Below are 57671 nucleotides of genomic sequence, written 5' to 3'. Positions count from 1 at the left end.
CAGGAAGTCATGGCCTTCATTCTTTTCCCACTGTCTGCATCTTCCTTTTCAAAATCCTCGGCCAGCCTGGTCACTTCTTCGGTTAGTTTGTGTACATTATCCCTCAGAAAATATACGCAATCCGAGTCTTTGGCCTCTCCTCTTACGATATCCTCAGCCAAGGCCTTACAAGAAGGCGCCCCACAAGAACCACAGTCCAACCCTGGAAATTTCTTTAAGAGCTCCTCAACCTGATTGAGTCGTTGAAAACTTTCCATCATGGTTTCCCCCAGATGAAACACTGGTTCATATTGTACCTTACTATCCCATCCAATGAACGCTTCTGTATCGGGCATCATATGCGTTCTTGCAACCGGCATATATTTTCTCAGACGTTTTAATTTCACTTCTGCTACATAGGGATTTTCCACATTAAGAACCCCACCTACGCAACCCCCATTACAAGCATTCAGCTCTACAAATTTTAAATTGGTAAACTTCTTATCTTCCATATCCTCCAAAACCCGGATTACATTTTCGATTCCATCTGCTGCCAGATAATCTTCCGTAAAAAGTCCGCTTGCCTCTCCTCCGCTTCGCCCCCAGCTAACCCCTATCTTCCCAGAGGTTCCTATCTCGTCGGGATCTTCCCCTACGGTTTTCATACAGGCCAAAAGATTAGGATAGATATCCTTCACGGCTAGTACCTTATCCACTTCACTGTGAGTTATCCCCAAAGGAGAGCGGGCATAGGTCACTTTTGATGGGCAAGGGGAGATAAATATGATCCCGATCTGTTCCCGTTTCAGTCCAGTCCGTTCCATGGCTTTTCTCAATGCCAGAATGGCGGCTATTTCCACAGGTGGATTGAGCGGCAAAAGGTTTGGGATCAGGTTTGGAAAGCGGACTCTTATAAGCCGTACCACAGACGGACATGCCGTACTGATGACTGGCATATGATCCGGATGGGTACTTAAATATTCCCTGGTTGCCTCACTGACCAGTTCTGCTGCTGCACTTACTTCATATATATCATCAAACCCCATCCGCAATAAAGCATTTAGTACAATATTAATATCATCCAAATGATTAAACTGACTGTACAATGAAGGGGGAGGCAACGCAACCGTATATTCATATTGCTTTAAAACCTCCAGTTTATCATAGACCGCATGTTTTGCATGATGAGGACATACTCGAATGCATTCGCCGCAGTCGATACAGAATTTGCTATTGATCTGTGCTTTTTTATTCCTGACCCGAATCGCCTGGGTAGGACATCGTTTGATACAGTTGATGCAGCCCATACATAAATCCTGGTCTAACCTGACCGAATGATAGAATTTATCCATTGAATCCCTCCTATCTCCAATCCCATCTTATAGGGAAAGTTTAACTGTCATTCGGATCTTTGTCCCTTCACCCAGTACAGTCTGAATCTCCATATCGTCTGAATACTTTTTCATATTCGGAAGTCCCATTCCCGCACCAAATCCAAGAGAACGCACCGTATCTGGAGCAGTGGAATACCCTTCCTGCATCGCAAGATCAATATCTGCAATCCCCGGTCCCTTGTCTTTTAGAAGCATCCTCACTTCTTCTGCTGTGATCTCTACGGTAATTTCCCCGCCATCTGCGTGTATTACCATATTGATCTCACCCTCATACATCGCAATTGCCACCTTGCGGACAGCTTCTGGACTGACTCCCATCTTTTTTAATTTACTTTTCACATCACTGCTTGCTTCTCCCGCTCTGGTGAAATCATCTGGTGAGATCTGATATTGTAATATAATCTTATCCATCATCAAACCGCACCCCCGTGAAGTCCTGCCTCATAAAGCATTCCACAGGCAGAAAACATCCGGTGTCCGGTAACCAAAAGAATGATTCCACCCTCCCTGGCAAGTGCAATCATCGCTTCATCTGGTTTCTTCCCTCGAACTAATACGATACACACAATATCTAACAGTTCTGCTGTGCGGATAACCTGAAGATTGCAAAGTCCGGTAAGAAGAACAGAATGATCTATGGAGAAAGCCAGAACATCACTCATCATGTCAGCACCACATGCGCTCGTCACTTCTTCCCGCAGACGATCTTCCCCAGTTAATACCCTTGCTCCCAGTATTTTCCTGATATCTTCCACTGTCATACTGTCACCTTCCTCCCATTTATTCCGTCTATTCTAACAATTTACATCAATATGATTAATTATATCATAAATAAAAGGGAAATCCTAGAAATTTTAGCTCTAATCTTCGTTATTTTTTTGTCGAATGTTGATTAAAAGTATAGATTTTTTCTCAATAACATGGTAAAATATCAGTTACATTGCATAAGCAACATTAAAGGAGGTTATTAAATGACTTGTACAAAACAAGGCGTCCAGTTTAACGGGACGAAAGAGCAGGAAGATACTTTAAAAAAAGAAATCGCCCTGCTCAAAGACACAAAAGGCTCCCTGATGCCTATCATGCAGAAGGCTCAGGAGATCTATGGTTATCTTCCAATTGAAGTTCAGACTTTAATATCTGATGAAACAGGTATTCCCTTAGAAAAAATCTATGGTGTCGCAACATTCTATTCTCAGTTTGCCCTGCAGCCGAAGGGTAAATATCAGGTTTCTGTTTGTCTTGGAACCGCTTGCTACGTAAAAGGTTCCGGAGATATCTTTCATAAACTAGAAGAGACTCTAGGTATCACCAACGGGGAATGTACTCCAGATGGTAAATTTTCTCTGGATTCCTGCCGCTGTGTAGGCGCATGCGGGTTAGCCCCGGTCATGATGGTAAACGGTGAGGTTTATGGAAGACTTTCAGCAGATGATGTTCCAGGCATTTTAGCAAAATATGAATAATTTACGATTATGATGACAGAGATATCGTTAAACATTCTGGATGTGGCAGAAAATTCCACACAGGCAGGCGCTGATTTTATTACCATACTGGTCGCTGCGGACACGGAAGCAGACACACTCACGGTCCAATTAACCGATAACGGCTGCGGTATGACAAAAGAAGAAGTGTCAAAAGTAACTGATCCATTTTATACCTCAAGAAACACTAGGAGGGTTGGGCTTGGAATTCCGTTCTTTCAATATGCAGCGGAGTGCACAGGCGGAACATTTACGATTGAGTCAGAGCCGGGTACCGGAACTAAAGTTATAGCAATGTTTGGATTATCCCACATTGACCGTATGCCCCTCGGTGATATTAACAGTACCATCGAGACACTGATCACTTGCCATCCAGACATAGATTTTCTCTATATCTATCGTTATAACAAGTCATCATTTGAGCTTAATACCAGAAAGTTTAGGGAAATTCTTTCTGATATCCCTTTTGATACCCCAGAGGTATCAGCTTTCATAAAGGAATATCTGTGTGAAAACAAATTGGAGACTGATGGAGGCGCGGTCTTTTAGACCCGCAGGAATTGGAGGAATAACATGAAGACTCTTGAAGAATTAAAAGAGATCCGTGAAAAGATGCAGAGTCAGGTCAGCATGCGCGGAGAAGACCACACACGGACACGTGTTTTAGTGGGTATGGCTACATGCGGAATTGCCAGCGGTGCAAGACCTGTTTTAAATACACTGTCTAATCTGGTTCAGGAGAACCACATGACAGATCGCTTTACGGTTACACAGACCGGTTGTATTGGCTTATGCCAGTATGAGCCAATTGTGGAAATTGCAGAGCCAGGAAAAGATAAAGTAACTTACGTCAATATGACTTCAGAAAAAGCAGAAGAAGTATACAAAGAGCATTTGCTTGGTGGTCATATTGTGCAAAACTATACATTGGCATCGACGAAGATCAAATAAGGAGGAAACAAGATGTATCGTTCACACGTATTGGTTTGCGGCGGCACAGGATGTACATCCTCCGGAAGCCAGCATATTATTGTTAAATTAAGAGAAGAATTAGAGAGTCAGGGTCTTTCCGAGGAGATATCCGTCGTACAGACTGGATGCCATGGCCTTTGTGCCTTAGGCCCCATTATGATTGTTTATCCAGATGCTTCTTTCTACGCTATGGTAAAGGAAGAAGATATTAAAGAGATTGTATCCGAGCACTTATTAAAAGGACGTCCCGTAGAACGGCTTCTTTATGATGAGACTGTGACTCCTACTGGAATTAAGTCTTTAAGTGATACCGATTTTTACAAAAAACAGCATAGAATCGCATTGAGAAACTGTGGAGTTATTAACCCAGAAATCATTGAAGAATATATTGGAACCGGTGGATACCGGGCACTTGGAAAAGCTGTAACAGAGATGACTCCAGACGAAGTCATTCAAGTTCTATTAGACAGCGGACTCAGAGGCCGTGGTGGAGCAGGTTTCCCCACTGGACTAAAATGGAAACTTGCAAAGCAGAATGATGCGGATCAAAAATACGTCTGCTGTAACGCAGATGAAGGTGATCCCGGCGCATTTATGGATCGTTCTGTTTTAGAGGGAGATCCACATGCATTATTGGAAGCCATGACCATTGCTGGTTATGCAATTGGGGCTTCTCAGGGCTACATATATGTACGTGCGGAATATCCCATTGCAGTACAGCGTCTTAAAATCGCGATTGCTCAGGCAAGAGAGATGGAACTTTTAGGCGACGATATTTTCGGAAGTGGATTTTCTTTTAATATTGACCTTCGTCTGGGAGCTGGTGCTTTCGTATGCGGAGAAGAAACCGCTCTTATGGTTTCCATTGAAGGAAATAGAGGAGAACCAAGACCAAGACCACCGTTCCCAGCTCAAAAAGGTCTGTTTGGAAAGCCTACCATCTTAAATAATGTGGAAACGTATTCCAATATCCCTCAGATTATCTTAAACGGACCAGAATGGTTCGCTTCCATGGGAACAGAGAAATCAAAAGGAACCAAAGTTTTTGCTTTGGGTGGTAAGATTCACAATACTGGACTGGTAGAGGTCCCTATGGGAACTACACTTCGAGAGATCATCGAAGAAATCGGCGGTGGAATTCCAAACGGTAAAAAATTCAAATCCGCACAAACTGGTGGTCCTTCTGGTGGATGCATTCCAGCAGAACACTATGACATTCCAATTGATTATGACAACCTTCTTGCCATTGGTTCCATGATGGGTTCCGGCGGATTGATTGTTATGGATGAAACCGACTGTATGGTGGATATCGCTAAATTCTTCCTTGAATTTACCGTTGAAGAATCCTGCGGAAAATGTACCCCTTGTCGAATTGGTACCAAACGAATGCTCGAATTACTGGAAAAGATTACAAATGGTCATGCAACTCTGGAAGACTTAGATCGATTGGAAGAGATCTGCTACTATGTGAAAGAGAATTCAGCCTGCGGTTTGGGACAAACTGCACCAAATCCAGTGCTTTCTACCTTAAAATTCTTCCGCGACGAATACATTTCCCACATTGTTGACAAAAAGTGTCCGGCAGGCGTCTGCAAGGCATTGCTCTCGTATCATATTGATGCGGAAAAATGTAAGGGTTGCACCCTGTGTGCCAGAAACTGTCCAGTCAATGCAATCTCCGGTTCTGTGAAGAATCCTCATGTGATTGATCCTGAGAAGTGCATCAAATGCGGCGTATGTATGGAGAAATGTAAATTCGACGCTGTCTACAAGAAATAATGGAGGGAGAATGTATCATGGAGAATATCACAATTAAAATCAATGGCATGGACGTAAGCGCTCCTGCAGGCTCCACCATCTTAGAGGCTGCAAGACTTGCACATGTTGAAATACCGACTTTATGCTTTTTAAAAGACATCAATGAAATCGCTGCCTGCCGCATCTGTACGGTTGAAGTCAACGGAGGCAAACTAGCAGCATCCTGTGTATTCCCTATCAGTGAGGGGATGGATATCAAAACCAACACTCCTAAGATTCGGGATTATAGAAAAAAGACACTTGAATTGATTCTTTCAAACCACAACCGTTCCTGTCTTTCCTGTGTCCGCAGCGGTAACTGCGAACTACAGACACTCTGTAAAGAGATGGGTGTGGATACAGAAGACTATTTTGATGGAGATAAGACTCCTTCTATCTTAGACGATAGTGCCGCTCATATGGTGCGTGACAACAGCAAATGTATCTTATGCCGCCGTTGTTCGGCTGTCTGTGAAAAGGTACAGGGAATTGGTGTCATTGGCCCCAACGACCGTGGTTTTGCTACTTTTATAGGTTCTGCATTTGATAAGGGCCTTGGGGAAACCAGTTGTGTTTCCTGTGGACAGTGTATTGCTGTTTGTCCTACCGGTGCTCTCTATGAAAAGACCAGCATTGCGGAAGTTGAAAAAGCAATTGCTGATCCCACAAAGCATGTTATCGTTCAGACAGCTCCTGCAGTTCGTGCTGGACTTGGAGAAGAATTTGGTTATCCCATCGGAACCAATGTAGAGGGTCAGATGGTTGCATCGCTTAGACGCCTTGGATTTGACAAAGTGTTCGATACCAACTTTAGTGCCGACTTAACCATTATGGAAGAAGCCCATGAATTTCTTGACCGGGTGAAGAATAACGGAGTCCTTCCCTTGATAACTTCCTGTTCTCCTGGTTGGATCAAATACTGCGAGCACTATTTCCCAGATATGACGGAAAATCTTTCTTCCTGTAAATCTCCACAGCAGATGTTTGGTTCTATTGCCAAATCTTACTATGCTGAGAAGATGGGATTAAAACCGGAAGACATTGTATCCGTCAGCATCATGCCTTGTACGGCTAAGAAATTTGAGATCGGCAGAGAAAATCAGGATGCAAATGGAGTACCAGATGTGGACTATACTCTGACCACAAGAGAACTTGCCAGAATGATTAAGCAGTCAGGGATTCAGTTTAACAATCTTCCTGATGAAGAAGTGGATGTTCCTTTGGGTCTTTATACTGGTGCTGGTGTTATCTTTGGTGCCACTGGTGGAGTTATGGAAGCAGCATTAAGAACTGCTGTGGAGCAATTAACCGGCGAAGAATTGAAAAAATTAGATTTTACCGATGTAAGAGGAACCGAAGGCATCAAAGAAGCAACGTATCACGTAGGTGGTATGGATGTAAACGTTGCCGTTGCTTCTGGTCTTGGCAATGCCAAGGAACTTTTAAATCGAGTGAAATCCGGGGAAGCCAATTATCATTTCATTGAGATCATGGGTTGTCCTGGTGGGTGTGTTAATGGCGGAGGTCAACCTCAGCAGCCTGGCTATATTCGCAATACAACAGACATCCGTGGGTTAAGAGCAAAGGTGTTATACGATGTGGATGCTTCCAAATCCATTCGTAAATCCCATGAAAATCCAGCCATCAAGGAGCTGTATGACACATACCTTGGGGAACCTGGAAGTAAAAAGGCACATCACCTGCTTCACACCACTTATGTAAAACGTAAAATTAACGAAATTTAACAAAAAACTCCTTCTGTATTTACAGAGGGAGTTTTTTATTATAAAAATCAATGAATGGAACCTGAGAAATTCTCCATACTATGACTGGAGGTGATAAAACATGAGTCCAAAAGAATTAAATTATATTGAAGATGCTCTTGGTCATGAAAAATTTTTAAAAACACAGTGTCAGGAAGCATCACAAACCCTGCAGGATCCGGAATTAAAAGCTTGTGCACAACAGCTTTTACAAAAGCACCAGCAGATATTTGACAACTTTTATCATTTAGTTTAAGGAGGCAACACCTATGGATGACAAACTTATAATGGAAAATCTGCTCAACACCACAAAAGGTGTGTGTGATCTCTACATGCACGGTACCATTGAATCCGCTACAATGAATGTGCATCAAACATTTGATACCGCGTTAAATGACAGTTTGTGTATGCAGGATGACATCTACAAAAAGATGTCTGCAAAAGGCTGGTATACCACAGATCAGGCAGAACAGCAAATGATTTCAAAAGTGAAAAATAAGTTTACCGGTATGTAATTCTCAAAAAAACAGTTTTAAAAAATGCGTTTTAATAGACTTAAAAAGCCTGTTAAAACGCATTTTTTATTCTAATATCTATTCATGTCGGTGCATCAAAACCGCATTCAGATCTTGGGATTTAATATTATCATGGATTTCTCTGGCATCCGCCTGACCAATCAATAAATCTCTTGCTTTTTTTGCTTCCCCTTCACTTTTATGCTTACTGGGGCCTCCAACACATCCACCGGAACAAACCATACCTTCAACAAAATCTGCTGGCAGCTTCCCTACTTTTAAAAGCATAAGGGCTTTCTTACATTCTGCTGCACCACTGCATTTCATGACCTGGATATCTGTGTTTTTACCGGATTCTTTCAGACATTCAAGAACCGCTGCAGTAACGCCGCCGCCATTCCCAAACCGTTTTCCAAAAACAGAACCTACCTGGTATGTATTCTCCTCAGGTTCTAGTTCTACTCCCTTTGCCACCATCATGGCATGTGCCTCTCCCAAGGTCAACGCATAATCTGCATTATCTTTCACATTCAAATCCAGAGCCTCGCTCTTTTTGGCAATACAAGGTCCGATAAATACGGTTATCGTCTCCGGATCCTTTTCTTTTAACATTCTAGATACCGCACACATAGGGGAAACGGTTGAAGACATATGAGAAAGGAGCATAGGATAATGCTGCTTGATCATATTTACAAAAGCAGGACAACAAGATGTTGTCATCTTCTTTTCTTCCTCATAGGCCTCCGCCCACTCAGCCGCCTCTGCTGCGGCCGTTAAGTCACCACCTAATGCCACTTCCACCATGTCTTGAAAACCAATCTTCTTTAAAGCCGTTCTCCAGCTTGCCATGGTTATTTCCGGTCCATACTGTCCCTCTGTCGCCGGTGCCACCATTGCAACTACCTTTTTCCCAGCTTTAATTAAGTTAATCACATCCACCAGAAATGTCTTAGAACCAATGGCACCAAATGGACAACTATGAATACATGCTCCACACTGGATGCATTTGCCTTCATCAATCACTACAATTCCTGCTTCATCCATGGTAATTGCATCCACTGGACAGCTTTTCTTACAGGGACGTGTTAAATCAGCGATGGCATTATAAGGACATGCCTGCGAACACTTTCCACATTCTTTGCATCGATCCTGATCAATATGAGCACGATCATGACTCATACTGATCGCTCCAAAGTTACAAGAATTCTGGCATGCTTTTCCCATACAAAGCTGACAGTTATCTGTTACTACATAGCGGGCGATCGGACAGTCTTCACAGGCAGAGTTTATTACTTGAACCACATTTTTAGTCTCTCTACCGCTTGGGCAGAATCCTTCTGCCAGACGGACTCTTTCCCTGATAATCTCTCTTTCTCTGTAGATACAGCATCGAAATTGTGCTTTTGGTCCTGGTATAATTTGATAGGGAATTTCATTTCTTTTCTCTTCTAGCCTGCCTTCCCAGGCAAGCCTTGCCACTTCGTCTAAAACCTGATGTTTGATGCGAAGTAAGGTTGCATCATTTGTTACCATAACTTTCCTCCTTGCGACTCCACTTGTTTTGTGTGAATATCGTTTTACAATTAATAATAAACAACCGTAACCTTTTTTCCCATATCTTCTACCGCATGCTTCAACTGCTCCACAAGATTTTGCCGTATCCCTAAATCAAAGGGAAGGCCTGGGTTTTGATAAGCGCTGTTAATCGCTTTCCCAACATACAGTTTAAGCTCCGTACAGTCTTCGATGATCATCTTGGCAACCTTTGAGGCACCATTTGATTGATCGAGTTCCAGAAAAAACTCCTCCGAGACGGATTCATTCTTTACATATCTTCGTAATAATTTTAATACCCGGTTTAGCGTCAATACCCCTTCTGTAACCAACTCTATCCCATCCATATGTGCGGTGGGAGGCAAATCCGTATCATGATATTCCAGTGAAACCGTCAGTTTACTGGACAGAACCCTAGATGCAATATTGGCACTGGTACCTCCACAGATGATTCGTTTTGTCTCCTCAGCCCCTTGCATAAAATCTTTTACCATATCAATATCATCTTCCGGGTTCTTGGCTGGTCCCGTCATTAAATATACCGGTTTGCGGTCTATGATCCGCATAACCGCAACCGTTGTATCATCCCCTGGGCGATACTGGTAAAGTTCATCACAGGCACAGCATAAGGCATTGGCAAACCGGACAGCCGATATGGTGAGTCGATACTGCTTCACCGCATACGAAGCCATATCTTCCCAAAGCCAACCAAAATTTAAAAGCTTACCAACACCTGCATGAATGGTTCCGTCGCTTAATAAAACCAAGGCATCCCCTTTCTTCACCCGAAAGCGGTATTCATTGATTTTTTTATCTTGAATGATTCTTGTGTTTTCCGGAACTGGCATAAGACTGCCATCCCGGATAAAAATACAACTTGGATTATCAAATTCCACCAGATAGGCATCTCCATTGTGAAATACCTGTAGTATGCTAAATGTGGAATATGCCACCTGGCGGACCTGGCAGACCGGCAGAGTTTCCACAATGGTATCCACACACTCTTCTAAAGTCGCCCCGTTTAAAAACATGGTTCCCAGAATTTTAGACGTTAACGTGGCCAGGATATTGGCTTTTACTCCGCTTCCCATACCATCTGCAAGAATCATAATATTAGAATTTTCTGTCTGTAGTAGTTCTACCTTATCTCCGCATAGAACTTCATTAAATTTGTTTAAACTTTTGTATGCAACATCAACCGTAACTCCCATTACTTGACCTCACTTTCGCTTCCCTCATCAAGTATGGACTTACATAGCTTCGTTAATGTTGTTTTCGTTTCTGCTGTAGTTTCTCCCAGAAGACCTGCAATTTCCTGGGCAACCATCATTTGTTTATGAATCACTTTTTGTGCCAAATCAATGGTCTCCAGTTTCTTTTCATATTCTTGTTTTGCATATTCTTCTTCTTTTGTGATATCAATAAATGTAGCAAGTACCACATTCTGATTCTCAATGTATACGATATTTTGAAGCGTAGAAACTTTATATTCCGCATACGTTACTTTCTTACCATGAATTTTTTGGTGGGTATCATAAACCCACTGAAAATCACTTGGATCAATTAATTCATATAAATACATAGTCAGAGCTTCCTGCCTGGTCTTTCCAAAATATTTTTCTCCCACCGCCGAATACTCTAAAATCTTCATCTCTTTATCAACAATCAGTACAATGTTAGGGGACGTTTCCATAACAAGATTGGACAAGGATTCTGCCTTTTGGTGCATAAATGGAATACACATATTCAATTCTGCTTTTTTCTGAAAGACCGCAATCGCCTTTTCTCTGCAGGTAGAATATCCGCATGCCCCGCAGTTTAACTCATCCTCTGGTTTTGTCTTTCCTGTTTTTTTAAGAATTTTCTGAATCTGTTCCTCCGTTGGCAATAGATCAGAAGGCGCACGATTTAAAAACAGCTTCTTAAGCGAAATATGAGTAAGGCTCGGATCCGTATCAGCAGCCGAGACCCCTTTTTTCTCGATTGCATCCTCCATATCCAGTTTCACCTTAAAACGAGACACATTCACGTCATCTGCCGCCGGCCCTTTGATGCAGCCCCCTGAGCACACATTCATTTCAATAAAACAGTGATGTATCTCTCCACGAACCATACTCTCGCATAAATCAATGCAGTTTCGGATTCCGTCAACATAAAATTTCCGGTATCCGTCTTTTTTCTCTTCTGTTGCTAGAACCGAACTTACCACACCATTAGAAACCGGATATAGCCGGTTCACTTTTGGATCCATATGAGTAAATGGAAGATCTTCACAATCTTCAATGGTAATCTCCTCTTCCAAAAACCATCTGGTCATATCGTTAAAATTAAGTACAGCATCAATCCAGCCATCGTGGCGGATATCTCCCGATTCTCGTTTCTTCGCGATACAGGGTCCAACAAAAACCACCTTAACGTCAGCCCCCATCTCTTCTTTAATCAACTTTCCATGGGCGATCATAGGCGATACCACAGGTGCCAGATTCGGAATCAGCCCCGGGTAGTAGATCTCAATCAAATCATTGACACTAGGGCAACAGGACGTAATGATGTTTTCCATCTTCCCTTCGTTTAAAAGCCTGGTATATTCTGCTGTCACCAAAGCGGCACCCTGTGCGGTTTCCTGCACTTCACAAAAACCAAGTTTTTTAAACGCTGCGTTAACTTGTCCAATGGTTTTATAGCGGAACAGTCCCATAAAAGAGGGTGCCAAAGAAACCACAGTCCTGTTTCCTGCCCTTATATAGCCTTTTACCTGATCTAGGTCGCTGATCAGAGTTTTGGCGGATTGTGGGCATACCTGCATGCATTTCCCACATAGAATGCACTTGTCTTGCATGATTTCTGCCCGTTCATCTTTAATCATGACTGCTTTGACTTCACAGTTGCGTACACATTTATAACAGTGTTTGCATTTGGTAGACTTGAAATCAATAATCCCCATGATTACAGCCTCCCCATAATCTCTTTCTCAAAAAACTCCTTTGTATCCTCTGGTTTTAAGGAATAGATCTGGTCATCTAAGGTAACACATACCCCATTTACGCAGTTCCCGCTGCAAAAAGAGCCGTTTAAATCAATCTGCTCTTCCAGATGTTTTTCTTTTACATAATTTTGCAACTTGGCTATAATTTCTCTCGAACCTTTTAAATGACATGCGCTTCCAATGCATATAGTTATTCTCATGAATATTCTCCCTCCAAATGAACTCCCTTATAAAACCTTCTCTTTTCGACATTATCGCACATTGTTATATCCTTATCAATACAATTTTATCGATTGGATGTATTTTTTTAAGTACTGGAAGCCATGGCAATCCAAATCTTAACTTTTTTTCGCAATCCTGGTAATGGAAGCGGTCACCAGTTTCTGAAACAGAGGTGCAACCCGGTCTGCCGTTTGCTGGACCTCCTTATGACTTAATGGTTCCTTTGAAATCCCACATGCCATGTTGGTAATACAGGAAATCCCGCACACCTTCAATCCCATATGATTGGCAGCCAGAGCTTCACAGGCAGTGCTCATTCCCACAGCATCTGCACCTAGAATCCGACACATCCGTACTTCAGCCGGAGACTCATAGGCTGGACCAGAAAGCTGCAGATAGACACCTTCTTTTAATTCAATCTTCTCTTCCTTTGCAATCTCTTTAATGATTGCTCTTAATTCCTTCCGGTAAATATCACTCATATCCGGAAATCTGGTTCCAAGTTCATCTATATTTTCACCCATTAAAGGCGAAGGCACAAAGCTTGCAATATGATCCGTTAAAAGCATAAAGTCTCCGGCTTTAAACCCTTCATTTATCCCACCGCATGCATTGGTTAAAAATAGAGTTTTTGCTCCCAAAAGCCCCATCAGCCGAGTCGGAAGAACTACGTCTGAAATGGGATACCCCTCATAATAATGAACTCGTCCCTGCATAATCACCACTGGCACCTCATTGACATAACCGAATATAAACCTTCCCTTGTGCCCCACAACTGTTGAGATTGGAAATCCTTCTATCTCTTTATAGTCAATCGTAGCGGACACAGAAACCTCTTTTACATAGTCTCCCAGACCAGAGCCAAGAATCAGCGCTACTTCTGGAACAAAATCTGTTTTCTCCCTCACACTTTTTAAACAGTTCTGTAATTTATCATATACTTCATTCATCTTATTTTTCTCCTTTTTTATTGATAATAATAGTATATCACATATGCCCCTTTGGCTGCATAATATTTTGACAAACAAGAACGGAAAATGGTATACTTTACCTGTTCGTACAAACCCCAAAAGAACACCTGCGGGAGAAGACGGGAAGAAGAATAAGTCAATGAAGTACGGACAGAAAGTGAGGGATTTTATGAAAAAAGTTCTATCGATATTTGCAGTTCTTGTTATGACTGCTGCTGTCTTAACCGGATGTGGAAAAGATAGCACCCAGACAACAGCAGAAAGCCAGGTGGAGACTCCTACAGAGCCTGCTGCAGAAACTCAAGCTGCCTCCACAGAAGAATCAAAGGCAAAACCAGCTAATGACAGCGACGCATTAAAAGTCGGATCTTTAAAAGGACCTACATCCATGGGACTTGTACGATTAATGGAGCAAGCAGAAAATGGACAATCCCAAGGATCTTATGAATTTACTATGGTAACAGCACCGGATGAGCTGCTTGGTAAAATTGTAAATGGGGATTTAGATGTGGCACTTGTTCCTGCCAATATGGCATCTATTCTTTCTAATCACGGTGTTACGGTAATCAACATCAATACGCTTGGTGTCCTCTATGGAATTTCTTCCGATGATTCCATAAAATCCATGGCAGATTTAAAGGGAAAAACCATCTACCTGCCTGGTAAGGGAACCACACCAGATTATGCACTAAAACATGTGTTAGCTGCCAATGGTCTATCCGAAGACGACGTGACGCTAGAGTATAAATCAGAACCAGCCGAGGTTGCTGCTATCTTAAAAGAAAAACCCGATGGAATTGGACTTCTTCCTCAACCTTTTGTAACGGCTGCTATGGCTCAGAATGACAGCCTTCATATGGTTCTTGATTTAACCAAAGAATGGAATGCTGTATCGAAAGAGGATGGAAGCACCCTGGTAACTGGTGTTACAATCTGTCGCAATGAAGTTTTAAAAGATCATAAAGATTCCATTGATACCTTTCTTTCCGAACAGAAGGAATCTGCCGCTTATGCCAATGAAAACGGAAAAGAAACCGCTATACTGATTGCAAAAGCAGGCATCATTGCAAAGGCACCAATCGCAGAGAAAGCGCTTCCTTATTGTAGTATCACATATCTTGATGGAAACGATATGAAATCGCTTCTGAGTGGATATTTAAAGGTTCTCTACGATATGGACCCCCAGACCATTGGAGGGACGCTGCCTGATGAGCAGTTCTATTATATCCCATAGAACCCTTCTCCCGCTCAAGAAAACTGGGATCGTAATCTTCTGGTTGATGATCTGGCAGGCAGGTAGTAAATTGGTGGACAATCCTATCATTCTGGTGGGACCCATTCAGGTGATAAAGGCTCTGATCCACCAGTCTGCCCTTCCGGGATTTTGGCAGTCCATTGGATTTTCCTTTGGAAAAATCAGCCTTGGATTCCTGATTGCTTTTATACTTGGAATCCTTTTGGGAAGCACTGCCAGCCGATTTACTTTTGTACTGGAACTGCTTTCCCCGATAATGGCTCTTATGAAATCGATCCCTGTTGCATCGTTTGTCGTGTTGGCGCTTATCTGGTTCGGCTCTGAAAACCTTTCGATATTTATTTCGTTTCTAGTGGTATTTCCTATGATATATATGAGCACCATAGCCGGCATAAATAGCACCGACCCAAGTCTTTTGGAGATGGCAAACGTATTTCACATGTCAGGGATCAAGAAAGGTTATTATCTATATCGTCCAGCTTTGATCCCTTATCTAAAAAGCAGTTTAAACACTGCACTTGGAATGAGTTTTAAATCGGGAATCGCAGCAGAAGTGATCGGGGTCCCTAACCATTCCATAGGGGAAAAGCTATATATGGCAAAAATTTATTTAAGTACCGCCGATTTGTTCGCCTGGACTCTGGTCATTATAGGGATTAGCTTCTTATTTGAGATCTTCTTTTTATGGCTTATCGATCGAACGGTTCCCAATCACAAGAAAAGTAAAGGGCGGGGGATTTGAGATGAAACTGGAAATCAAAGAACTTTCAAAATCCTTTGGCGGTACAAAGGTACTAGATGGGATCAATATAAGCCTGGAATCTGGTCGGATCTATTGCTTCATGGAACCATCGGGTTCTGGTAAAACGACCTTTTTTAAGATCCTTCTGGGGATTATAACTAAAGATTCCGGAACCATAACTGGACTGGATGGATGTAACATTACCGCTGTATTTCAAGAAGATCGTTTATGCAATGACTTTACCCCCATTGAGAATGTGAGCATGGTAATGAACGGTCCCTCCCGCAATCATAAAAAAGCGGCAAAAGAAGAACTTTTAAACCTGTTGCCAAAAGAATCCCTTACTCGCCCAGTTTCTACTCTAAGCGGTGGTATGAAACGGAGAGTTGCAATTGTTAGGGCTTTATCTGTACCATTTGACATGGTCATTTTAGATGAACCATTCTCTGGTCTTGATGAAGGGAACAAAAACAAAGTAATTTCATATATGAAGGTTAAATGCCAGGGAAAACTGGTTCTAGTAAGTACTCACCAGCAAGAAGACATAGATCGATTAAATGGAATTCTTATAAAACTATAATAGCCAGAGGCGATTGCAATCATTCTACAATCGCCTCTGGCTATTTTCTAAATTGTTTTTCTAAATTATTTAAGCTTTAAAGTATCCAATGCTGCCTCAATCTGGTCTTCCACACCAGTATCGGAAGATTCAATGGTTCCTGTTGCGCTAAGATACGTCTTCGCTGTTGCATCATAGGATCCTGAAATAGCAAAATAGCGAACACCGTCATCGGGTGTTTTATAACGGATGGCATAACGGAACGTCTGACTTCCATCTGCTCCATTCTTTACATTATAGCGAACAAATTCCATATCTTCTCCGCGGTTAATCAGTTTCTTATATTCTTCCTTGGTATCCGGATACTCTTCTCTAGCTCCATCTGCTTCTTCCCCTGCTGCGTAGGTCACTTCTAAAACGTCATTCCCATCTGGAGAAGTAAATGCTACTACACTTTCATCTCCGTCGTTGTCCAATGTCCAACCTGCTGGAGGCGTGATCTCATACTTTCCCGAAACCGATGTAAATACACCTGATGCGATTTTCCCTGCATCGGAAGATGTCTTTTGTTCACTCTGTGAGCTCTCATTGGCTTCATCGCTCTCGTTATCAGCCTCGTCGGACTCTGAAGTTTCTGTATCCGCAACGGTAGTTTCCGCCATACTCACCTTTGTATCTGTGTCTTTCGTTGTATCTGTTTTCTTATTATCTTTTGATCCACAGGCAGTTGTTGCTGCCATAACAGCCATAGCAATTACAATTCCTGTCAACAATTTGTTTTTTCTCATATGATTCACTCCTTATTATAATTTCAATGGGTGTCGTTGAGGATTATACCATTAACCAGATCAATTGTATAGAGGATTAAAGGAACTGAAAGAATCACCAATAATTCTTAATAATTCTACTATTTTCCCCCTTGTTCTAAATGAAGTAATTTAGTCTTCTTATCCAAACCGCCCCCATAGCCAACCAAACTACCATTTGTACCAATTACTCTATGACAGGGGATTATAATTGATATAGGGTTTTTGTTGTTTGCCCCTCCCACGGCACGAGATGCCTTGGGATTCCCAATCATAGTTGCAATCTCCCCATAACTTTTCGTCGTTCCGTAAGGGATTGTCAAAAGTGCCTCCCATACTTTTTTTTGAAATAAGGTTCCTTGTGGGGCAAGAGGCAAATCAAACTGCTTTCGCTCTCCAACTAAATATTCCTCCATCTGACAAACTGCACGGTCAATGAGCTCTGTTTTTTCTCTAATAGCGTCCTCCGGTATTTGATCAATAAAATCAACTCTTAAAATCACACTGTCCTCACATAAAATCCGTATCGGCCCCATATCTGTCTTCATACAATACCAGTATTTCATATTATCACCTCGTCTTTTTGACAACATTAATCCGTATGGAATTATTATATCATAAGAAGATTTGCCGTAAATAAACTTTTTTGTAAGTTTTCTCTTTCATTTTGTTTAAACTTTGCTTATAACTCCTTAAGGTTTTTCATAAAATATTTATTGATTGGACAAACTTCTGTCATAATCATTCTATATAATTAGAAATGTAAAGGAACCCCACCCTTTCAACATAGACTTTTTATTTTTCATACTCAACCGGCAGGAGCATTTTTAAATGTGACTGCCGGTTCCTCCAATTATAGGTTCTTTTTTTCTACAAAATCCCCATAAATACGAGACTTTTCATGATTTTAATTTTTTTTGAAAAATATTGTTGACAAAACTATATCCATCAGATATAATTACTCTTGCGTTGCGAAAGACACATCAAAACGTAAGACACCTTCGGGGTGTGGCTCAGCTTGGCTAGAGCGCCTGGTTTGGGACCAGGAAGTCGCAGGTTCGAATCCTGTCACCCCGATTTAAGATAATAAAGTTATCTTAAGTATTACCCAATCTTTTGCGGGTGTGGTTCAATGGTAGAACATCAGCCTTCCAAGCTGAAAACGTGGGTTCGATTCCCATCACCCGCTTATGAGTCTGTAGCTCAGTTGGATAGAGCAACGGCCTTCTAAGCCGTGGGTCGGGGGTTCAAATCCCTTCAGGCTCATTTCACATTCTAGCTAAAATGTGAAGTGTTATATATGGTGGGTATGGCGAAGGTGGTTATCGCGCCAGATTGTGGCTCTGGAGGCCCAGGGTTCGAATCCCTGTACTCACCTTTCCCTTTTCAGGGATTTTTTTTTATCAATCGTTTTAATGGGCTATCGCCAAGCGGTAAGGCACAGGACTTTGACTCCTGCATTCGTTGGTTCAAATCCAACTAGCCCAGTATGGGATACTAGCTCAGGTGGTAGAGCACTTGACTTTTAATCAAGTTGTCCGGGGTTCGAATCCCCGGTGTCTCATGAGAAAGAAAAGCAGGTTTCATCAAAAGAGATCTGCTCTCCTCTCGCTTTTTAAGCAATTGATAATAACAGGTTTAAAGGTAACATCTTTTATTGTCTGCGGGTATGGCGGAATTGGCAGACGCGCCAGATTTAGGTTCTGGTGGGAGACCGTGCAGGTTCAAGTCCTGTTACCCGCATCATTGCAAAAACCCTAGTAAATATAAGAATTTCTTATATTTACTAGGGTTTTTGCGTGTATTAACTCACCAATCTCTTATAAACCAGCAACACTCTCTTTTGTAGTTTATCCTTATAACACGAAAGATAACTCACTGTATAAAAGAATGGCTGTGAATATAAAATTCTTCCTGACTTGGCTTGTATTTTTTCTCCTGACTTTCCAAAGCCTCGTCAAAACGCTCAGCTTCTTGTTTATCTATCTCAAATACAGGACTTTGATAGTAAACCCATTTTCTTCCGTCCAAAGCATCTGGTTTGAGTTCTTTTACCATCATCGCCGCTGGATATGTCCCATTTTCAAGACAGACATTGTACTTTTTGCAACTTTTAAAACCACGGCTTACATAATTATTGGGATTTCCAAATATTACAATCACATCATAACCAAGTGCGGCCGCCTGTTTCATGGAATACTCCATTAGTTTTTTTCCATACCCCTTTCTCTGATATTCTGGCAAAAATGCAAACTGGCCCAAAAGTAAGGATGCCTTTTTCTTCTCCGAACTCATCAATTAGTTTTGTTTTCGTATACATGATATTTCCGATGATCTGATTATCAACTTCAATCACCAGATCCAACTCCGTCAGAAAGTCTTTGTGAGATCGCATAACATGAACCAAATAGTGTTCTATACACCCCGGTATAGATAAATTCCAAAAAGATTTCCTTGTTATTTCTTCTACTCTTTCATAATCTGTTTCTTCTTCATTCCTAATCTTAATCATTTTGTCCATTTATAAACCTCCAATAATTATTTTTAATTATGACTTTCTGCTAAGTTTAGTACAAAAAAACACCAGATCAGTACTGATAGTTAGAGGATTTTATTAAGTATTCGTTTTACAACGTTCTTTGCATTACAACAATAACATAGTCTTCTGTCTGCACTTCATCACCAGTTTTAATAAAATGATTCTTAATCCAAAATGCTTCACTTTGTGGATTTCCCATTATATACCCTAGCCTCACATAAGTGAACCCTAATTTTTTTAAATATTGGCATACTTCAGAAATAATGGATGTCCCAATGCCTTTCCATTGTATATGCTGATCAATCATAAAGAAACCGATAAATGTGGTTTCTTCATTGGGATAACCAGATATTAAATCCATTACTGCAATAAGCAGTTCACCATCATAAAAACCAACATAATATTTATCATCCAATTTCTTTCCCTTTGGCAATGCTATCAGCTCTTCTTTCAAACTACTTATTGATACATTTGAGGGACAATACTGATAATATAATAGATTGCTTTTACAGAGTATATATACTTCTGGTAAATCTGCTTCCTCAATTCGTTTCACTCTATATTTTTCAGATAAATATTCAATTTTCATACCCGTACCTCCTGTAGACTAAAAAACTACTCGTTATTTAAATTCAGCTACAGATCTATTTTATCTTATCGACTACGAAACATCAATCTTAACGTTTCGCCATAAAAAATTTCTTTCACAAACAATTCACAATTCCATCATACTCCTACCACAAGCCCCAATGAGATACGATTCCGTGTCTTTTCCATCTACTTTCACTTTCCTTCGTTAATGCAGAATGTTCCTCATCGTTATATAATTTTCTGGGAGGTGATATTTTGAAACGAAAGAAGAAAGATTACGACAAAGAATTGGCGGAGGAATTTAATCATTTGGAGGCTGTCAGCAGAAATCTACATGCGCCCACTGCGCCCACTGGAGAATTCGAGAACATAATGGCCGAAATGGAACGCAGAGGAATTGTACCCCAGATTAGAAAAGAGTTAAAAGACGGGAAGTAGGCGGGTTGGGTTTTACCAAAACCCGCCAATTATCCCCTGATGTGTGAATGATTACTCTGACTTACTCCATTGCTTAATTAGTTGATGAATATAAGTACTAAGACCAGCTACTAGTATTCCTTGTGTCGAAGCGCTGAAGGCGGCCATTGCTATCTGTTGCAGTGTATCTAATGCACTTACCGAGATGATATAGAAGCTGCAAAGCAAGATGCCTGCTGCTCCATTAATCAGTAAGATATATTTATCTTGGATCATATGACTTTGTTTGATTCCCTGCCCCAGCAGGTATAACACCAATGCCACCACAATCAGTTCGGGTTTCACATAATGGAGAATCCCTTCCATCATCATGCTATCCCCCCTTTCCTGTCTGTAACCTTATGAGGCTATAGACTATGACTGTTCCAGATATTGGAATAGAAAAGAAGACAAACTCTTCTTTCTTTATTGGATGCTTTGTTTCTTAAAATTGTTCCTAATCGCATATTTTACGAATATGAACTAAAATAACCATTATTTTTTTAAATTTTACTTTATTTTAGCAAAAAACATATATTTAACTTTACTTAAACGTTTTTTTGAGTTATAATCTATATAACTCTTCTTAGGAGTACCGTATTTCCCCAATTCTACGGTGCTCCTTTTTATTATTTTATAAATCCTAGCCCCGGCTAATTTTTTTTTTTATTATTTATGATAAAATAAGCTTACGTCGCAAAAAGAGCCCAGGGTATCCTCTTCCCCACCTGGGCTCTTTATTTGCATTAATTTTTTCTGCACAATTTTTATTTTCATTTCCAAAGGCTATCCAAATACGTGATTTCTGATTGTTTCTATCTGCTTGTTTACACGGTCCGGAATGATTCCTTTTAGTTCCTCCCAAGATAACAGCTTATCGTCCCCCAGAAGGAAGGGTTCAAATTCCATCGATGGACAAAATGCAAATTTTTCTTTTATATAGCTTTGTATCATCTCATTTAACGTTTCATTGGTGTGTATCTTATCCTCAAACAGCTCTGGAATCAATACTCCGTCCAGTCCTGCCTGTTTAAGACAGCTCTCCTTCCAGCCCGGAATTACATACACGAGCCGGGGATCAGGAAGCATGGCATGCTTCCCGGGCTGTGCATAAACCAGTGGATGCGTCTGTTCTGTCAAGACAGGTTCTCCGTCTGTAAGACTTGCCATGGTTAAATATTTTCCATGAAAACTGCCCTCTATCTTTCTTACTTGTTTATCGTGAGCGACAAACACCCATATGTGCTCCAATTCGTACAAATGTTGAATATCATAATCATACCAAATTGCATATTCAATTACAAAATCAGTCGTATCCTTTTGAATTTCAATGACGCGTTTGGGAAAAGAACTACTTCTTTTGGTTTCACGAAATACACTGCACCCCATTGCTTGAATCGGAAATGGCTCATTTTTATCCATCATAACGACGGGTTTATAGGTTTTAAAAATTTCAAGTTCCCGGTTCAACTTCCCACTTCCTTTCCTATTATTTCGATGCTTCCTGCAGAAATAACATTGCCATTGCCTGTCCATAAGGCATTGGACGCAGTTCAATGTCTTTATAAAACTGTACCGTCTCTCTCCCCATTGGTGTTCCGTAGGATACCTGATGTACTACCCCCTCTTCGTCAATGCAGGACAGAATGGGCTCTAGTGCCTTTCTTGCACACATTTCATAAGAGGGGTCAATCAGTCCCAAATGAACTGCCTTTAAGATCCCATATCCAAATCCACAAGTTGCACTGGCTTCCAAATAGGATGATTTATCATTGATTACTGTATGCCACATCCCACCTTCATTTTGATATTCTAGTAACGCATTTATCTGATTCTCCAGTGCCTGTTTTAGAAAACGTTTCACGGACTGGCTGCATTCAATCATACCGAACAATTCCGGAATTGCCATGGTAATCCAACTGTTCCCTCTCCCCCAGAATGCTTCTGCAAAATTATGATTTCCCTGAAATGTCCATCCATGGTACCACAGACCAGTCTTTCTATCTGCCAGATACTTCACATGAAGAAGGAACTGGTACTCTGCTTCCTCAATCCATTCTTGCTTCTTTTCCAATGTCCCCATTCGGGCCAAAAATAAAACTGCCATAAATAAAGTATCATCCCAAAGTTCTTGCTCATTTAAAGTATCGGAGGTCAGATGCTGAAATCCGCCTTCTTTTGTTCTTGGTAGTTCATTTACTAACCAAGTTGCCCAATCGTTGCAGATCGTTCGATAGGTTTCATTTCCCTTTTTTTCCACCAGATAAGATAACGCAAGAAGTGGGGCTGTTGTATTTATATTTCGAGCAGGCAGACCAATTTTCATCTGTCGTTCATAATACCGTTCCAGTTTGTTTATGAATTCTTCATCCCCTGTTTCTTCATATATCTTCCATAGACCATACAGACCCACGCCCTGTGTCCATTCCCAATAACGATATCGCTCCGCATTGTCTCCAGCTAGATTATTGGATTTCATATTTTCCAAAAAAATATCATCCTCATCGTAGAGTATATTCTCAAAACTTGATACCAATAAATTTATGGTTTGCTTTAATTGTTTCATGACAAACTTCCTTTCTATTCCCCAGTCTTTTGACTGTTGTTTTCCTACAATCTATACAAACATTCTTTCATATTCCTACATAATGTTGCATATGTTGTGCATTCTCTGCTATAATAAGACTTCAAAGCACAAATAATTCATAACGAATCAAAGGCGGTTTTTATGACGAATACGAATGATACTCTCCTATATAAGAAAAAGCACAATATTACCATAAATGATATTCAACATTCCCTCTATTACTATTTTGATTACGACGAACGTTCCTTCGATATCAACATGCCATTCCAACACTTTCATTCCTTCTATGAAATTATGATATTAATAAGTCCACAAGCTTACCATCTCATCGAGGGAATTCCTTATTCCATACGCTCCGGTGATCTGGTTTTATTACGTCCCTCTATTCTTCACCGTTCAGAATATCCAAAGGGTCCTCCAGGTAAACGACTTGTAATCAGTTTCTTATATCCGCCCTCCTTTTGGGATATGCCAGAAACCTACCACAAGCTTTTTGAGCCCTTTTACGATTCCCTTCCTATCTATCGTTTTCCCTCCAAGCAGCAACAGCTGATTAACGAAAAACTAAATCGGATCTATCGTTTCTCATTAAAGGATAAGGATTCAGACTTAAAGACATTGATCATTCACGGGATGTTTGTGGAATTTTTGTATACATTACGACACTTATCTCCTTATAATACCTACACCAACGAACCTTTAAAAGATGAACCTTCCAAAAAGATATATACCATAGCAAATTACATACATAATCATTACTCAGAAATGCTATCACTAGATTCACTTTCCAAAGAATTTTATATCAGCCCCTATTATTTGTCCCATCAGTTTAAGGATGTGACTGGCTATACACTGACCCAATACATTCAAATGACTCGAATTCGAAATGTACAATATCTACTATTAAATACAAAAAAGAAAATTTCAGAACTCGCTCAGGAATGTGGATTTACAAGTTTCTCCCAGTTTAACCGCATCTTTCAGAAATATTGCAGTCAGTCTCCATCCCAATTTCGCAAAGGAGGCGAAAATACCAGTCTGCAAACCGTTCCATAAAGGAAATGGGCAAAAAAATCCCGTTACAGCTTCCAAACATCTACGATATACCGATGAGAAAGAACTGTAACGGGCTTTTAGTCTATTTCCCTGTATAAAGCTTAATTCATCGAGTCATAAAACTCTGCTCTTGCATCAAGGATTTTCTGAATTCCAGCATTTACAAGATTATCATATTCTGCCTTCTGTAAGCTGTCAAACTGATCTGGAGAGCAGCTGATCAGTTTATACACGTATCCAACCATCATATTTTGTGCATTCTGTCCATAATCTGACTCAGCCTGTGAAATATTGGAATAGGTTGGGAAACGGAATTTTCCTTCGGAACGAATATCATAAAAATCAGAGAACCATTCTGGAGTTTCCCAATCAACAGACTGATCACTTACCCATTTAGAAACAATAGAATCTTTTTCTTTGGTCCAGTCCATTGCAAGATTTACAATATTCAAATCATCACAAGTTCCTGGATATCCCATTTCAAATAATTTTTCACTTGACAGTTTAATCGGTACTCCATTTTCATCTCTCTTATGGTCGACGGTAAATACGATATCCTCTGCCACTTTGGGATCTGCCATCCAGTTTAAATATTTCATACAAGCATCCACTTTTTTCTCACTTGTTTTTGGTACCATAACAAACATACCATATCGAGGTTCAAACGGAGTCCGGTATGATGATCCATCAGACAGTTCAAAACACTGCACCGGAACAAATGTTCTTCCACCAATCTCCTGGTTTAATAATGTAATATAATTCCATGGACTTTCCGTATCATCTAAGAAAAACCCAACATTTCCTGCAGTTACCTGAGCCTTATAAATATCTCCATTGGTATCCGTAGCAAAGTCTTTGGAGATCAGACCTTTGTTGTAAAGTTCATTTAATTTTTTAATCCCCTCCAATGCTCCTGGAGCAACTGCAAGATAGCCCTCGCTGTACATGTAAGCATCTTTGTCTGTTGGAAGGTCAACGTAAGAGCCCAGGAAGTTTAAATATCCCTTCTCTGTATCGTTTCTACCACTCATGCCCCATGGGATCACATTGTCCACCCCTCCTGGGTTTTTGTCTTTCACTGCCTGTAAATAAGCAAACAATTCATCTTTCGTCTTTGGCATTTCCATTCCAAGCTTATCCAGCCAATCCTGACGGATATACGCAGTATGTCGTGGAGATTCTACCCCTCTTTGCTTCATGATTGCAAACTGTTTTCCCTCAAGCTGCCCCATACCCTGTGCGTCAGCTACAAACTTTTTAATATCACTTCCATATGTATCATATGATTGTGTCAAATCAGCCAATCCACCATTTTGTGCGAAATTATTAAAGATACCCTGATTGTAAGAGAATACAATATCGGGAGCACTTCCTCCTGACATCATAATATTTAACTTATCATCAGAAGAGGAACGGGGTACCGATACGTACTCCACATTAATGTTGTATTTTTCCTTAATCTGGTCTTTGATCCATTCTGTCTGGGAATTATTCTCCACCGTTGTTCCTGGTGCAGCATCTCCTCTTTCCCAAACCATTACTTTAATGGTAACTTCATCCCCTTTTTCTGCCGCTGTCGTGCCATCGCTTTTTGCTTCTTGTGTCCCCTCTGCCTTGGCTGTTGTGGAATCTGTTGTTCCTTTATTGGAACCACAGCCAGTTACCAGTGCTGCAGCTGTAAGAACTACCATACAGCTTTTAAATAATGATTTCTTTCTCATTGTAAAACCTCCCTTTCTACTATCTAATTTATTCTAATTAAATAATTAGCCTTTTACTGCACCTAACATAATCCCTTTCGTAAAATATTTCTGTATAAACGGGTAAGCAATAATCATAGGTGACATGGAAATAACAATACTTGCTGCTTTGATATTATCAGCGACCAACTGAGTCTGAAGTCCTTCTTCCTGAGAGATTTTTACCGATTCAATTAACTGCTTTAAAACCATCTGCACGGTATATAGTTTGGAAGAGTTCACATAATAGAGTACATCACTGAGCCGGTTCCATCTTCCCACTGCATAGAAAAGAGCAAGGGTTGCCAAGGTAGGATATACCAGAGGCAATGCTACTTTAAACAAGGTCTGAATCTCATTGCAGCCGTCAATCTTAGCGGCTTCATATAAGGATGCGTCAATTCCCTTAAATGCGGTACACATAATAATCATATTATAAGCACTTAACGCTTCTGGTATTATGAGCGCCCATACGGTATCAATCATCTTAAAATCTTTTACGTTCAAATATTTGGGAATGATTCCAGGATCCAGATACATCGTCAAGACAAATAACGTCATAATCACGGCTCCGCCTTTTAGATTTCTCTTTGAAAGGGGATACGCAGCCAGTACTGTCATTACCAAGCAAACAAAGGTTGCCCCTGCCATTAAAAGAACAGAGAAGAAAAAAGAGGAGAGAAAACTTCCACTTAAAAATGCACGGAAATATGCTTCTATGGTAAACCCTACTGGATAGAAAAACACCTTTCCAGATAGAATTGCATCCTTGGAACTAAAGGACATGGAAACCACACGGACAATCGGTATAATTGAAAGAATGCTGATCAAAATAAAAAATGTATTCCAGAAGAGTTGAAATCGTCTATCTCCTTTGCTTTTTAACTCATTCATTACATGATTCCCTCCTCTCCCATTTTTTTCGAGATTTGATTCACTGAAAGAATTAGTATAATACCTACTACCGACTGGAATAGCCCTACGGCGGTTGCGAAATCAAACCTTCCAGACTGTAGACCTACACTATAAACATACGTACTAATAACATCAGACGCACTCTTAACAAGCGTATTTCCCATCATGTAGGGGCGATCGAAATCAATGGATACAATTTTACCAAGCTGCATAATCAACATAATGGAAATCGTTGGCCGAATCTGTGGTATGGTCACATGGGCGATTCTTTGAAGTCTGGTTGCACCATCTATATATGCCGCTTCCCCTAGGGATGGATCGGTTGATGACAAAGCCGCCAGATAAATAATCAGAGAATACCCTGCTGACTGCCAGATTCCAGAGATCCAATAGACAAACCTCCAGATAAATGGATTGCTTAAAAAATTAATTTCTGTTAATCCTGTCTTACTGATGAGAGCATTAACAAGACCGCTGGCAGAAAATAATTGAGTAACAATCCCTGCAATAATAACCCAAGACAAGAAATTTGGCAGGTAAAGAATTGTCTGTGTTATCTTTCTGATTCGATAACTTCGGATCTCAAACAAAAAGACTGCGATCAATATTGGCACAGGAAAACCAAGAATTAAATCACCCGCATTTAATATCAGCGTGTTTTTCAGCGCATTCCAAAAATCCATGGAACCAAACGCTTCTTTAAAATTTGCCAGTCCAACCCATGGACTTTTCCACATTCCTGCAAATACATTAAACTTTTTAAAAGCAATAATCCCTCCAACCATGGGTTTATAACGGAATAAAAGCATATAAACGATTGGTATGAGAAGCATAAGATATAACTGCCATGAATTTCGCAGGTAAGTCTTCCATGTTGTTTTATGAACATTGTCATCTGTTTTATTTTTTTTCACTACAAGCGGCCTCCTCTATTCTCATTCTCTTTCTTCCTCTAATTCCCTCTCCAGTTTTTCAATCAGGGGAAGTAGCTCTTCTGGCTTATGTATTACATAATCCGGGGACTCTAAGTCATTGACCGGGACCATATCATAACGGGGAGACCAGTCAATTAAGATTGAAGTAATCCCAAACTGGTTGGCTCCTGCAATGTCTTTTTTTATGTTGTTGCCAATCATTACAATTCTCTTTTTGTCATCTTCTGTCAAATGATTCTGACTCATGGCATCTTGAAACATCGTTTGAGAAGGTTTCTGCACCCCAACTACCTCCGAAATTGTTCTGGTATGAAAACAGGCCCCCAGTCCATTCTCTTTATATACATTGGCAAAGGACTGTTCTTCTCCATCTGCTACCATAGCAATGGTATAACCAGCTTGGTTCAAAGCTTTTAATGTCTCTCCTGCTCCTTCAATTAGTTTTGCATAAACAACGATCCCATCTTGATTGCGAACTTCTGAACTTTCGTCAATAATTGTGTCCCCACTGTCTGTAAAAATGATTAATTTTTTCTTCATTTTGTTAACTCCATATTATATTTTAGTGTTTTTACTCTAAATGTTGATGAACTCATTATAATATTTTGGTGATATTGTTGCTATGCGTAATTTGTTTTTATTCCGCTTGTCATTCTTGCACATTTTGCTTTTATAAGCCTTTTCCTCGAACTCGAACTGTTTTTATCTCAAATGGGGTCCATTCCGCTCCAATAAAAGACTGACCCTTCTGGTGAGTTACCGGTATGCTTTTCCCCTCCAAAAGAATCTCTTCCATAGAAGTTTCCCATACAAATTCCACCATGAAGTCCATTAAAACCGTGCAACAAGCATGTCTACCTGCCGATTCATACAATCTCATGATCAAATCCCCGCTTCCATCCTCCGCCATTTTTACAGTCTCCAAAAGAACAGAATCAGAATCAATACGGAAGAACTCTCTTCTGCCTTCTCCTTTCTTTAACACACGAAAAGGAACATTTAATTCCATTCCCTCACGAATTACCCCACTATCCGCAAAATCACGGTCTGCACCATAAAAAGAATATGTAAAATCCTGAATCCCTTTGTCTGCATACATATCCGGCCAAACTGGTGATTTTAGAAGCGTTAAATCCATTCGGTTGTTAAGTGTACTAATGCCATACTTACAATCATTTAACAAAGCTGCAGTCCTTCCCGGTTCTGACAATGCCGCGTACCGGTGACAGCTGACTTCAAACCGATCTGCATCCTGTCTTCGGTTTCGGTGTGTGGGACGCTTCACGTAACCAAATTGAATTTCCTCTATGGATTCTTCGGATTGGACGCAGACAGAAAATCCCACTTTTAAGAGTTTATGTGTTTCCCTCCAATCAATCCTTGTTATAAAGTCCACACGTCTGCTGTGATATCTCAACACGATCTCTTGTTCCATAGGAGAATCATGAAGCATACGCGTTACCAAAAGAGACACCAAAACTGGTCCCGACTCCTTAATTATCACCTTTACGGTCCCAGATAAATGGATTGGTAGTTTCTCATAAAATGAATTCATTTCCCACGCATCATAATCCACATTAATATCCTGATAGAGAAGCATCTGGTTGGATGGCTGATCAATGTATTCCGTCCCTGTTTGCCTGTCAATTACATGAAGGATCTGCCCCTTATTGTCCACAACCACATGAATTTCATCATTATCCATGATAAAAGTTCCTGCTTCTTTATAGATCCTGCAGGCTTTTTTGCTATCGTTACGGGATTTTTCTGCATCCAGATCTTTCCCCCCCTTAATTTCTGCGTATCCACAGGAAGGAACCACGACCGGTACCAGCAAAGATTCTCCCTTTCTCTGGGTTTTAAGCTGCTTCCCATTCTGATAAAAGACATCTCCTCGAAAAGATGGGATTTCAATTACTTCCTCCCGTTCCCAAGAAAGAGGATTAAATATCACCAGATGTTCACGATCCCGGTCAAACAAGGATTCCATCGCCTCATTTTGTATCGCTTCGACTTCTTCTTCCATTTTTTTTAGTTCTTTTCTTGCATCTTCATAGACTCTGGTGATGGACGTCCCTGGCAATATGTCATGAAACTGATGAAAAAGCAATGTTTTCCAAAGTACCTCCAGTTTTTCCCTCCAGTTGTAGGTTCCTTTTAAAAACGTGGCAACCGAACTCCAGAGCTCTGCCTCTCTAAGCTTAAGTTCTAACTTTCGATTCTCTTTTTTCAACCATGCCTGAGACGTATAAGTCCCACGATGCCATGGGAGGTACAATTCTCCCTTGTATACCTCTTTGACCCGATTCTCCTGTTCTAAGCGTCGAAAGAATAATACAGGGCTTTCCATCTTAGTCCGGGGAACCCCCTCAAGATCTTTTACCCGCTTTGCCACTTCAAGCATCTCTCTCGTTGCCCCACCCCCACCATCTCCATATCCAAAGGGGAATAAAAAAGTATGTATATTTGTTTGTTGAACCCGGTCCTTCTCCCACCTAGAAATTAAATCATAAGGATCCAGCCTGGCATTGTTCTTTTTATAAAAATGAGTTAAAATACGAGTCCCGTCAATGCCTTCCCACCAAAAATTATGATACGGGAATTCATCGCATCCTTTTAACGCTCTTGCCATCTTCTGGGTGGCAAAGTACTTTAACCCACACCCCTTCATAATCTGAGGTAATTGCCCACTAAATCCAAAACAGTCCGGCAGCCATACCATAACGCTTTCGATTCCCATTTCCTCACGGAACCATTTTCTTCCATAAAGACATTGGCGGATGAGACTTTCCCCGGATACCAAATTGGTATCTGGCTCCACATACATTCCACCCTCTGGAAGAAAAGCCCCCTCTTCCACCTTCTTTTTCAGGCGATCATATAGCTGTGGATAGTACGTTTTCACTGCTTCCATAATCGGAGGTTCGCACAATAAAAACTGGTATTCCTCATATTCATCGGATAAATCCATCTGCGTGGAAAGTGTTCTCGCACACTTTCTTTTGGTTTCCTCCCAGGGCCATAGCCATGCCAGATCCAAATGAGATTGCCCGAATATAGTAAACTCTGGTGCCGTGGATCCATTGACACAGGAAAGCAAAGGAGCCAGTCTCTTTCTTGCCCTTTGTATGGAGGACTTAAATCCATTGGAATCTTGTTCAAAATCAACCAGACAGGTGAATTCAGCCAACCCTTCCCTGATCTTCATGGCGCGCAGTGATTTTTTGTCCAATCCCTCCAACAACCGGGAGAGAGTATACGCATCCATAAAAAGTTGAAACACCTCTTCGTTCCAGATCCCAATGGCAGAAGCTCCTGTCATCACTTGAAAAGTGGGTGGTTCCGGAACCGGGATACGAGAAACAGGGCACGGTCCTCCGTTCTCCAAACGGGGCCCATGCCCTGCATAACTTTCTGCTGCTACAAAGAAACGTTCCCCCGCTTTTGCACATCTTGTCAACGTTATTTGGTTATGTTTTAAATCTCTGGCTCCAGAAACTTTACCATTGACAAAGACAAGCATCTCTCCACCTACTTCTGGTTTCAAACAAATTCTTTTTCCTTCTGCTTTTTGTGGCAGAAGAATTTCTGTTTGAAACCATCCGTATTCCCATTTTCCTCCCCAAGGAGTCCCTTTCGGCATAGGAGTGAACTTCTGTTTCATTGCTTCTTCATAAGAATATTTCTGTTTTGTGATAAATCCGGAAAACTCCACATCGGAAAGTTTTTCAAACATATGATTTTTTAATTCTTCCAACCAGATCCGGATTCTTCCATTCCATTCTGCCTCCAGTTCCATCTTAATTCCTCCCAATCAAAATACTTCGTTACTGATTGGCTACATTATAGGGCATTCTCCTGGAAGTAACTACGCATTGTTTGTTAAATCGTTTTTAAAACCATGCAATTTTTGCAGATGTTTCTTATATACTTATTTTTATAGTTTTTATTTCATAGGGTTGGAATGTAAGCTGCAGCTCACCCTGGCCGCCATCAATAGGATTTGTCTCTTCTTCCATACAGTTGCACTGTGCATAGGTTGCATGAGAATCCACTGCAGCCGCTATATGTGCTTGGGTCCTTTTTCCATACGCTTCATAGAAACGAACTATAATTCCATCCCCGTCTTCTGCTGATTTTATAGTATCCGCCAGTATATTTTCCTCTTTGATGTTGAGGAAGGAATAAGCAGGTACCACCGTGTTTTTCCCAGCCTGAACCGTAAGCGGACAGTTTAAATCGTAGGCTTCTTGTACCACGCCTCCAGTACGGAAATCTCCTGTATGAGGGAATAGGGAATACGTAAATATGTGTTCGCCCTGATCTGCATCTGGATTTGGAAAAATTCCGGATTTTAGCAGCGTCAGTCGTATCACCGAATCATGGATGTCATACCCGTATTTGCAATCATTAAGCAATGCCGCTCCGTAACCTGGTTCGGATACATCTGCCCATTTATGGGCACAAACCTCATACTGTGCCTGATCCCAGGAGGTGTTTTTATGCGTAGGACGATTTACATTCCCAAACTGGATATCAAAGTTTGCCTCCCTGCTTACTATATCAAGAGGAAATGCAGCCTTTAATAACATCTGATGCTGGTTCCAGTCAATCTTTGTTTTGAAATCAATCCGCTGTGTATGGGAATAGAAACAGACCTTTTGCTCGATTTCCGAATCCATAAATTGCCGTTTGATTGAAAACATACCACGAACCGGACCGTTTTCTAAAAGCTTCACCTCTGTTTTCCCATTCACCTGCCATACTTTTTCTTCATACGTAACATCTATATTCCACGCATCGAATTCCAAAGGTCTGTCCTCAAAAACCAGTAATTCATTTCCTACGGTCTGATCTTTTAATATATTTCTCTCTTCTTTTCGATCGTAAAGTCTTTTTATATTCCCATCCTGATTCAGTTCTACTTCATAATAGTCCGTTTGAAAGGAAACCAGCGTTCCAGTTTCATCGTTTTTAAGCTGCTTAAATACAAGACTTCCTTCCTGATTCCCCTTCGCTTCTCCAAACCCTTTCAACCCTTTTGATGGAATTTTTTCTGCCAGGCAGATCATCTTGTCATCCCAGGTCTTTTGAGAAAGAAGGCTAGGACTGTTCCACGGATGATCAAGTTCCACAATTCCAGTTCGTTCAAAACTCAGGGAATTAAAGACCACAATAGACTCTGGTTTTACATCCTCTGGATAAAATCCCAAGGCATCTAAAATACGTGCCTGACTTTTCTTAATTATGTCACGACCAGAATTTAAGATTGCTTCATACTGTACCCAGGAATCTTCATAAACCTCTTTTATGGAAGATCCGGGAAGAATATCATGAAACTGGTTTAACAAAAGCAGCTTCCAGTTCTCTTCCAGGTCTTTTTTCGGATACTCCCCATCGGTTGTAAGAAGCAGATCAAGGACCGCGTAAAATTCTGCATCTCCATTTAAGAATTCACACATCCGATTGTACTTCTTGTTTTTAGCCATCGAAGTATACGTTCCTCGGTGATACTCTAGATACAATTCACCAAACCAGACGGGAAGCTGCTTTTTGTCCATTCGTTCTTCAAGAATATGGAAAAAATCCTTTACAAATGTCTGTTTCGTTTTTGGGCAACGAGCGACGCTTTGTTCCAGCCTTCGGCTCTGCTCTAGCATCTCTTCTGTTGGTCCTCCTCCACCGTCTCCATGGCCATAGCAGGTTAAAACCTCCTTGCTTACATCCTTATCCTGGTATCTTTGCCAGGTTCCCATAATCTGCTTTGCATCCTGTCTTCCGTTGTAGGTCGTGCTGAAATTCTTAACCGCCTCATTGTTCTTATGATAATCTTTGGTACTAATCAGATACGTCAACACCTCACTGCCGTCGATCCCCTTCCATACAAATGTGTCGTGAGGAAACTGGTTGTATTCATTCCACCCAAGTTTGGTTGTCATAAAATAAGAAATTCCTGATTGTTTCATAATCTGAGGAAGTGCCGCACTGTAGCCAAATACATCCGGCAGCCATAAGACTTCATTTACAGGACCAGATAACTCTTTTTCAAAGTATCTTCTCCCGTAGAGTATATGACGAACCAAAGACTCCCCGGAAGCTAAGTTACAGTCTGGTTCTAGCCACATGGCCCCCTCTGTCTCCCATCTTCCTTCTCTGATTCGTTCTTTTATCTCTTCAAATAATTCAGGTGCCTCTTCCCTGACAAACTCATATAGTTGGGGTTGACTGGACATAAATTTATATTCTGGATAACGCTTCATAAGATTTAGAACCGTTCGAAAACTTCTGACGGTTTTCTGCCTTGTCTGCTTTAATGGCCATTTCCACGCAACATCAATATGAGTATGACCAATGCTGTGAACCGTAACCGGATGTTCCCGTCTGTTTTTATAATAATCTTCCTTAAGATACTGACTTGCCGTTTTGATTGAGACAAAAAACTCTTCTGAATAAGGACTGGATAAATCAACCAGATTTATGGCTTTCGTTAGTATTTTAAACGTTTCAATCTGTTCTAAATCATCCGATTCCAATAAATCTGCGGCTTCAAATGGAACCAAAAGATCGTAATATAACGATGCTATCTCTTCTGAATATGCTCCGATCTTTAATTGGAAAAAATTAGTTTTACCAGGACTGTTTGAGTAAGCATAAAATAAAAGATCATGTGACTCTGCCCCTTTTGCATCCATCGTCAATATATAATCCTGATGATTCATATCCATGGTTCCTGACATCTTGCCATCCATATAAACCATGATCTGTGGATTATCCGTATTCCAAATATCCGTAGCACCTGTATTCAGTGTGGCTCTTACCTGACGTCCGACCCAGTCCTCTGGAATCTTTACTTGCGCATAAAACCAGTAATGCTGGTCCGTTCCTCCCCATGTTTCATCCACTTGAAACGGATTCCATTCCATTTCGTTGTAATCAACGGTTTCACGAAATTTATAATCACCTGGGCTTATAAATATGGATTTCACTGATCTTAAGTCGGGATAGCGCAATGTGTCCAGTGAATCAATTGTTGCATTTAATCTGTTTCTAATTGGATTCATACGTATTTCCACCTTTATTATATTTTAAGAAAGAGTCTGACTTGTCAGACTCTAACGCTGACGCACTGTTCCTATGAGATAAAAAAGGCAGGAAACACCGCACAGCGGGTCTCCCACCTAATTAAGCGAATATCAGCCCTTAATTCCTGTGGAGGCAATTCCTTCTACCAGATAATTCTGCATCGTAAGAAAGATTATGAAAATAGGAACAAGGGATAACGTTGCCATCGCAAACATTGCACCCCAGTCAGAGCCGGCAGTCGGATCTGAGAACATCTTAAGTGCGTAGCTGACCGGATATTTCAACGGATCGCTTAAATAGAGCAATGCGGAAAGGAAATCGTCCCATCTCCACATGAAAGAGAAAATAGCACTCGTGACCAAAGACGGCTTAATGAGCGGAAGAATAACCCTTATAAAGATCGTGTAAATGGTACACCCATCCATTCTTGCAGCCTCGTCAAGGTCAATTGGAATTCCTTTGATAAACTGTACATTAAGGAATATGAAAAAGCCCTGTCCGAAAAACTGTGGAACAATTAACGGCAGATAACCGCCTACCCAGCCCATCTTATTAAAGATAATGTACTGAGGAATCATGATAACCTGGAATGGCAGCATCATGGAAAGCAACATACAGCCAAACCAAAAGCTTTTGAATTTAAAATCAATTCTGGCAAATCCATATCCGATCACTGCAGAAGAAACCACAGCACCAAGGGTGGATAAACCAGCAATGATAAAGGAATTCTTAAAAAATGTTGCAAATCCATATCCTGCAAAGCCTTGCCAGCCTACACTATAATTGGAAAATGAGAAGTGATCTGGCAACAGTTTGGCAGCCGTCCGGAATATTTCGTTGGTGTTTTTAAAAGAACTCATCACCATCCATATTAGTGGATATATCATAACACATGCGAAGAAAAAGGTAAACACATGATAGATTCCTGTGGTGATTGCTCTTTTCTCTTGATATCCTGTATTCATAATTCATCACCCTTCTGCTTCGTAATATACCCACTTTTTCTGTGTCTTAAATAACACTAAAGTCAACAGACCCACAACCAGTACCATGAACCATGCCAGGGCACATCCATACCCTAATTTGTTATAAGTAAAGGAATTTTGATACATATATACGGTATAAAATAAGGTTGTATTTCTTGGTTTTCCTTGTGTTATAATATAACTTTGTGTAAAAGCCATAAAACCATTAATCAGCTGATTGATCAGGTTGAAAAATATGGTAGGAGTCAGCATGGGAAGCGTAATTTTGAAAAATCTCTGGATTCCGTTTGCCCCATCAACCCTAGCTGCCTCATAAAGATTTAATGGGATCTGCTTTAACCCTGATAAAAAAATCAACATAGAAGAACCAAACTGCCAGATAGCAAGGATAATCAGTGTCCATATTGCGGTATCTGTTCTCCCCAGCCATGCTAGATCAGAAGGAAGACCAAATACACTTAATATCGCATTGATCACACCGTCGCTTGCAAACATTCGTTTCCATAAGATTGCAACCGCTACACTCGAACCAATGATAGATGGGAGATAATAAACCGCCCTGTAAAAACCAGATAGCTTTGTGCTTTTTACCAGTAACATCGCTACAATAAGAGCCATAATAAGCCGGAGAGGAACAGAAAAGAGAACATAGTACATGGTAACACCAAATACTTTCCAAAACTTAGCATCAGCTGTAAACATAGTCATGTAATTTTCCAAACCTATAAATACCGGTGTCTTTAAAATGTTGTATCTGGTGAATGAAAATCCCAAAGATAAAATCATCGGCATTGCTAAAAAAGCGAGAAATCCTATAATGAAGGGCAGGATAAATACATACCCTGCAACCTTCGGTGTGTTTAGGATTTGAACCAGTGATTGTTTTCTTCTTGGGACTATTTGATTGTTCTTCATCTTATCCCCTCCAGAAAATTAACTATTGTGCTGCTTCTTCTAAAATTCTTTTTGCTTCCTTTACAAACTGAGTCGTTGCTTCAGCTGCGTTTGCATCTCCATAACGAATTGCTTCTACCGTGTTTTTTTCAAGTGCTTCCGCTTCACCTTTCCCGGATGGATCTGGAGCATCGATTGTGGTTGCAATCTGTCCAACCTGAGCAATGTAATCAAATATCTGCTGAGATACTGCATCTGCTTGTGGCTTAATTGCATCTGCTACAACTGTACTTACCGGAATTCCTCTTTCTGCAAGAAGGATTTCATTACACTCCTGGCTGTTAACAAACCAGTCAATAAATTTAGCTGCTTCTTCTTTTTTCTGTGAAGTTTCAGAGATGGAGAAGAACTGACCTGGTTTTAAATACATTGGCTGTGTTTTTGCATCTTTAAATGTTGGATACATGGTGATTCCAAGATTTTTACCTGCTGTATCATTAATACTGATAAACTGGTTGGAAAAAGCAAAATCATTCCAAGTTGTACCATCTATAATCGGTTTTGTCTCAACTACATCTGGATTTTTCTCTGCTAAAAGATCTGGAGAGATACTAAACTCTGCTTTTGCAAATTTCTCTACATTTTCAAAATGTAATTTAACGGAATCCTCTTTTCCTGCTTGTAATTCATCAAATAAGTGTGATCCATTTGCTCTGGCTACAATCTGCATCATGTTCACACCACCGTCAAACAGTGTTTTAGAGCCAGTTTTTTCATAGATAGTTTTGGAGATATCATATAGCTCATCCAGTGTCATTTGTTCTGGAATGGTAACTCCTGCCTTTTCTACAATATCTTTATCGTATACCATCATTGGTGCGTTGCTTCCTAGACTCATCGCATAACACTTTCCATCAATGGAACCACTTTCGATTACACTATCTGGAATGTTAGTGGTATCAATCAGTCCACTTGTTAAATATTCGGATAGATCTGCAAGCTGTCCACTCTTTTGATACTGGTTTAAATAAGAATAATCCATCTGGATGATGTCAGGAAGATTTCCTCCTGCTGCCATAGCTGACAGTTTGTCCCAGTAACCGGACCAATCCGTAAATTCTACTTTAATATCAACATTTGGATTCTCTTTCATGTAAAGATCAACTGCTTTTTTGGTACCATCATTTCTTGTCTGGTTTCCCCACCATGTGAGATTTAACGTTACTTGATCTCCAGTTGTAGCCTGAGTCTCTCCATTGTCATTTGAAGCTTCTTTTGTAGTTTCTTCCTTAGCAGTGGTTGGTGTTGATTCTGCTTTCGACCCACATGCCACCAAAGAAGATGCGGCTAGAATGACTGCCAGTGATGTTGCAAATATTCTTTTTTTCATTGTAAAACCTCCCTTTTGATTTTTATATGATATCCACATTTTATGTCAAATATTCACAATGGTAAAGTTAAAATATGGCTTTTTATGGTTAAAAAAACAGCTATTTGTAATTTTTATGCGAATTTTAATTTCAATTTTCGACATTTTACTATATAATACGAGTATCAGAGAAAGGAATTTTGATTATGAGAAAATATACATTGCGGTTTAACAACCTTTCCTTATACAAAAAAATACTCACCATTTTTCTTCTTGCTCTGCTGGCTGTATGCATCACATTCCTTGTCAGCATAAGGATTCTGTCCAATCATTACAACGAAGAACTATACCGTACAAATGCCAATTCTATCAACCATGTAACTGCTTATTTGGAATCTGAAATGCAGATGATAGAAAAAATATCCGAAACGATGATTGGTAATTCTGTGATACAGGATAATTTGACATTTCTTGAAGATAATCCATACAGTAACCGTCGTGCGCTTGCCAAACGGGATATTTATCAACAACTTTATTCTTATATGTACCAAAGTAAATATATCAAAACCATCAATGTAATTCTATCGGATGATTCAAATATCTGTATGGGAAGTTCCAATGACATATATAAATTCAATCGAAAGGTACTGGACCAGACCATTCTTCAGTTGAAGGGAAAATCAATTTGGACCTATGGAATCGAGCCTGGGGATGATACCGTATTTGCACGGAACCTTCTTAAGTTAAAGTATTTAAGTTTAAAACCTTTGGCCAAACTTTACATTACCGTTGATATGAAACGAATGATTGAAGATGGACTTATAAACGCTGGGAGTTCCTCACAAACTTCCCGATTTATTCTCATGTCTGGCGAGAACCGAATTTATCCAACAGACCCATTTCACGATGAATTCAGCAAAAAGACGATTAAGGAACAAGCAAAAACGGAAAACGCCTACCTTATTTCAACGCTAGATCACAAAAAAGAGTTTATCATAACTGGTTATCTTCCGTATGTGGGCTGGAATTATATTTATTTCAGGGATTATAACCCCCTGTTTTATCACGTTCAGCAGATTCGAATACAAATCATTCTATTTACCTTCTTTATTATTTTGGTTACAGCAATCTGTGTCAATTTGTTTTTTCGTTACACGTTCCGTCATCTAGATTACCTAATTGAAAAGATCAAATGCTTTGGAAGCGGTGAAACTCCTGCCTGTAATGTAAAATGTTATAACTACGAGAATCGTAAGGATGAGATTGGTCAGCTTCACCGAAGTTTTGATGAGATGACCCACAGCGTTAAGGTTCTTCGGGATGAGAATTATGACAAACAGCTTCTACTAAGGGATTCTACGATTAAAATGCTCCAACAGCAGATTAACCCTCATTTTTTATATAATACACTCGATACAATAAACTGGATGGCACAGTCATATGGGGCAGAGGACATCTCCATAATGGTTCGGTCTCTGGGAAATTTATTTCGTGCATCCATTGCAGGCCAAAGGGATATCATTCTGCTATCCGAGGAACTGGAGGTTCTTACTAATTATATTAAGATTCAGGAAATCCGGTTCAAAGACAGGCTGCAATTTCAGTTAAAAGCCCCCAAGAACATCTCCCATATCTTTGTCCCCAAACTCACTATTCAACCTCTGGTTGAAAATGCTTTAAAACATGCCATGGAAGATACGGATGAGATGTGCCACATCAATGTCATAATCTATGAGAATGATACGGATTACCACATTGAGGTATCCAATACCGGGTCAAGATTCGAATCCGATCTAATCCACAAAATCGAGAATAAGGAAATACTCCCTCAAGGATCTGGTGTTGGGCTGGTTAATATTAACTCCAGGCTAAAATTGCTTTACGGGGACCGTTACAGTCTTGACTTTTATAATCATGATAATATGGCAGTGGTGCTTCTTACCATTCCAAAAGAAAAGGAGGTCTAAAATGCTGAGATTATTGATCGTAGACGATGAACAGATTATAAGAGAAGCTTTATCAAAGATGATTGACTATGAATCATTCGGATACCAGTTGATTGCTACTGCCAAAAACGGTATGGAAGCATACGACATTATCTGCGACGAATATCCGGATGTAGTGATTTCTGATATCCGTATGCCCATTCTAAACGGTCTTGATTTAATTGAACGTTCCATGAAGACAGATTCCAGGATCTCTTTTGTCCTACTCTCTGGATACAGTGATTTTGATTATGCCAGACAGGCGATGAAATTCGGAGTTCGGTATTATCTTTTAAAACCTACGGATAAAAAAGAACTCATTGATTCACTTATTTCTATTAGAGAGGAACGTCTTCTTGAAAAAGAAAACCATGAAAAACAGCAAAAAGACTTCTTAAAAAGTCTGCGTGTACCCATGGAGCAGAGCTTTATGATCGACCTTTTGGAACACCAGGATTCCTTCAAAAGCGTATTCCATAAATACCAGAATCTGCTTACACTCCCAAAAGACGGTCTTCATGCCTGTATCTGTTCCTTTGTAGAAATTGCTTACATTTCTCATTTTGCTTCAGATGTAAGGAAAATACTAAACGATGCAGGTGTTCCGCTTCAGTTTTCTGTCCTTTATGTGAAAAATGCAGCGGTCCTTGTCTTTCCTATGTCTTCCCTTGCAACACAGGAAACGATTAAAAAATCTTTGCTCAACCTCCGCTACCCACATCAATCCGTAACATTTGAAGCGGAATTTATTCACCGGGATACAACAGAAAAACTGTTTCTGTTTATCCTACAGAAAGTCTCACGTTTTGACCGAATCCTTCTCCTTGGGGAAGCAGGGGAAAGCCATGAGATCAAGAATCATGTGGCCTCTCCTTGGATGATCCGCCGACTGATAAATTCCATTGATTCCGCACCTGATACGACTCATGCAGGCCAATTGCTTGACTCGGTATTTATGGAATCCATGCCTTTTGTCACTGCAAGGAATCTAGCTTTGGGCTTATTTCTCCAGACCGGACCTCAACAGGAAAAACCAACCTTAGACGCTGCCAGTGATTTTTTTCGACGGCTTTATTCCTGTCAAACGGTTATTGATATCCGAAAATTATTACAGGTTGTTTTGGTACAGAAAGTGAACGTAAAAGACAATCGAAAATCAAACTCCAATATATTCCTTTTAAAATCTTACATCCAGGAACATTTGGATTCGGAAAATTTATCCTTAAAATGGTTGGCAGAAAATTATTTATTTGTCAGTGTGGGATATTTAAGTAAACAGTTCATCAAGGAAGAAGGGATGCGCTTTTCTGATTACTTGAACCAAGAACGGATGGAGGAGTCGATCCGACTCATGACCTATTACCACAACGATAACATCAAACACATCGCCCGTCAGGTAGGGTTTGGAAGCAATCCACAATATTTTAGCCAGGTATTTAAACGTTACACTGGGCTACCGCCGACGGAGTATATGGAATCATTAAAAAATTCAAAAAATGAAACAAAAAAGGAGAACTAATTATGTTGACAAACGAAGCATTACTTGAAAAAATTCATCTGGTGGTTGAAAAACTGATGAACCTTGGGGGCTGTGATTCTGCCAAAGATAAGTCGGTCAGTTCAAGCGATACTCAGAAAGGAATTATCCAAAGAGATTTTGGGATTGAAGAATGGGACTGGCCTCAGGGAGTTGGATTATACGGGTTGTATAAACTTCAGGATTTTTACGATGATAACAGATACCTCTCATTTTTTCAAAACTGGTACAGTGGTCATGTAGCAAAGGGATTTCCTTCCAAAAACATCAACACCACCGCTCCTTTTCTACCCTTGTCCTTTTTGTATGACTCCTTTGAGAATAAGGAAACCTTTCATACTCTATGCAAAGAGCGGGCTGACTGGCTGATCCATGATTTGCCAAAAACAAGGGACAATGGATTCCAGCATGTAACCAGTGCAATCGGAAACCGGGATGGGGTAACTTTAAATGAGGGGCAGCTCTGGATCGATACTCTCTTTATGTCTGTCCTGTTTTTAAATAAGATGGGGTACCAGGAAAAGAATCCGATCTGGAAAGACGAAGCCCTCCATCAGGTACTGGTACACATAAAATACTTATTTGATAGACAAACTGGACTTTTTCACCACGGTTTTCGCTTTGATCAAATGGATAATTTTGGTGAGATCTTCTGGTGCAGAGGCAATTCCTGGTTTACCTATGGCATCGTAGAGTTTTTAGATACCTGTAACGATGAGATAAGTCCCGGGGTTCGTGCCTTTCTGATTGACACCTATCGATCACAGACCGATGCTCTTTTAAAGCTTCAAGCTCCTTCCGGTTTATGGCGCACTGTCCTCACCGATGAAACTAGTTATGAGGAAGTTTCCGGCTCATCTGCCATTGCTGCAGGCCTTTTAAAAGGGATAAAGGCTGGAATTCTTGACCACACGTACCAGCCAGCGGCTGATCGTGCCATAGAAGCAATCTGCAACCAGATTGCACCTGACGGAACGGTATTAAATGTCTCTGCAGGAACTGGAATTGGCATGGACAAGGATCACTACAAAAACGTTCTTCTCATGCCAATGGCATATGGCCAGGCGCTGGCACTGACTGCCTTATGCGAAGCACTGGAAAAATAGGAGGCACTTTTTATGGACACCCGCTATTTAACCTACATCTTGACCATCGCCAAAAAAGAAAACATGACAAAAGCCGCGGAAGAACTTTTTGTCTCACAATCCACCCTAAGCCAGTACCTCTCAAAGCTGGAAACCGAGCTGGGCACCCCATTATTTTACCGGAGCAAAGGACGGTTAAGTCTGACACCGGCAGGCTCTCTCTATATTGAGGCTGCGAAAGAAGTCATGTCCATTAAAAATGTCCTCTATCAGAACATCCAGAATATCGAAAACCGCGGTCATATCACGGTAGGCGTTACCTCACAGTTTGGTCTTGCCATGCTGACGGATATAATTCCTTCGTTCAAAGTTCGATACCCAGATATTACCATTGAAATCTCTGAAACCAATCTTCCTACACTTACAAGACTGATACTGGAAGAAAGCATTGACTGCGGAATTATGGCTATGAATGAAACAACTCCCTTTTCCACTGATCAAGTAACGATTCTCCGGGAGGAAGAGGTTTTATTCTCCATTCCCATCAATCATCCTTACTGTAAAAAAAATCCGGACAGACCCATACTGATCCAGGAATTTGCAGAAAATTTCGGCAATGAAAATATACTGTTATCAAAAAAAGGCTCCACTCTCCGCTATCTCACCGATTCGATATTGGAAAACGCCGGTTGGATCCCCAGTACAGTCTGTGAAACCAACAGCATATCCACAACCAGAAGCATGGTGGCAATGGGAATCGGCGTTACATTTATCAGTGAATCCTGTGCAGCGCAACGGGAACATGTGGCATACTATTCCGTTGAGCCAAAGCTTACCAGACTCAACACTCTTGTAACGAGAAAGAACTGGGTTCAAAGTTATGCAAGTCAATGCTTTTGCAATAACATTAGTAACTATTTTCATTAAAAAACAGCTCTGGGACCATGTCGGAATTGAACTGGCCCCAGAGCTGTTTTAATTAAGAATTAATTATATTATTTTGCAAGATCATCTGCGATCTGCTTAATATCATTATAAATTTTGTCGTCATTTACTTCAGAATCAGCTGAGCTTAAATAGTAAGGCATCATCTCTACCTTGGCAATTGCCTCTTTTACTTCCGGATCCTCGGTCATATTCTTAACCAGCTCATCATACCACGCAATTACATCATCAGAAGTATCCTTGGGGAAATAGAAGGAAAATTCGCAGTTTGGATATACCAAATCTATGCCCTGCTCTGTTAATGTCGGGATATCCTTGATTAATTCATAGCGCTCTTTTGTCGGAGCTCCAAGGCAGACAAACTGTCCTGCTTCCAGATAATCCTTACAGTTAATGTATGCACCCGGCATTAAATCTACCTGACCGGAAAGCATGGCTGCAATCTTATCGGAGTTAGATCCTACGTCTACCAGATCAAGGTCAATCCCCGCTACCTTCTCAAATGCAAGCAGCTCGTAATAAGTATAAGCGCCTACCTCGGTACAGACCTTTAACTTGCCTGGATTTGCTTTTGCTGCCTGGATAAACTCATCAAGTGTCTTATACTTCTCCGGATTTGCATAGAGCTGCTGTGCCGGGTCAAGTGCAAATGTTGGCCCCAATTTGAATGCAGTATAATTATAATCGGTAACGCCAGCAATATTGGCTACGTTTACCAAGTTGTGACCATAAAGGAAGGTATGTCCGTCAGCTGCTGCAGAACGAACCTGATTTGCTGCTACGGAACCTGCGGCTCCGCTGGCATTTACCACGATGAAATCCGCACCTGTCATTTTCTTTGCATACTCCGCAAATACACGGGCGGATAGGTCTGTGTTACCGCCTGCTCCTGCCGGAACCACGATGGATACGGTGGTGGTTGGTTTCCAGGTAGAAGCTGCTGCCTGTGAGCTTGCCGCTTCTGATCCCTTTGTGTCTGCAGCCTCAGAACTATCTGCCGCTTTCGTTGTTTCTGTTGCTGTTGTTGACTGTGTCTGGCTGCCTCCGCATGCTGTCATACCAAGAACTAACCCCGCCGTCATTACTGTTGCCAAAAATCTTTTTTTCATAGTTTTTGCTCTCCTTTTTTATGATTGTTCAGCTGCCTTTACTCCCTTTTTGTTTTGGTACATCTTGTATTCTTTATAAACTGACCAAACCACTACCCCGATAGCGACAAAAAAGAATGCGTCGAAAATCGGTCTCTGGAAAAAGGCTCCAAATGATTTGTACTGCATGATTCCCCTTCGGAGATATGTCTCCAGCATTTTTCCTATGAGAAAGCATAATACAAATGGTGTAGTTGGCAGTCTGAACTTATGATATAAGTATCCTACCAGTCCGAATAAAAGTATGGACTGTACGTCGAAGATCCGGTTGTTGGTTGCATAAGCACCCACACAACATAGAACCAGGATCAAAGGCATTAACATATGCTTTGGAATCTTTAAAAGCTGTACAAATACCCTCATTCCAAAGAACTCAATTAATAACATCAGGGTAACACAGATCATGCAGGCTGCAAAGATTCCGTATACCACATCTGCATTTTTCACAAACAGAAGAGGTCCTGTCGATAATCCATGGATCAAAAATCCCCCAAGCATCATAGCAGTTACTCCGTCTCCGGGTATTCCAAGAACCAAAAGCGGGATCATAGCTCCGCCGATGGTGGCATTGTTGGCTGTCTCAGTCGCTACGATTCCGTCCGGGCAGCCTTTTCCGAATTCTTCCGGATGCTTTGACATGTTTTTCGCAGTTACATAAGAAAGCATTCCTGAAGTACTTCCTCCGATTCCAGGCAGAATACCGATTCCGGTTCCGATTAGCGCGGAACGAATGGCATTGGGTATCTGATAAATAAAATCCTTCCATGTAAAGCCAAAACCTTTGATTGGCTTCATCTTAATTACATCTATCTTCCCATGCCCCATGGATTCCGCTGTTATAAGAATCTCTGATATAGCGAAAATACCAATCAGCGTAGGAAGCGTATCAAAACCAGCCATAAGTGAACTTGAGCCAAACGTAAAACGGGCTGTTCCGTCGATAGGAGCCATTCCCACAAGGGCAAAAATCAGTCCAAGCATTCCCGCCAGTACACCTCTTAACATGGAGCCAGAGGCCAGCACCGCAACCATAGTAAGTGCAAAAAATGAAATTCCAAAGTTCTCAGCAGGAGTAAACTTAAGTGCAATATCCGCCAGAAGCGGAGCACAGAACGTGAGTACAAGAAAGGAAAAGATTGACCCTATAAAGGAAAATACAATTCCATACCCAAGTGCTTTTCCTGCCTCCCCGTTCTTTGCCATGGGATGTCCGTCAAAACAGGTTGCAATAGAGGAAGCCGTACCTGGCATATTAAGAAGAATCGCAGAGATCAGACCTCCTGAAATGCCACCGATATAAACAGCAACCAGCATATTCATACCCACGGAAGGAGACATGCTGAAGGTAAGGGGCAAAAACAATGCCACAGCCATGGAAGCTGATAAACCGGGAATGGAACCAAATATAATTCCGACACACACTCCTGCTGCCATAAGCAGAAGAGAAGACGGAGTAAGGATTCTTGCATAAGCGTTACCTAATGAAAATAATGCGTTCATAACTTCCCCTCCTATAAATTAATGGTGAATATACCAGCAGGCAATATGATTTTGAATCCATACCGAAATAAGAAAAATACAACAAAGGTAAATATAACAGCGATTACTGCTAACTGTATCATATCCTTTTTTTTCTTCTTATCATCAGGAGCCAGCACATACATCTGGAAAGGTAAATAAAGAATCGTAGTAACAATAAAACCCACAGGCTGAAGTAAATAAACATAGATCAGAATAAGGATAAAACTAGTGAGCATACGTTTGTAATCCAGCTCTTCCTTTTCCATTTTTTCTGCTTCTGCTGATCTCATTTTAAAATTTATAATATTAAAGAATACCAGAGCTGCAGCCAGAACAAAGGTCACAATACCGATGCACATAGGCATGAAATCCGGTCCGATATCCATAATTGTTGATTTGGGAAGCATCTTTGCCATAATTATCATTCCAGCAGATAAAATCATTAAAAATCCGCCAACAATCATATCCCCATATTTTTTAATAAACATTGACTGACATCCTCCTTTTATCTTACCAATGCAGGTTTTTTACAATCATACTTCCAGCCAGGTATTAAGTACTGCATAGCCAGAGCGTCATCCCTGTCATGGGATGAAAGGCTGTTATATAGAGCATTCGCCTTCAAAACCTGCTTCATGTTTATGGTCACACCCAGACCCGGTCTGTCAGGCACCTCTAAATAACCGTTTTTAATAGATGGAGTATCATTTAAAAGATTTTGTCCATCCTGCCAGATCCAGTGGGTATCAAGTGCTGTTGGATTTCCCGGTGCTGCAGCTGCCACGTGAGCAAAAGCAGTCAGAGTAATATCGAAGTGATTGTTGGAATGGCTTCCCCAGGTCAGTCCCCAGTCATTTAAAATCTGTGCCATACGCACACTCCCTCCAAATCCCCAGAAATGAGGATCTGCAAGAACGATATCCACCGCTTTCAATGCTGTTGAATGATAAAATTGTCTCCAGTCTGTTGCGATCATGTTGGTCGCTACCGGAAGGTTAACGGCATTTTTAAATTCTGCCATTATCTCTCTGCTAGAGTAGCCAGATTCCGGACCACACGGGTCTTCTATGTAGGATAAAATTCCCTCCATTGGTTTACAAAGCTCAATTGCTTCCTTTAAGCTCCACGCCCCGTTGGGATCTATATTGATCCGACCTTCCGGAAATGCCTGCTTCAGCGACCGAACTGCTTCCATCTCTTCCGTGCCCTTAAGCACTCCGCCTTTGAGTTTAAAGTTTTTAAATCCGTATTTATCGTGTAGCACATTGGCCTGCTCTACAATCCGTTTGGGGGTAAGCATCTCTGTACGACGAAGGCGGAACCAGGAATCCTTGCTATCACTTTCATTCAGGTAGGAAAGCTCCGGCGAAGCCTTTTCTTTTTCGCTGACATAGAATAGATACCCCAGAGTCTCAACCTGATCCCTTTGCTTTCCATCGCCTAAAAGCTCACACATGGGAAGTCCCAAATGTTTACCTAAAAGATCAAGAAGTGCACACTCAATGGCCCATTCTGCTTTTACAACAAACTTCAGCTTGCTGATATCAAGGGTCTGTATTCCTTCTCCATCGTCATCCTCTGCTCTTGTTCCTGCTTTATGTATTGAATTTAAAATACTTCGGTATTTTCCAATTTGCTGACCAACTACCAGAGGGGTACAGCTTCTTAATGCTTCACAGGTATAATCTCCTCCATGAATCTCACCGATTCCTGTATTTCCAGCACTGTCCTTTAAGATCACTAAATTTCTGGTAAACCACGGTGCATGAGCTCCACTCAACGTCATCAGCATACTGTCATAACCTGCTACCGGAATAACCTCCATATCTGTAACAACCGGTGTTCCTGAGTACTCCATACCATTCATTTCCTTCCTTTGTCCATATTGCATATTTTTATTACTATATTTCTTACTTTCCTATACATTATACCAATGGTTGTACTATAAATCCAATAATTAATACCGATTGTAACAATAAGAAACAGTAATAATCCGTCAAATTAACGAACAAGACAAGGTTTTTTTGGATTAAATTTCCATCCTGGAATTAAATACTGCATCCCCATAGCATCGTCTCTTCCTCCTAGGCAGTGATCCAGATACAGCTGGTGAGCCTTCTTAATCTGTTCCATATCCGCTTCGATACCAAGACCTGGCTTCTTTGGTACCTCAATGCAGCCGTTTACAATTTTAAGAGGTTTTTTTGTCAGGCGTTCAATCCCCTCCTGCCAGATCCAGTGGGTATCAAGTGCATTGTATTCTCCCGGCACAGCTGCACCTACCTGAGTAAACATGGCAAGGGAAATATCAAAGTGGTTGTTGGAATGGCTTCCCCAGGTGTAACCGAAATCGTGGCACATCTGCGCTACGCGGACTGAACCGTTCATTGTCCAGAAATGGGGATCAGCCAGAATAATATCCACTGCCTGGGATTCCAGGGAATGTCCCACCTCTCTCCAGTCCGTTGCAATCATATTGGTTGCAGTAGGGAAACCGGTACGTCGGCGGAATTCACTCACAATCTCTCTGCCGGAATATCCCCCCTCTGCTCCGCAGGGATCTTCACAGTAGGTTAAAATCCCCTGCATCCCTTTTACATACTCCACTGCCTCTTCAAGGAGCCAGCCTCCATTGGGATCTAAGTCAATACGTGCGTCCGGGAATGCTTTCTTTAATTCCCGGATTACATCCATCTCTTCATTTCCAGAAAGTACACCGCCTTTCAGCTTAAAATCCTGGAATCCGTATTTTTCTCTGGTTGCTTTTGCAAGCGCTACAATCTGCTCACCAGTCAATGCCTCTTCATGACGGATCCGGTGCCATTCACAGTCTGCATCCGGTTCAGAGTCATAGGGAAGATCCGTTTTGTTCCTGTCTCCAACAAAGAATAAATAGCCCAGCATACGCACGCTGTCTCTCTGCTTTCCTTCTCCTAAAAGCTCACATACCGGCACCTCTAAATATTTACCCATAAGATCCAGGCAAGGGGCTTCAATCGCAGTGAGTACATGGACTCCTGTACGTAAATCAAAGGTTTGATTCCCTCTCACATCTGCTTCACCCTTGGAATCTAAATGCTCTTTCACCTTTAAAAGCATGCTCTTATATTCACTGATTTTCGTGCCTGTGACAAGGGGAGCACACTCTAAAAGTGCATCTGTGATTTTCTTTCCTCCTGGTACCTCCCCTACCCCCATTTCACCATTGTCTGCATACAGAACTACTATATTTCTAGTGAAAAACGGCGCATGAGCTCCGCTTAAATTTAATTCCATACAATCTTTTCCAGCTACTGGATATACTTCCATTTTAGTTATTACTGGTGTCATTTTTACACTCCTTTCTAACAGTTCATCTTGAAACTCAAATTAATTATACCTATATGTTAGCGCTCATTCTATTGGCAGACATACCAACCATCTTTTTTTTTTTTGTGAACTTTCTTAATCTTTCAAAAAATGAAAAAAGGATTGCAATATTTTGCAATCCCCCTATAATTCATACTTTTTTCCAATCCCGTAACGTTTCATCTTTCTCCACAAGGTTGTCGTGCTGATTTTCATTGCTTCCGCCACCTCAAACCTTCTTCCTCCGCAGCGTTCCAGCAACATTTCAATGCGGAGAGCTTCTGGATTCTGACTTCTTACGGTCTGACCTGTTTCATTCTCCTCCCTGATAAGAGGGTAGAGATCCTGTAAAAGATTCTGCACCATCCCCTCTTCCACTTTTCTTCTGTGAGCCGTGAGCACAAGACGTTCGCAAAAGCATTCCAGCTGCAGCAGATTTCCTTCCCAGAAATATTCCTCCATTACATGTAAGGCAGCATCACTGATCTTCACATATCTGGAATAGGCGGAGTTATATTTATTAAGATAAAGCCCGGCAAAGCGTCGGATTTCCTCTGGCTCCTTCCGCAGCGGAGGCAGAGAAATCTTTAAGGCGGATAGAAAAAAATAGAAATCCTCCCGAAATCTTCCTTGTTTTACAAGTAATCCCAATTCTTTTCCTGCAGATGCAATCAAACGGACAGACAAAACACGCTTTACCATAGAATCACGGTCCCAGAATAGCCTGTCACGAACCGCTTTAAAAAGCAGGTACTGACACTCTATGGATAACCGATCCACCTCTTCTAAAAATACGGTTCCAAAAGCTGCCGCTTCCAGAGCACCTTTTGGTTTTTTCCTGTTCTCCTCTCCAAAACCAAACAGAACCTCTTTTTGCTCCTCCGGTGTAAGGGAACTGCAATTGATATTGACAAACGGACCTCCTCTTTGTGGACTGTTATTATGGATGGCCTCTGCAAGAATTTCTTTTTCCGTACCCGTTTCTCCATAAATTAAAACTGGATTCCTGGAAATGGCATAGGACCTTGCCTGTTTTATGCACCGTTTCATCTCTCCTGACTCTCTATGGATATGGTAGAAGTTGTGTCCTGCATGATAACCGTTTACAAACTTACCCCCAGTGCCTTCCGCATCTCCCTGCCCTGCCGGGCGTACTTTATGGCAGGTCAGTATAGCTCCGCTATAATGTCCGTCATACTGAATGGGGGCTCCGATCACCATTAACAAGTGATTTTTTATGGAAAAGGAAGTAGAGTAAAGCTCTTCCCTTCCGCTTAAGATCCCCTCTATACTTTCTAAATCTATACCGGTAAACACCTTATCAATGGGAAAACCGATGATTTCGCTGGAAGGTTTTACCAAAAGCTGCTCAATCACCCGGTTGACTGCCACAATCTCCTGATAAGCATTGATTTTAATAATCCCGCTAAAGGATGTATCAAGAAGCGTATCAATCTGGGCTTTGTTCTGCCTTTCTTGTTCTGCAAGCTCAAGCATATGAACTGCCAGCCTCAGCCCATTGCGGATGGATTCCTCTCCTGATTCAATAAACAGACTGGGAAAGCCGATCTCAAAAGCGATTTGATTGGTTTTTACTCCACCGATGATTAAATCCACTCCGTCTTTGATTGCCTGGCTTACCAATCCTCTTGTCTCTTCCAGCTCTTTCAGTTTATAAAAATGAAGTTCAAAATCAAACAGCTCTCCTAACTGCTCCAGACTTTCAAACATATTTTCAAATGCTACAATTCCGATGGATGGATGGACCTTTTTCAGCACATTTCTGGCCTTGAGAATCATAAATCCGATCTCACGGACAGTAATGGGCATTTCCACAACCGGTATATTTAGATTCTCTTTTATCAGGGTAGCCTGCAGTCCTCTGGCAATAATAACACGCGCACCTGCTTCTATTGCCTCTTTGGCCTCTACAACCGCATTGGAGTTATCCACTACCTTTAAAATCTGAACCTCTACCTTTTCTTTTTCTAATATGTTCTTCGCATATTCTAAAATGGTCTGTCTTGGAAGAAGAATCGCGATCCGTTCCATTTTCCCCTCCTGTTCTCCTATCCCCTTTTTATTCCTTCAAATTCAGTCCTGCTCTCAACATACGAAACGTACGCTGTGCTGCTTTCTCGTACAGTTCCACCGACCGCTCCATTGCCTCTTCTATAGGCATTGCCGCCTGAATGGTCGTGGTTATGCTCTCAATCCCAAATTCATAGATTTTTTCAGCCCCATCTCCCATTCCGCCCACAATAGCAACAGCGGGAATGGCTTTTTTCTTGCACCGCATCCCAATTCCACTTGGAACCTTACCAAAAACCGACTGTCCATCCATTCTGCCTTCTCCCGTAATGACTAAATCTACCCCCTCTAACAGGGAATCAAACTGAATCAGATCCAGAACCGTTTCGATTCCTGATTTCATATCTGCATTTAAAAATACGTTTAAAGCGGCACCGAGACCTCCGGCTGCTCCCGTTCCTTGTATTTGATCTGCATCAATGCCAGTCAGTTCTAAGAGCTTTTCTGCATAGGACTTCATATCATTTTCCAACCGTTCAAGCATCTCAGGTGTTCCTCCTTTTTGCTTCCCAAAGGTATAGGTGGCGCCGTCTTGACCGGTCAGTGGATTTATAACGTCACACATTACAGTAAATTCCGTCTCTTTCACAGCCGGATGAAGTCCACTTACATCAATACGGTCTACGTTTCCCAAGTCAGTGCCGTAACCAGTTAGCTGATTACCAGCTTTATCAAGGAATTTCACACCAAGAGCAGTCATGGCTCCCATACCACCGTCATTGGTGGCACTTCCGCCAATTGCAATGGCAATGTTTCTGTAGCCCTCATCCAAAGCTGCTTTGATCAGTTCCCCAGTCCCAAACGTCGTGGTGTAAAGAGGGTTTCTCTTTTCTGTCGGAACCATGGGAAGTCCGGAAGCTTTTGCCATCTCAATGACTGCATGGCTGCCATCAAATACTCCGTACACTGCCGTTGTCTCTTCCATAAGAGGACCATGTACTGCAACTGATTTAATCTGGCCGTTCATGGCATTGATTACCGCCTCTATCGTCCCTTCGCCTCCGTCCGCAACCGAGACTCCGCTACACTTACAGTCTGGGAAAATGCTTTTGGCTGTTTTTGTCAATATTTTTACAATTTCTTCCGATGCTAAAGATCCCTTAAATGAATCGGATGCAAATAAAAATTTCATCGTCTACCCCTTCCTCTTACACCAAAATCCAACAAACAGGCTGGCAGCCTATTTACAGCCACCAGCCTGCCTTTTTCTCCTTATAACTAGATCAGCCCTGCCGTTTCCATCTCTTTTCTGATCTGGTTTAATACCGGTCCTTCCGAAGTGGCAAGATTGGGTTTATAAGGAAGTCCTACGTTTCTTCCTCTTAAATTTGCCATATCCTTAGCCGCTACCGGGAAGCTTGCTGGATCCATGGAGAGGCGGACCGGATTTAATTTAAACTGTGCTTCCAGAGAGCCTTCGAAATCACCTGCTATATATTTGTTGTATACATCGGTAATCAGCTCCGGCATAAAGTTGGCAGCTGTACACACACCGCCTACTGCGCCATGGCACATGGATGCATATAACAGAGTATCTTTTCCACCGAATACTTTAAAGCCTGTGCTGCGGGTTCTGCGTATGAATTCTGCTGTTTGGGTGATATCGCCACTCGTATCCTTCATGCCCACAATATTGGGGATTCCTTTTGCCAGACGCTCAACCATACTGCCTGACATGGTATATCCCACACGCCCGGGATTATTATAAAGCAGCACCGGAGTCCCTGGTACGGATTCTGCGATTGTTTTGAAATGGAGATAAAGTTCTGCTTCCGTTGGCTTTAAAAACATGGGTTGAAGCAAGGAAATACCTGCCGCTCCATTTTCTACCGCCATCTTAGCCAAACGGCAGCACTTTTTCGTGCTGATGGCACCAATGCCAAAATAAACCGGAACTCTTCCTGCTGCCTGATCTACCATGATTTTCAGACCACGCTCCATCTCATCATCTTCCACCACGTAAAACTCGCCGTTGCTTCCGAATGCCAGAATACCAAGCACACCGCCGTTAATGACATAATCAACCTGATCTCTTAATCTCGTTTCATCAATCAGCTCATTCTCGTCAATGGGCGTGAGAATCGGTACGATAACACCTTTGATAAAATCTGTATTCATGTTTTGTCCTCTCCGTCCGGTTTATGTCAGCGGCTCTACGGTTGTATTTGCGATTTTTTCATAATATTTCACAATGCTAGAATGGTCCTCTTTATCAAATCCATCTGCTCTCAGTCCCTGCATAATCTCCATTAACTGTCCTGTAAGAGGTACTGGAGAGCTTACATTATGAGCTGCATTCAGTGCGTTGTTTAAATCCTTGATGTGCAGTTCGATACGGAAGCCAGGGTTGAAATTTCTGCTTAGCATCATAGGTGCTTTGGCGTCCATAACTGTGGAACCTGCCAGACCGCCGCGAATCGCCTGATATACAAGCTCCGGATCCGTTCCTGCTTTTTTAGCAAAGGTAAGCGCTTCTGATACAGCCGCAATATTTATTGCAACAACGATCTGATTCGCCAGCTTTGCCACATTTCCTGCGCCAAGTTCTCCGACGTAAACAACAGAACCTGCCATAACCATAAGCATATCATAATATTTGTCAAACAATTCTTTCTTTCCACCCACCATAACAGATAAGGTTCCGTCAACTGCCTTTGGCTCTCCGCCGGAAACTGGTGCATCAAGCATATCAATTCCAAGCTTCTCAAGTTCTGCTCCTATGGCTCTGCTCTCAGTTGGATCAATGGAGCTCATATCAATGACTACAGTACCAGGCTTTGCACCCTCTGCTACGCCGTTTTCGCCTAAAACTGCTGCTCTTACATGAGGAGAGTTTGGCACCATGGTAATCACAACGTCACACTGGGAAGCTAAATCTTTTCCTGTTTTAGTTGAAACTGCGCCGCAGGAAACCAAGTCTGCAATTGCTTCTTTATTAAAATCAAACACAACTAACTCATGACCTGCTTTTAACAGGTTCTTTGCCATAGGTCTTCCCATAATTCCCAAACCGATAAATCCAATTTTCATTTGCTTTCCCTCACTTTTTTTATTCTATTTGCAGTGACCGATGGAATCATTCCACCTCTGCAGTAATTATAAAAAAAAGCCAAAATAACTACTATGGGCGGAATTAACAAATGGAACTGATTCATTTATACAAATCCCCTATCATTTCATATCCATGTCATTATAATGTCATTTTCGTTTCATTTTAGCTTCATCTCAAATGATGTTTTTTCATTTTTCTCCACAAAGTGGATTTACTGATTCCCAGCTCCTTTGCTGTTTTTTCTCTGCTCCCACCGTGTTTTAACAGGATTTCTCTTATTTTTGCTGCCTCCGGAGGACAGGATTCTTCCGGCGTTACCCCATCCTTTTCTCCAGCTCCGTTAAGTTTCACTCCGGTTTCTCCCGGATACAGCTTGTGAAACAGATTCTCCACTGCTCCCTCATCAAGACTTCTTTTATTTGCTGTCAAAATCAGCCGTTCACAAAAATTCTCCACCTGCACCAGATTTCCTCTCCATGCCAAATCTAACAAAAGCTTGTAAGCCCCCTGGGTCAGCACATGAAATCTTGAATAATGTTCGCAGCAATTCCTTATAGATCCACGTATCTTTCCTTCTAAATCTTCTTTTCGTTCCCTCAAAGAAGGGATTCTAACTGACAAACCTTCTAACAAATAATATAAATCTTGCCGCAGGATTCCCACTTCCGCCAGAGATGATATTGGAACAGATGAAGTCACCATAACCCGAACCGTCGTTCCCGCATGTCGTAAACCATCCTTCCCAAGTCTTTGCTTATGACGGATCAGCTGGTAAAGCCGGTACTGGTTCCCCTTTGTTAGGGCCTGTACATCTTCTAAAAGCAGAGATCCTCCTCTTGATGAAACAATAGCTCCCTTATCCCCAAAAATCATCTCATACTGGGCCTCTTCGCTGAACCCTTCACAAGACAGTGCTGTAAATGGCCCATCTCTATAAATTCCTGCATTGTGAATACACTGAGCCAGAAGCTGTATTTCTGTGCCCGGCTCTCCGGTAATTAAAACCGTTTTTTCTGAAAGTGCATAGAGCTTTGCAAGGCGAAGGCAGTCCTGCATGGACTTAGACTCCTGAAGAATATCTTGAAATTCTCCCAGAGCCACCGCCCCCTTTAACTGATGCTTCCCTTTTAAGTCCCCTTCCCTGCGCTGTTTTCGTTTCATGCGATGGCAGGTAAGAATGGCTCCCTCAACCCGCTTGTCGATTACAACCGGAGCTACAATTGCAAATATAGACGTCCGGTTAATTTCCATAAACAGGGAATATGATTCTTTTCCGTATTCCAGTACCTGATAAAATGGTTCGCTTAAAAGCTCTGGAAATACATTACCAGCTGTCTTTAGAAGTATTTCCTCTTTCTTTTTGTCCAAAATATCCTCCAAGGTGGCATTGACATCCACGATCTTACCCGTTGAATCAAGCCTTGCCACTCCATTAAAGGAATAATCAAGAAGCGTCTCGATCTGAGCAGCATTGCGTTTTTCCACTCCCATTGCATAATCAACGCTTTCTGCCATAGACAGGGCATTTCTCATGGAATCCTCTGTGTTGGAGAGAAACAGGGATGGTATGCCTGCCTCGCCTGCAATCCCTACTGCAGTATCCCCTCCAATGATCAAATCCACCCCGTCACGGACTGCCTGTCTGGCTATATCCTCCAGAAGATCTCCTTTTTCTGCAAAATACGTCCGCATTTCAATTCCGTAAATGGTATCAAAGTAAGACATGTCACAAAACATATTTTTAAATCCCACTACTCCAAGGGCCGGATTATCTTTTTTTAAAATCTGCTTCGCCTTGCTGACTAAAAGTGCCATCTCCTGGGCAGTAATGACGATTTCCACGACTGGAATGTCGGTATACTGCTTCATGAGAGAAGCTTGGAGGCCTCTTGCAATAATAATAGATGCACCGTTTGCAATGGACTGACGGGCTTCAGAAACCGTATCCTCTGTTTTAATTACCCTCATTTCCCCAATCTCATCGTTTTTCTCCTGAAGAATATTATGCGCCTGATAAATCATCTCTTCTCTAGAAACAAGCAAAGCAATCTTTCCCATATGGATTCCTTCCTTCTGTTTATCCTGTTTGGTTCATTTTACTATAAGAAAAAGACGATGTCCATTTTCTTTCTGTTATTATTATGATTATCCTAAAGTATCTGTAAAAAAGCAGCCCCGAAGCCATATTGAAATGGACCTTTCGGGACTGTTTTAATTAAGATATCTGTATGATTTACCTATTCCAAAACTGACTCGTTTTCCTGAATCATCATCTGTTCCATCCGTTTGATCCTCTCCTGCATCAGCTCATGCCATATTGTTTCGTCCAAAAACGGATTAAATTCGTCCGTAACCTGACTAATCAGAGGAATCATCCCCACCTGATTCGTGTGAGACGGAAGACAGATATCCACATGGAGCTGGTCAAGCTTCTTCAGTCCATCAATGAATTCCTGCTGTAAAGAAAGAGGCAATCCGTTTTCGATCAGATATTTCCGGGACAAGGTATTTAACCCCACCCCGCCGTGTATGGCACAGGTATAGGTTTTCCCATTCCGATCTGCTACATCAAACATCATAGAAGTACAGCCTGGAGTGTGCCCAGGGGATGATATGGTATGTATGGTGATATTCCCCAGCCTGACCGGCTCATTGTCTGAATAAATCTTATCCGGATCAATATCTCCGCAAGTAAAGCCATCGCTGAGAATAAGATCCTTTCTTTCTTTGACAATGAATAAATCCCTCTTTCCAAGATAGATTTCTGCTCCTGTCAGCTCCTTTAAGGTTCTGGCCGCCCCCATATGATC

The 57671-nt window shown here is 41.3% G+C and carries 50 protein-coding genes, 7 tRNA genes and 1 pseudogene (2 of these 58 cut by a window edge); 23 read left to right on the top strand and 35 right to left on the bottom strand.

The features are described 5' to 3' along the window. The 3 genes in view from EFT72_RS04000 to EFT72_RS03990 are tightly spaced (at most 27 nt apart) and all read right to left on the bottom strand, a layout consistent with a single transcriptional unit that may run on beyond the window. A protein-coding gene (locus EFT72_RS04000) for a [Fe-Fe] hydrogenase large subunit C-terminal domain-containing protein (RefSeq protein WP_124065618.1) crosses the window boundary here: on the bottom strand, window positions 1-1331 show its 5' portion. Its footprint begins 88 nt before the window's first position; the window shows 1331 of its 1419 coding nt (coding positions 1-1331); its start codon is at window positions 1329-1331; the stop codon falls past the left edge of the window. Window positions 1332-1358: 27 nt separating this feature from the next. Then, on the bottom strand, window positions 1359-1787 hold the full coding sequence (locus EFT72_RS03995; RefSeq protein ID WP_124065617.1) for an ATP-binding protein: 429 nt from the start codon (window positions 1785-1787) through the stop codon (window positions 1359-1361). Beyond that, on the bottom strand, window positions 1787-2134 hold the full coding sequence (locus tag EFT72_RS03990; protein WP_124065616.1) for a hypothetical protein: 348 nt from the start codon (window positions 2132-2134) through the stop codon (window positions 1787-1789). The genes EFT72_RS03995 and EFT72_RS03990 overlap by 1 nt, the downstream gene beginning before the upstream one ends. A 210-nt stretch (window positions 2135-2344) precedes the next feature. On the opposite strand from EFT72_RS03990, the gene EFT72_RS03985 reads away from it, so the two are divergent. From EFT72_RS03985 to EFT72_RS03960, 7 genes are all read left to right on the top strand, one after another. Next, entirely contained in the window at window positions 2345-2839 is a 495-nt protein-coding gene (locus tag EFT72_RS03985) for an NAD(P)H-dependent oxidoreductase subunit E (RefSeq protein WP_124065615.1), read from the top strand. A 9-nt stretch (window positions 2840-2848) separates the two neighbouring features. Further along, the gene (locus EFT72_RS03980) at window positions 2849-3406 is read left to right on the top strand and encodes an ATP-binding protein (RefSeq protein ID WP_124065614.1); all 558 of its coding nucleotides are present in this window, start codon (window positions 2849-2851) and stop codon (window positions 3404-3406) included. A 24-nt stretch (window positions 3407-3430) separates the two neighbouring features. Beyond that, the gene (locus tag EFT72_RS03975) at window positions 3431-3808 is read left to right on the top strand and encodes a (2Fe-2S) ferredoxin domain-containing protein (protein ID WP_124065613.1); all 378 of its coding nucleotides are present in this window, start codon (window positions 3431-3433) and stop codon (window positions 3806-3808) included. A gap of 12 nt (window positions 3809-3820) precedes the next feature. Beyond that, entirely contained in the window at window positions 3821-5608 is a 1788-nt protein-coding gene (locus tag EFT72_RS03970) for an NADH-quinone oxidoreductase subunit NuoF (protein WP_124065612.1), read from the top strand. 17 nt (window positions 5609-5625) lie between these two features. After that, window positions 5626-7371, top strand: coding sequence for an NADH-dependent [FeFe] hydrogenase, group A6 (locus EFT72_RS03965; RefSeq protein ID WP_124065611.1), 1746 nt, complete (start codon window positions 5626-5628; stop codon window positions 7369-7371). 100 nt (window positions 7372-7471) lie between these two features. Then, window positions 7472-7645 carry a hypothetical protein gene (locus tag EFT72_RS19130; RefSeq protein WP_164473063.1) on the top strand — a complete coding sequence of 58 codons (174 nt, stop codon included), beginning with the start codon at window positions 7472-7474 and terminating at the stop codon, window positions 7643-7645. Between the two features lie 13 nt (window positions 7646-7658). Continuing rightward, window positions 7659-7904 (top strand): spore coat protein, encoded by a 246-nt coding sequence (locus EFT72_RS03960; RefSeq protein WP_124065610.1) that lies wholly within the window; start codon window positions 7659-7661, stop codon window positions 7902-7904. 78 nt (window positions 7905-7982) lie between these two features. Here EFT72_RS03960 and EFT72_RS03955 read toward each other — a convergent pair whose 3' ends face one another. The 5 genes from EFT72_RS03955 to EFT72_RS03935 all read right to left on the bottom strand — a co-directional run bounded on the left by EFT72_RS03955 (window position 7983) and on the right by EFT72_RS03935 (window position 13616). Next, window positions 7983-9437 (bottom strand): 4Fe-4S dicluster domain-containing protein, encoded by a 1455-nt coding sequence (locus EFT72_RS03955; protein ID WP_124065609.1) that lies wholly within the window; start codon window positions 9435-9437, stop codon window positions 7983-7985. A 50-nt stretch (window positions 9438-9487) separates the two neighbouring features. Further along, complete coding sequence (locus EFT72_RS03950) at window positions 9488-10669, bottom strand: SpoIIE family protein phosphatase (RefSeq protein ID WP_124065608.1); 1182 nt, start codon at window positions 10667-10669, stop codon at window positions 9488-9490. Beyond that, entirely contained in the window at window positions 10669-12402 is a 1734-nt protein-coding gene (locus EFT72_RS03945; protein WP_124065607.1) for a [Fe-Fe] hydrogenase large subunit C-terminal domain-containing protein, read from the bottom strand. The genes EFT72_RS03950 and EFT72_RS03945 overlap by 1 nt, the downstream gene beginning before the upstream one ends. A gap of 2 nt (window positions 12403-12404) precedes the next feature. Next, window positions 12405-12644, bottom strand: a complete 240-nt coding sequence (locus EFT72_RS03940) for an NAD(P)H-dependent oxidoreductase subunit E (protein WP_124065606.1) — start codon at window positions 12642-12644, stop codon at window positions 12405-12407. 138 nt (window positions 12645-12782) lie between these two features. After that, on the bottom strand, window positions 12783-13616 hold the full coding sequence (locus EFT72_RS03935) for a purine-nucleoside phosphorylase (protein ID WP_124065605.1): 834 nt from the start codon (window positions 13614-13616) through the stop codon (window positions 12783-12785). Between the two features lie 190 nt (window positions 13617-13806). Here EFT72_RS03935 and EFT72_RS03930 point away from each other — a divergent pair, with 190 nt between their 5' ends. Genes EFT72_RS03930 through EFT72_RS03920 form a run of 3 tightly spaced genes read left to right on the top strand, consistent with a single transcriptional unit; the run spans window position 13807 to window position 16214 of the window. Beyond that, on the top strand, window positions 13807-14871 hold the full coding sequence (locus EFT72_RS03930) for an MqnA/MqnD/SBP family protein (protein ID WP_124065604.1): 1065 nt from the start codon (window positions 13807-13809) through the stop codon (window positions 14869-14871). Then, on the top strand, window positions 14846-15634 hold the full coding sequence (locus EFT72_RS03925) for an ABC transporter permease subunit (protein ID WP_124065603.1): 789 nt from the start codon (window positions 14846-14848) through the stop codon (window positions 15632-15634). The genes EFT72_RS03930 and EFT72_RS03925 overlap by 26 nt, the downstream gene beginning before the upstream one ends. Window position 15635: 1 nt before the next feature. Then, window positions 15636-16214, top strand: coding sequence for an ABC transporter ATP-binding protein (locus tag EFT72_RS03920; protein WP_124065602.1), 579 nt, complete (start codon window positions 15636-15638; stop codon window positions 16212-16214). 65 nt (window positions 16215-16279) lie between these two features. Here EFT72_RS03920 and EFT72_RS03915 read toward each other — a convergent pair whose 3' ends face one another. Then, entirely contained in the window at window positions 16280-16981 is a 702-nt protein-coding gene (locus EFT72_RS03915; protein WP_124065601.1) for a hypothetical protein, read from the bottom strand. A 119-nt stretch (window positions 16982-17100) separates the two neighbouring features. After that, complete coding sequence (locus EFT72_RS03910; protein WP_124065600.1) at window positions 17101-17565, bottom strand: methylated-DNA--[protein]-cysteine S-methyltransferase; 465 nt, start codon at window positions 17563-17565, stop codon at window positions 17101-17103. A gap of 436 nt (window positions 17566-18001) precedes the next feature. Between EFT72_RS03910 and EFT72_RS03905 the strand changes: the two genes are divergently transcribed. The 7 genes from EFT72_RS03905 to EFT72_RS03875 all read left to right on the top strand — a co-directional run bounded on the left by EFT72_RS03905 (window position 18002) and on the right by EFT72_RS03875 (window position 18742). Then, window positions 18002-18076 (top strand) — tRNA-Pro (locus EFT72_RS03905). A gap of 41 nt (window positions 18077-18117) precedes the next feature. Further along, window positions 18118-18188, top strand: a tRNA-Gly gene (locus EFT72_RS03900). 3 nt (window positions 18189-18191) lie between these two features. Further along, a tRNA-Arg gene (locus EFT72_RS03895) sits at window positions 18192-18265 on the top strand. A 36-nt stretch (window positions 18266-18301) separates the two neighbouring features. Continuing rightward, window positions 18302-18377: transfer RNA gene (locus EFT72_RS03890), tRNA-His, on the top strand. 38 nt (window positions 18378-18415) lie between these two features. Continuing rightward, window positions 18416-18487: transfer RNA gene (locus EFT72_RS03885), tRNA-Gln, on the top strand. A gap of 3 nt (window positions 18488-18490) precedes the next feature. After that, window positions 18491-18563 (top strand) — tRNA-Lys (locus EFT72_RS03880). 99 nt (window positions 18564-18662) lie between these two features. Continuing rightward, a tRNA-Leu gene (locus EFT72_RS03875) sits at window positions 18663-18742 on the top strand. 132 nt (window positions 18743-18874) lie between these two features. Here the strand turns inward: EFT72_RS03875 and EFT72_RS03870 are convergent. Together EFT72_RS03870 and EFT72_RS03865 are read right to left on the bottom strand one after the other, a co-directional pair. Then, a pseudogene (locus EFT72_RS03870) lies at window positions 18875-19520 on the bottom strand (N-acetyltransferase). A gap of 106 nt (window positions 19521-19626) precedes the next feature. Next, the gene (locus EFT72_RS03865) at window positions 19627-20127 is read right to left on the bottom strand and encodes a GNAT family N-acetyltransferase (RefSeq protein ID WP_124065599.1); all 501 of its coding nucleotides are present in this window, start codon (window positions 20125-20127) and stop codon (window positions 19627-19629) included. 257 nt (window positions 20128-20384) lie between these two features. On the opposite strand from EFT72_RS03865, the gene EFT72_RS03860 reads away from it, so the two are divergent. Continuing rightward, window positions 20385-20567, top strand: coding sequence for a hypothetical protein (locus EFT72_RS03860; protein ID WP_124065598.1), 183 nt, complete (start codon window positions 20385-20387; stop codon window positions 20565-20567). A gap of 51 nt (window positions 20568-20618) precedes the next feature. Here EFT72_RS03860 and EFT72_RS03855 read toward each other — a convergent pair whose 3' ends face one another. The 3 genes from EFT72_RS03855 to EFT72_RS03845 form a co-directional block, all read right to left on the bottom strand. After that, window positions 20619-20918, bottom strand: coding sequence for a phage holin family protein (locus EFT72_RS03855; RefSeq protein WP_347561835.1), 300 nt, complete (start codon window positions 20916-20918; stop codon window positions 20619-20621). Between the two features lie 453 nt (window positions 20919-21371). Further along, the gene (locus EFT72_RS03850; protein WP_124065597.1) at window positions 21372-22055 is read right to left on the bottom strand and encodes a hypothetical protein; all 684 of its coding nucleotides are present in this window, start codon (window positions 22053-22055) and stop codon (window positions 21372-21374) included. Window positions 22056-22074: 19 nt separating this feature from the next. Further along, window positions 22075-23151 (bottom strand): glycoside hydrolase family 88 protein, encoded by a 1077-nt coding sequence (locus tag EFT72_RS03845; RefSeq protein WP_124065596.1) that lies wholly within the window; start codon window positions 23149-23151, stop codon window positions 22075-22077. A gap of 162 nt (window positions 23152-23313) precedes the next feature. On the opposite strand from EFT72_RS03845, the gene EFT72_RS03840 reads away from it, so the two are divergent. Continuing rightward, on the top strand, window positions 23314-24228 hold the full coding sequence (locus EFT72_RS03840; protein ID WP_124065595.1) for an AraC family transcriptional regulator: 915 nt from the start codon (window positions 23314-23316) through the stop codon (window positions 24226-24228). A 101-nt stretch (window positions 24229-24329) separates the two neighbouring features. Here the strand turns inward: EFT72_RS03840 and EFT72_RS03835 are convergent, their stop codons facing one another. The 9 genes from EFT72_RS03835 to EFT72_RS03795 form a co-directional block, all read right to left on the bottom strand. Further along, window positions 24330-25949, bottom strand: coding sequence for an extracellular solute-binding protein (locus EFT72_RS03835; protein WP_124065594.1), 1620 nt, complete (start codon window positions 25947-25949; stop codon window positions 24330-24332). Between the two features lie 45 nt (window positions 25950-25994). Next, a complete protein-coding gene (locus EFT72_RS03830; RefSeq protein WP_124065593.1) occupies window positions 25995-26861 on the bottom strand; it encodes a carbohydrate ABC transporter permease in 867 nt (288 codons plus the stop codon). Continuing rightward, complete coding sequence (locus EFT72_RS03825; RefSeq protein ID WP_243109939.1) at window positions 26861-27796, bottom strand: ABC transporter permease subunit; 936 nt, start codon at window positions 27794-27796, stop codon at window positions 26861-26863. The genes EFT72_RS03830 and EFT72_RS03825 overlap by 1 nt, the downstream gene beginning before the upstream one ends. Before the next feature lie 21 nt (window positions 27797-27817). Further along, window positions 27818-28357 carry an HAD family hydrolase gene (locus tag EFT72_RS03820; protein ID WP_124065592.1) on the bottom strand — a complete coding sequence of 180 codons (540 nt, stop codon included), beginning with the start codon at window positions 28355-28357 and terminating at the stop codon, window positions 27818-27820. Between the two features lie 130 nt (window positions 28358-28487). Next, window positions 28488-31616: a glycoside hydrolase family 38 C-terminal domain-containing protein gene (locus EFT72_RS03815; RefSeq protein ID WP_124065591.1), complete on the bottom strand. Its 3129-nt coding sequence runs from the start codon at window positions 31614-31616 to the stop codon at window positions 28488-28490. Window positions 31617-31740: 124 nt separating this feature from the next. Next, complete coding sequence (locus tag EFT72_RS03810) at window positions 31741-34878, bottom strand: alpha-mannosidase (protein WP_124065590.1); 3138 nt, start codon at window positions 34876-34878, stop codon at window positions 31741-31743. A gap of 132 nt (window positions 34879-35010) precedes the next feature. Further along, window positions 35011-35865, bottom strand: coding sequence for a carbohydrate ABC transporter permease (locus tag EFT72_RS03805; protein WP_124065589.1), 855 nt, complete (start codon window positions 35863-35865; stop codon window positions 35011-35013). Window positions 35866-35871: 6 nt separating this feature from the next. After that, window positions 35872-36801: a sugar ABC transporter permease gene (locus EFT72_RS03800; protein ID WP_124065588.1), complete on the bottom strand. Its 930-nt coding sequence runs from the start codon at window positions 36799-36801 to the stop codon at window positions 35872-35874. Between the two features lie 22 nt (window positions 36802-36823). Then, window positions 36824-38170 carry an ABC transporter substrate-binding protein gene (locus EFT72_RS03795; RefSeq protein WP_124065587.1) on the bottom strand — a complete coding sequence of 449 codons (1347 nt, stop codon included), beginning with the start codon at window positions 38168-38170 and terminating at the stop codon, window positions 36824-36826. Between the two features lie 185 nt (window positions 38171-38355). On the opposite strand from EFT72_RS03795, the gene EFT72_RS03790 reads away from it, so the two are divergent. Genes EFT72_RS03790 through EFT72_RS03775 form a run of 4 tightly spaced genes read left to right on the top strand, consistent with a single transcriptional unit; the run spans window position 38356 to window position 43683 of the window. Continuing rightward, on the top strand, window positions 38356-40116 hold the full coding sequence (locus tag EFT72_RS03790) for a histidine kinase (protein ID WP_124065586.1): 1761 nt from the start codon (window positions 38356-38358) through the stop codon (window positions 40114-40116). A 1-nt stretch (window position 40117) separates the two neighbouring features. Then, the gene (locus EFT72_RS03785) at window positions 40118-41653 is read left to right on the top strand and encodes a response regulator (protein ID WP_164473062.1); all 1536 of its coding nucleotides are present in this window, start codon (window positions 40118-40120) and stop codon (window positions 41651-41653) included. Between the two features lie 2 nt (window positions 41654-41655). After that, window positions 41656-42777, top strand: coding sequence for a glycoside hydrolase family 88 protein (locus EFT72_RS03780; RefSeq protein ID WP_124065584.1), 1122 nt, complete (start codon window positions 41656-41658; stop codon window positions 42775-42777). Window positions 42778-42789: 12 nt separating this feature from the next. Continuing rightward, complete coding sequence (locus EFT72_RS03775) at window positions 42790-43683, top strand: LysR family transcriptional regulator (protein ID WP_124065583.1); 894 nt, start codon at window positions 42790-42792, stop codon at window positions 43681-43683. 68 nt (window positions 43684-43751) lie between these two features. Here the strand turns inward: EFT72_RS03775 and EFT72_RS03770 are convergent, their stop codons facing one another. The 11 genes from EFT72_RS03770 to EFT72_RS03720 all read right to left on the bottom strand — a co-directional run. Beyond that, window positions 43752-44810: a tripartite tricarboxylate transporter substrate binding protein gene (locus tag EFT72_RS03770; protein WP_243109938.1), complete on the bottom strand. Its 1059-nt coding sequence runs from the start codon at window positions 44808-44810 to the stop codon at window positions 43752-43754. A gap of 18 nt (window positions 44811-44828) precedes the next feature. Continuing rightward, window positions 44829-46349 carry a tripartite tricarboxylate transporter permease gene (locus tag EFT72_RS03765; protein WP_124065582.1) on the bottom strand — a complete coding sequence of 507 codons (1521 nt, stop codon included), beginning with the start codon at window positions 46347-46349 and terminating at the stop codon, window positions 44829-44831. An 11-nt stretch (window positions 46350-46360) separates the two neighbouring features. Then, window positions 46361-46858, bottom strand: a complete 498-nt coding sequence (locus tag EFT72_RS03760) for a tripartite tricarboxylate transporter TctB family protein (RefSeq protein ID WP_124065581.1) — start codon at window positions 46856-46858, stop codon at window positions 46361-46363. A gap of 17 nt (window positions 46859-46875) precedes the next feature. Further along, window positions 46876-48228, bottom strand: coding sequence for an enolase C-terminal domain-like protein (locus EFT72_RS03755; RefSeq protein ID WP_124065580.1), 1353 nt, complete (start codon window positions 48226-48228; stop codon window positions 46876-46878). A gap of 143 nt (window positions 48229-48371) precedes the next feature. Next, a complete protein-coding gene (locus EFT72_RS03750; protein ID WP_124065579.1) occupies window positions 48372-49700 on the bottom strand; it encodes an enolase C-terminal domain-like protein in 1329 nt (442 codons plus the stop codon). Window positions 49701-49862: 162 nt separating this feature from the next. Next, a complete protein-coding gene (locus EFT72_RS03745; RefSeq protein ID WP_124065578.1) occupies window positions 49863-51770 on the bottom strand; it encodes a PrpR N-terminal domain-containing protein in 1908 nt (635 codons plus the stop codon). Window positions 51771-51798: 28 nt separating this feature from the next. Then, the gene (locus tag EFT72_RS03740) at window positions 51799-52941 is read right to left on the bottom strand and encodes a glycerate kinase (protein ID WP_124065577.1); all 1143 of its coding nucleotides are present in this window, start codon (window positions 52939-52941) and stop codon (window positions 51799-51801) included. A gap of 86 nt (window positions 52942-53027) precedes the next feature. Further along, window positions 53028-53927 carry a dihydrodipicolinate synthase family protein gene (locus EFT72_RS03735; protein WP_124065576.1) on the bottom strand — a complete coding sequence of 300 codons (900 nt, stop codon included), beginning with the start codon at window positions 53925-53927 and terminating at the stop codon, window positions 53028-53030. A gap of 21 nt (window positions 53928-53948) precedes the next feature. Beyond that, complete coding sequence (gene garR, locus EFT72_RS03730; RefSeq protein WP_124065575.1) at window positions 53949-54839, bottom strand: 2-hydroxy-3-oxopropionate reductase; 891 nt, start codon at window positions 54837-54839, stop codon at window positions 53949-53951. A gap of 190 nt (window positions 54840-55029) precedes the next feature. Then, on the bottom strand, window positions 55030-56919 hold the full coding sequence (locus EFT72_RS03725; RefSeq protein ID WP_124065574.1) for a PrpR N-terminal domain-containing protein: 1890 nt from the start codon (window positions 56917-56919) through the stop codon (window positions 55030-55032). A gap of 179 nt (window positions 56920-57098) precedes the next feature. Then, window positions 57099-57671, bottom strand: the 3' portion of a protein-coding gene (locus EFT72_RS03720) for an MBL fold metallo-hydrolase (RefSeq protein ID WP_124065573.1). The gene runs 288 nt beyond the window's last position; 573 of the gene's 861 nt are visible here — the last part of the coding sequence; the start codon falls outside the window, past its right edge — the gene reads right to left on this strand; the stop codon is at window positions 57099-57101.

Source organism: Clostridium sp. E02 (assembly GCF_003833015.1).
Classification (GTDB): domain Bacteria; phylum Bacillota; class Clostridia; order Lachnospirales; family Lachnospiraceae; genus Lacrimispora.
This window is presented reverse-complemented; position numbering and strand designations above follow the sequence as displayed.

Bases quoted from the DNA above. Each gene is read 5' to 3' on its own strand.
- EFT72_RS03980 (WP_124065614.1), top strand. From the start codon at position 2,849: ATGATGACAGAGATATCGTTAAACATTCTGGATGTGGCAGAAAATTCC.
- EFT72_RS03835 (WP_124065594.1), bottom strand. From the start codon at position 25,949: ATGAGAAAGAAATCATTATTTAAAAGCTGTATGGTAGTTCTTACAGCT.
- EFT72_RS03950 (WP_124065608.1), bottom strand. From the start codon at position 10,669: ATGGGAGTTACGGTTGATGTTGCATACAAAAGTTTAAACAAATTTAAT.
- EFT72_RS03995 (WP_124065617.1), bottom strand. From the start codon at position 1,787: ATGATGGATAAGATTATATTACAATATCAGATCTCACCAGATGATTTC.
- EFT72_RS03845 (WP_124065596.1), bottom strand. From the start codon at position 23,151: ATGAAACAATTAAAGCAAACCATAAATTTATTGGTATCAAGTTTTGAG.
- EFT72_RS03925 (WP_124065603.1), top strand. From the start codon at position 14,846: ATGAGCAGTTCTATTATATCCCATAGAACCCTTCTCCCGCTCAAGAAA.
- EFT72_RS03735 (WP_124065576.1), bottom strand. From the start codon at position 53,927: ATGAATACAGATTTTATCAAAGGTGTTATCGTACCGATTCTCACGCCC.
- EFT72_RS03970 (WP_124065612.1), top strand. From the start codon at position 3,821: ATGTATCGTTCACACGTATTGGTTTGCGGCGGCACAGGATGTACATCC.
- EFT72_RS03965 (WP_124065611.1), top strand. From the start codon at position 5,626: ATGGAGAATATCACAATTAAAATCAATGGCATGGACGTAAGCGCTCCT.
- EFT72_RS03960 (WP_124065610.1), top strand. From the start codon at position 7,659: ATGGATGACAAACTTATAATGGAAAATCTGCTCAACACCACAAAAGGT.
- EFT72_RS03945 (WP_124065607.1), bottom strand. From the start codon at position 12,402: ATGGGGATTATTGATTTCAAGTCTACCAAATGCAAACACTGTTATAAA.
- EFT72_RS03830 (WP_124065593.1), bottom strand. From the start codon at position 26,861: ATGAATGAGTTAAAAAGCAAAGGAGATAGACGATTTCAACTCTTCTGG.
- EFT72_RS03755 (WP_124065580.1), bottom strand. From the start codon at position 48,228: ATGGAGTACTCAGGAACACCGGTTGTTACAGATATGGAGGTTATTCCG.
- EFT72_RS03915 (WP_124065601.1), bottom strand. From the start codon at position 16,981: ATGAGAAAAAACAAATTGTTGACAGGAATTGTAATTGCTATGGCTGTT.
- garR (WP_124065575.1), bottom strand. From the start codon at position 54,839: ATGAAAATTGGATTTATCGGTTTGGGAATTATGGGAAGACCTATGGCA.
- EFT72_RS03780 (WP_124065584.1), top strand. From the start codon at position 41,656: ATGTTGACAAACGAAGCATTACTTGAAAAAATTCATCTGGTGGTTGAA.
- EFT72_RS03810 (WP_124065590.1), bottom strand. From the start codon at position 34,878: ATGAATCCAATTAGAAACAGATTAAATGCAACAATTGATTCACTGGAC.
- EFT72_RS03985 (WP_124065615.1), top strand. From the start codon at position 2,345: ATGACTTGTACAAAACAAGGCGTCCAGTTTAACGGGACGAAAGAGCAG.
- EFT72_RS03815 (WP_124065591.1), bottom strand. From the start codon at position 31,616: ATGGAACTGGAGGCAGAATGGAATGGAAGAATCCGGATCTGGTTGGAA.
- EFT72_RS03805 (WP_124065589.1), bottom strand. From the start codon at position 35,865: ATGAATACAGGATATCAAGAGAAAAGAGCAATCACCACAGGAATCTAT.
- EFT72_RS03910 (WP_124065600.1), bottom strand. From the start codon at position 17,565: ATGAAATACTGGTATTGTATGAAGACAGATATGGGGCCGATACGGATT.
- EFT72_RS03725 (WP_124065574.1), bottom strand. From the start codon at position 56,919: ATGGGAAAGATTGCTTTGCTTGTTTCTAGAGAAGAGATGATTTATCAG.
- EFT72_RS03795 (WP_124065587.1), bottom strand. From the start codon at position 38,170: ATGAAAAAAAGAATATTTGCAACATCACTGGCAGTCATTCTAGCCGCA.
- EFT72_RS03855 (WP_347561835.1), bottom strand. From the start codon at position 20,918: ATGATGATGGAAGGGATTCTCCATTATGTGAAACCCGAACTGATTGTG.
- EFT72_RS03790 (WP_124065586.1), top strand. From the start codon at position 38,356: ATGAGAAAATATACATTGCGGTTTAACAACCTTTCCTTATACAAAAAA.
- EFT72_RS03990 (WP_124065616.1), bottom strand. From the start codon at position 2,134: ATGACAGTGGAAGATATCAGGAAAATACTGGGAGCAAGGGTATTAACT.
- EFT72_RS03975 (WP_124065613.1), top strand. From the start codon at position 3,431: ATGAAGACTCTTGAAGAATTAAAAGAGATCCGTGAAAAGATGCAGAGT.
- EFT72_RS03920 (WP_124065602.1), top strand. From the start codon at position 15,636: ATGAAACTGGAAATCAAAGAACTTTCAAAATCCTTTGGCGGTACAAAG.
- EFT72_RS03770 (WP_243109938.1), bottom strand. From the start codon at position 44,810: ATGAAAAAAAGATTTTTGGCAACAGTAATGACGGCGGGGTTAGTTCTT.
- EFT72_RS19130 (WP_164473063.1), top strand. From the start codon at position 7,472: ATGAGTCCAAAAGAATTAAATTATATTGAAGATGCTCTTGGTCATGAA.
- EFT72_RS03785 (WP_164473062.1), top strand. From the start codon at position 40,118: ATGCTGAGATTATTGATCGTAGACGATGAACAGATTATAAGAGAAGCT.
- EFT72_RS03775 (WP_124065583.1), top strand. From the start codon at position 42,790: ATGGACACCCGCTATTTAACCTACATCTTGACCATCGCCAAAAAAGAA.
- EFT72_RS03745 (WP_124065578.1), bottom strand. From the start codon at position 51,770: ATGGAACGGATCGCGATTCTTCTTCCAAGACAGACCATTTTAGAATAT.
- EFT72_RS03865 (WP_124065599.1), bottom strand. From the start codon at position 20,127: ATGAAAATTGAATATTTATCTGAAAAATATAGAGTGAAACGAATTGAG.
- EFT72_RS03940 (WP_124065606.1), bottom strand. From the start codon at position 12,644: ATGAGAATAACTATATGCATTGGAAGCGCATGTCATTTAAAAGGTTCG.
- EFT72_RS03930 (WP_124065604.1), top strand. From the start codon at position 13,807: ATGAAAAAAGTTCTATCGATATTTGCAGTTCTTGTTATGACTGCTGCT.
- EFT72_RS03840 (WP_124065595.1), top strand. From the start codon at position 23,314: ATGACGAATACGAATGATACTCTCCTATATAAGAAAAAGCACAATATT.
- EFT72_RS03935 (WP_124065605.1), bottom strand. From the start codon at position 13,616: ATGAATGAAGTATATGATAAATTACAGAACTGTTTAAAAAGTGTGAGG.
- EFT72_RS03955 (WP_124065609.1), bottom strand. From the start codon at position 9,437: ATGGTAACAAATGATGCAACCTTACTTCGCATCAAACATCAGGTTTTA.
- EFT72_RS03820 (WP_124065592.1), bottom strand. From the start codon at position 28,357: ATGAAGAAAAAATTAATCATTTTTACAGACAGTGGGGACACAATTATT.
- EFT72_RS03800 (WP_124065588.1), bottom strand. From the start codon at position 36,801: ATGAAGAACAATCAAATAGTCCCAAGAAGAAAACAATCACTGGTTCAA.
- EFT72_RS03750 (WP_124065579.1), bottom strand. From the start codon at position 49,700: ATGACACCAGTAATAACTAAAATGGAAGTATATCCAGTAGCTGGAAAA.
- EFT72_RS03765 (WP_124065582.1), bottom strand. From the start codon at position 46,349: ATGAACGCATTATTTTCATTAGGTAACGCTTATGCAAGAATCCTTACT.
- EFT72_RS03760 (WP_124065581.1), bottom strand. From the start codon at position 46,858: ATGTTTATTAAAAAATATGGGGATATGATTGTTGGCGGATTTTTAATG.
- EFT72_RS03740 (WP_124065577.1), bottom strand. From the start codon at position 52,941: ATGAAATTTTTATTTGCATCCGATTCATTTAAGGGATCTTTAGCATCG.